General features: G+C 60.7%; 57 protein-coding genes, 2 tRNA genes and 1 riboswitch (2 of these 60 running past the window's edge). Of the genes, 23 read left to right on the top strand and 36 right to left on the bottom strand.

Annotation, left to right across the window (positions count from 1 at the left end; all coding sequences use genetic code 11):
* On the top strand, positions 1–642 hold the 3' portion of the coding sequence (locus AC3WRD_RS22240) for a DUF2817 domain-containing protein (RefSeq protein WP_102621212.1). The gene continues 462 nt to the left of window position 1, outside the view; 642 of the gene's 1,104 nt are visible here — the last part of the coding sequence; its start codon lies beyond the left edge, outside the window; it ends in the stop codon at positions 640–642.
* A gap of 80 nt (positions 643–722) precedes the next feature.
* On the opposite strand, the gene AC3WRD_RS22235 is transcribed toward AC3WRD_RS22240, so the two are convergent.
* The 5 genes from AC3WRD_RS22235 to AC3WRD_RS22215 all read right to left on the bottom strand — a co-directional run bounded on the left by AC3WRD_RS22235 (position 723) and on the right by AC3WRD_RS22215 (position 4,981).
* Complete coding sequence (locus tag AC3WRD_RS22235) at positions 723–983, bottom strand: bacteriocin immunity protein (protein WP_256580623.1); 261 nt, start codon at positions 981–983, stop codon at positions 723–725.
* Complete coding sequence (locus tag AC3WRD_RS22230) at positions 980–1,249, bottom strand: bacteriocin immunity protein (RefSeq protein ID WP_102621213.1); 270 nt, start codon at positions 1,247–1,249, stop codon at positions 980–982. The genes AC3WRD_RS22235 and AC3WRD_RS22230 overlap by 4 nt, the downstream gene beginning before the upstream one ends.
* Before the next feature lie 9 nt (positions 1,250–1,258).
* Positions 1,259–2,506 carry an S-type pyocin domain-containing protein gene (locus AC3WRD_RS22225; protein ID WP_102621214.1) on the bottom strand — a complete coding sequence of 416 codons (1,248 nt, stop codon included), beginning with the start codon at positions 2,504–2,506 and terminating at the stop codon, positions 1,259–1,261.
* Between the two features lie 225 nt (positions 2,507–2,731).
* Positions 2,732–2,808: transfer RNA gene (locus AC3WRD_RS22220), tRNA-Met, on the bottom strand.
* 115 nt (positions 2,809–2,923) lie between these two features.
* A complete protein-coding gene (locus tag AC3WRD_RS22215) occupies positions 2,924–4,981 on the bottom strand; it encodes a methyl-accepting chemotaxis protein (protein WP_102621215.1) in 2,058 nt (685 codons plus the stop codon).
* 333 nt (positions 4,982–5,314) lie between these two features.
* Here AC3WRD_RS22215 and AC3WRD_RS22210 point away from each other — a divergent pair, with 333 nt between their 5' ends.
* Positions 5,315–6,532, top strand: a complete 1,218-nt coding sequence (locus AC3WRD_RS22210; protein ID WP_096822726.1) for an MFS transporter — start codon at positions 5,315–5,317, stop codon at positions 6,530–6,532.
* Between the two features lie 63 nt (positions 6,533–6,595).
* On the opposite strand, the gene ychF is transcribed toward AC3WRD_RS22210, so the two are convergent.
* From ychF to AC3WRD_RS22170, 8 genes are all read right to left on the bottom strand, one after another.
* Positions 6,596–7,696 carry a redox-regulated ATPase YchF gene (gene ychF / locus AC3WRD_RS22205; protein WP_096822727.1) on the bottom strand — a complete coding sequence of 367 codons (1,101 nt, stop codon included), beginning with the start codon at positions 7,694–7,696 and terminating at the stop codon, positions 6,596–6,598.
* Positions 7,697–7,718: 22 nt separating this feature from the next.
* A complete protein-coding gene (gene pth / locus AC3WRD_RS22200; RefSeq protein ID WP_007951726.1) occupies positions 7,719–8,303 on the bottom strand; it encodes an aminoacyl-tRNA hydrolase in 585 nt (194 codons plus the stop codon).
* Positions 8,304–8,474: 171 nt separating this feature from the next.
* Entirely contained in the window at positions 8,475–9,074 is a 600-nt protein-coding gene (locus tag AC3WRD_RS22195) for a 50S ribosomal protein L25/general stress protein Ctc (protein ID WP_102621216.1), read from the bottom strand.
* A gap of 142 nt (positions 9,075–9,216) precedes the next feature.
* On the bottom strand, positions 9,217–10,158 hold the full coding sequence (locus tag AC3WRD_RS22190) for a ribose-phosphate pyrophosphokinase (RefSeq protein ID WP_003171603.1): 942 nt from the start codon (positions 10,156–10,158) through the stop codon (positions 9,217–9,219).
* Between the two features lie 47 nt (positions 10,159–10,205).
* Positions 10,206–10,280, bottom strand: a tRNA-Gln gene (locus AC3WRD_RS22185).
* A gap of 37 nt (positions 10,281–10,317) precedes the next feature.
* The gene (ispE, locus tag AC3WRD_RS22180) at positions 10,318–11,169 is read right to left on the bottom strand and encodes a 4-(cytidine 5'-diphospho)-2-C-methyl-D-erythritol kinase (protein WP_096822731.1); all 852 of its coding nucleotides are present in this window, start codon (positions 11,167–11,169) and stop codon (positions 10,318–10,320) included.
* A 2-nt stretch (positions 11,170–11,171) separates the two neighbouring features.
* Positions 11,172–11,789, bottom strand: coding sequence for a lipoprotein insertase outer membrane protein LolB (lolB, locus tag AC3WRD_RS22175; RefSeq protein ID WP_096822732.1), 618 nt, complete (start codon positions 11,787–11,789; stop codon positions 11,172–11,174).
* A 3-nt stretch (positions 11,790–11,792) separates the two neighbouring features.
* Positions 11,793–13,517 carry a tetratricopeptide repeat protein gene (locus AC3WRD_RS22170; protein WP_102621217.1) on the bottom strand — a complete coding sequence of 575 codons (1,725 nt, stop codon included), beginning with the start codon at positions 13,515–13,517 and terminating at the stop codon, positions 11,793–11,795.
* A 182-nt stretch (positions 13,518–13,699) separates the two neighbouring features.
* Here AC3WRD_RS22170 and hemA point away from each other — a divergent pair, with 182 nt between their 5' ends.
* From hemA to AC3WRD_RS22140, 6 genes are all read left to right on the top strand, one after another.
* Positions 13,700–14,986, top strand: coding sequence for a glutamyl-tRNA reductase (gene hemA / locus AC3WRD_RS22165; RefSeq protein ID WP_007951716.1), 1,287 nt, complete (start codon positions 13,700–13,702; stop codon positions 14,984–14,986).
* A complete protein-coding gene (gene prfA, locus AC3WRD_RS22160; RefSeq protein WP_096822736.1) occupies positions 14,983–16,065 on the top strand; it encodes a peptide chain release factor 1 in 1,083 nt (360 codons plus the stop codon). The genes hemA and prfA overlap by 4 nt, the downstream gene beginning before the upstream one ends.
* Positions 16,066–16,896: a peptide chain release factor N(5)-glutamine methyltransferase gene (gene prmC, locus AC3WRD_RS22155; RefSeq protein ID WP_102621218.1), complete on the top strand. Its 831-nt coding sequence runs from the start codon at positions 16,066–16,068 to the stop codon at positions 16,894–16,896.
* Positions 16,890–17,645, top strand: coding sequence for a molybdopterin-synthase adenylyltransferase MoeB (locus AC3WRD_RS22150; RefSeq protein WP_096822740.1), 756 nt, complete (start codon positions 16,890–16,892; stop codon positions 17,643–17,645). Before prmC ends, AC3WRD_RS22150 begins: the two co-directional genes overlap by 7 nt.
* On the top strand, positions 17,638–18,429 hold the full coding sequence (gene murI, locus AC3WRD_RS22145) for a glutamate racemase (protein ID WP_102621219.1): 792 nt from the start codon (positions 17,638–17,640) through the stop codon (positions 18,427–18,429). Before AC3WRD_RS22150 ends, murI begins: the two co-directional genes overlap by 8 nt.
* A 109-nt stretch (positions 18,430–18,538) precedes the next feature.
* Positions 18,539–19,057 carry an acyloxyacyl hydrolase gene (locus AC3WRD_RS22140; protein ID WP_102621220.1) on the top strand — a complete coding sequence of 173 codons (519 nt, stop codon included), beginning with the start codon at positions 18,539–18,541 and terminating at the stop codon, positions 19,055–19,057.
* Between the two features lie 40 nt (positions 19,058–19,097).
* Here AC3WRD_RS22140 and AC3WRD_RS22135 read toward each other — a convergent pair whose 3' ends face one another.
* The 12 genes from AC3WRD_RS22135 to AC3WRD_RS22080 all read right to left on the bottom strand — a co-directional run bounded on the left by AC3WRD_RS22135 (position 19,098) and on the right by AC3WRD_RS22080 (position 29,122).
* Positions 19,098–19,403, bottom strand: a complete 306-nt coding sequence (locus AC3WRD_RS22135) for a YkgJ family cysteine cluster protein (RefSeq protein ID WP_096822743.1) — start codon at positions 19,401–19,403, stop codon at positions 19,098–19,100.
* 53 nt (positions 19,404–19,456) lie between these two features.
* Positions 19,457–19,948, bottom strand: a complete 492-nt coding sequence (locus tag AC3WRD_RS22130) for a DUF2878 domain-containing protein (RefSeq protein ID WP_102621221.1) — start codon at positions 19,946–19,948, stop codon at positions 19,457–19,459.
* A complete protein-coding gene (locus AC3WRD_RS22125; RefSeq protein WP_102621222.1) occupies positions 19,941–21,215 on the bottom strand; it encodes an SAM-dependent methyltransferase in 1,275 nt (424 codons plus the stop codon). Before AC3WRD_RS22125 ends, AC3WRD_RS22130 begins: the two co-directional genes overlap by 8 nt.
* The gene (locus AC3WRD_RS22120; protein WP_102621223.1) at positions 21,202–22,017 is read right to left on the bottom strand and encodes a DUF1365 domain-containing protein; all 816 of its coding nucleotides are present in this window, start codon (positions 22,015–22,017) and stop codon (positions 21,202–21,204) included. Before AC3WRD_RS22120 ends, AC3WRD_RS22125 begins: the two co-directional genes overlap by 14 nt.
* Positions 22,014–23,261, bottom strand: coding sequence for an NAD(P)/FAD-dependent oxidoreductase (locus AC3WRD_RS22115; protein ID WP_102621224.1), 1,248 nt, complete (start codon positions 23,259–23,261; stop codon positions 22,014–22,016). The genes AC3WRD_RS22120 and AC3WRD_RS22115 overlap by 4 nt, the downstream gene beginning before the upstream one ends.
* Positions 23,258–24,040, bottom strand: a complete 783-nt coding sequence (locus AC3WRD_RS22110; RefSeq protein WP_096822753.1) for an SDR family NAD(P)-dependent oxidoreductase — start codon at positions 24,038–24,040, stop codon at positions 23,258–23,260. Before AC3WRD_RS22110 ends, AC3WRD_RS22115 begins: the two co-directional genes overlap by 4 nt.
* Complete coding sequence (locus AC3WRD_RS22105; RefSeq protein ID WP_102621225.1) at positions 24,037–24,459, bottom strand: nuclear transport factor 2 family protein; 423 nt, start codon at positions 24,457–24,459, stop codon at positions 24,037–24,039. The genes AC3WRD_RS22110 and AC3WRD_RS22105 overlap by 4 nt, the downstream gene beginning before the upstream one ends.
* Positions 24,452–25,897, bottom strand: a complete 1,446-nt coding sequence (gene phrB / locus AC3WRD_RS22100) for a deoxyribodipyrimidine photo-lyase (protein WP_102621254.1) — start codon at positions 25,895–25,897, stop codon at positions 24,452–24,454. Before phrB ends, AC3WRD_RS22105 begins: the two co-directional genes overlap by 8 nt.
* A gap of 20 nt (positions 25,898–25,917) precedes the next feature.
* Entirely contained in the window at positions 25,918–26,859 is a 942-nt protein-coding gene (locus AC3WRD_RS22095) for a MerR family transcriptional regulator (RefSeq protein ID WP_102621226.1), read from the bottom strand.
* Entirely contained in the window at positions 26,859–27,812 is a 954-nt protein-coding gene (locus AC3WRD_RS22090; protein WP_102621227.1) for a YbgA family protein, read from the bottom strand. Before AC3WRD_RS22090 ends, AC3WRD_RS22095 begins: the two co-directional genes overlap by 1 nt.
* Before the next feature lie 111 nt (positions 27,813–27,923).
* Complete coding sequence (locus AC3WRD_RS22085) at positions 27,924–28,139, bottom strand: TIGR02450 family Trp-rich protein (protein ID WP_102621228.1); 216 nt, start codon at positions 28,137–28,139, stop codon at positions 27,924–27,926.
* A complete protein-coding gene (locus tag AC3WRD_RS22080) occupies positions 28,136–29,122 on the bottom strand; it encodes an NAD(P)/FAD-dependent oxidoreductase (RefSeq protein WP_096822763.1) in 987 nt (328 codons plus the stop codon). The genes AC3WRD_RS22085 and AC3WRD_RS22080 overlap by 4 nt, the downstream gene beginning before the upstream one ends.
* 197 nt (positions 29,123–29,319) lie before the next feature.
* On the opposite strand from AC3WRD_RS22080, the gene AC3WRD_RS22075 reads away from it, so the two are divergent.
* Both AC3WRD_RS22075 and hemH read left to right on the top strand, forming a co-directional pair.
* Entirely contained in the window at positions 29,320–30,222 is a 903-nt protein-coding gene (locus tag AC3WRD_RS22075; protein ID WP_102621229.1) for a TIGR01777 family oxidoreductase, read from the top strand.
* A gap of 13 nt (positions 30,223–30,235) precedes the next feature.
* Positions 30,236–31,258: a ferrochelatase gene (hemH, locus tag AC3WRD_RS22070; protein ID WP_102621230.1), complete on the top strand. Its 1,023-nt coding sequence runs from the start codon at positions 30,236–30,238 to the stop codon at positions 31,256–31,258.
* A 123-nt stretch (positions 31,259–31,381) separates the two neighbouring features.
* On the opposite strand, the gene AC3WRD_RS22065 is transcribed toward hemH, so the two are convergent.
* Both AC3WRD_RS22065 and upp read right to left on the bottom strand, forming a co-directional pair.
* Positions 31,382–32,656: a uracil-xanthine permease family protein gene (locus AC3WRD_RS22065; RefSeq protein ID WP_096822768.1), complete on the bottom strand. Its 1,275-nt coding sequence runs from the start codon at positions 32,654–32,656 to the stop codon at positions 31,382–31,384.
* Between the two features lie 2 nt (positions 32,657–32,658).
* Positions 32,659–33,297, bottom strand: coding sequence for a uracil phosphoribosyltransferase (upp, locus tag AC3WRD_RS22060; RefSeq protein ID WP_007951682.1), 639 nt, complete (start codon positions 33,295–33,297; stop codon positions 32,659–32,661).
* A 165-nt stretch (positions 33,298–33,462) separates the two neighbouring features.
* Between upp and AC3WRD_RS22055 the strand changes: the two genes are divergently transcribed.
* The 3 genes from AC3WRD_RS22055 (at position 33,463) to AC3WRD_RS22045 (ending at position 34,952) form a co-directional block, all read left to right on the top strand.
* Positions 33,463–34,020, top strand: a complete 558-nt coding sequence (locus tag AC3WRD_RS22055; protein WP_096822770.1) for a hypoxanthine-guanine phosphoribosyltransferase — start codon at positions 33,463–33,465, stop codon at positions 34,018–34,020.
* A gap of 101 nt (positions 34,021–34,121) precedes the next feature.
* Positions 34,122–34,601: a hypothetical protein gene (locus tag AC3WRD_RS22050; protein WP_102621231.1), complete on the top strand. Its 480-nt coding sequence runs from the start codon at positions 34,122–34,124 to the stop codon at positions 34,599–34,601.
* Positions 34,602–34,664: 63 nt separating this feature from the next.
* Entirely contained in the window at positions 34,665–34,952 is a 288-nt protein-coding gene (locus AC3WRD_RS22045; RefSeq protein ID WP_007951679.1) for a PA4642 family protein, read from the top strand.
* 75 nt (positions 34,953–35,027) lie between these two features.
* On the opposite strand, the gene mqo is transcribed toward AC3WRD_RS22045, so the two are convergent.
* Together mqo and AC3WRD_RS22035 are read right to left on the bottom strand one after the other, a co-directional pair.
* Positions 35,028–36,536 (bottom strand): malate dehydrogenase (quinone), encoded by a 1,509-nt coding sequence (gene mqo / locus AC3WRD_RS22040; protein WP_102621232.1) that lies wholly within the window; start codon positions 36,534–36,536, stop codon positions 35,028–35,030.
* A gap of 737 nt (positions 36,537–37,273) precedes the next feature.
* A complete protein-coding gene (locus tag AC3WRD_RS22035) occupies positions 37,274–37,507 on the bottom strand; it encodes a hypothetical protein (protein WP_085733640.1) in 234 nt (77 codons plus the stop codon).
* Positions 37,508–37,698: 191 nt separating this feature from the next.
* On the opposite strand from AC3WRD_RS22035, the gene AC3WRD_RS22030 reads away from it, so the two are divergent.
* The gene (locus tag AC3WRD_RS22030; protein ID WP_096822774.1) at positions 37,699–38,283 is read left to right on the top strand and encodes a YajG family lipoprotein; all 585 of its coding nucleotides are present in this window, start codon (positions 37,699–37,701) and stop codon (positions 38,281–38,283) included.
* A gap of 282 nt (positions 38,284–38,565) precedes the next feature.
* On the opposite strand, the gene AC3WRD_RS22025 is transcribed toward AC3WRD_RS22030, so the two are convergent.
* Positions 38,566–38,772: a hypothetical protein gene (locus AC3WRD_RS22025; RefSeq protein WP_039766399.1), complete on the bottom strand. Its 207-nt coding sequence runs from the start codon at positions 38,770–38,772 to the stop codon at positions 38,566–38,568.
* Between the two features lie 193 nt (positions 38,773–38,965).
* Here AC3WRD_RS22025 and AC3WRD_RS22020 point away from each other — a divergent pair, with 193 nt between their 5' ends.
* The gene (locus AC3WRD_RS22020; RefSeq protein ID WP_096822775.1) at positions 38,966–39,244 is read left to right on the top strand and encodes a hypothetical protein; all 279 of its coding nucleotides are present in this window, start codon (positions 38,966–38,968) and stop codon (positions 39,242–39,244) included.
* A gap of 49 nt (positions 39,245–39,293) precedes the next feature.
* Here AC3WRD_RS22020 and AC3WRD_RS22015 read toward each other — a convergent pair whose 3' ends face one another.
* A complete protein-coding gene (locus tag AC3WRD_RS22015; protein ID WP_173861361.1) occupies positions 39,294–40,457 on the bottom strand; it encodes a 1-acyl-sn-glycerol-3-phosphate acyltransferase in 1,164 nt (387 codons plus the stop codon).
* Positions 40,458–40,599: 142 nt separating this feature from the next.
* Between AC3WRD_RS22015 and AC3WRD_RS22010 the strand changes: the two genes are divergently transcribed.
* Genes AC3WRD_RS22010 through AC3WRD_RS22000 form a run of 3 tightly spaced genes read left to right on the top strand, consistent with a single transcriptional unit; the run spans position 40,600 to position 41,712 of the window.
* Positions 40,600–40,782, top strand: coding sequence for a CPXCG motif-containing cysteine-rich protein (locus tag AC3WRD_RS22010; RefSeq protein WP_096822777.1), 183 nt, complete (start codon positions 40,600–40,602; stop codon positions 40,780–40,782).
* A gap of 9 nt (positions 40,783–40,791) precedes the next feature.
* Positions 40,792–41,052, top strand: a complete 261-nt coding sequence (locus AC3WRD_RS22005) for a putative signal transducing protein (protein WP_085709319.1) — start codon at positions 40,792–40,794, stop codon at positions 41,050–41,052.
* 36 nt (positions 41,053–41,088) lie between these two features.
* Positions 41,089–41,712 carry an SOS response-associated peptidase gene (locus AC3WRD_RS22000; protein WP_096822778.1) on the top strand — a complete coding sequence of 208 codons (624 nt, stop codon included), beginning with the start codon at positions 41,089–41,091 and terminating at the stop codon, positions 41,710–41,712.
* Between the two features lie 4 nt (positions 41,713–41,716).
* Here the strand turns inward: AC3WRD_RS22000 and AC3WRD_RS21995 are convergent, their stop codons facing one another.
* Positions 41,717–43,858, bottom strand: coding sequence for a methyl-accepting chemotaxis protein (locus tag AC3WRD_RS21995; protein ID WP_102621234.1), 2,142 nt, complete (start codon positions 43,856–43,858; stop codon positions 41,717–41,719).
* A 263-nt stretch (positions 43,859–44,121) separates the two neighbouring features.
* On the opposite strand from AC3WRD_RS21995, the gene AC3WRD_RS21990 reads away from it, so the two are divergent.
* Complete coding sequence (locus AC3WRD_RS21990; RefSeq protein ID WP_096822780.1) at positions 44,122–44,940, top strand: M48 family metallopeptidase; 819 nt, start codon at positions 44,122–44,124, stop codon at positions 44,938–44,940.
* Positions 44,941–44,984: 44 nt separating this feature from the next.
* Here the strand turns inward: AC3WRD_RS21990 and AC3WRD_RS21985 are convergent, their stop codons facing one another.
* From AC3WRD_RS21985 to AC3WRD_RS21975, 3 genes are all read right to left on the bottom strand, one after another.
* The gene (locus AC3WRD_RS21985; RefSeq protein ID WP_096822781.1) at positions 44,985–45,569 is read right to left on the bottom strand and encodes a TMEM165/GDT1 family protein; all 585 of its coding nucleotides are present in this window, start codon (positions 45,567–45,569) and stop codon (positions 44,985–44,987) included.
* An 87-nt stretch (positions 45,570–45,656) separates the two neighbouring features.
* A riboswitch (yybP-ykoY riboswitch) is annotated at positions 45,657–45,781 on the bottom strand.
* Between the two features lie 39 nt (positions 45,782–45,820).
* A complete protein-coding gene (locus AC3WRD_RS21980) occupies positions 45,821–46,819 on the bottom strand; it encodes a methyltransferase (protein ID WP_096822782.1) in 999 nt (332 codons plus the stop codon).
* A gap of 33 nt (positions 46,820–46,852) precedes the next feature.
* Complete coding sequence (locus tag AC3WRD_RS21975) at positions 46,853–47,818, bottom strand: 2-hydroxyacid dehydrogenase (RefSeq protein ID WP_102621235.1); 966 nt, start codon at positions 47,816–47,818, stop codon at positions 46,853–46,855.
* A gap of 91 nt (positions 47,819–47,909) precedes the next feature.
* Here AC3WRD_RS21975 and AC3WRD_RS21970 point away from each other — a divergent pair, with 91 nt between their 5' ends.
* Positions 47,910–48,539 (top strand): LysE family translocator, encoded by a 630-nt coding sequence (locus tag AC3WRD_RS21970; protein WP_096822784.1) that lies wholly within the window; start codon positions 47,910–47,912, stop codon positions 48,537–48,539.
* On the opposite strand, the gene AC3WRD_RS21965 is transcribed toward AC3WRD_RS21970, so the two are convergent.
* The gene (locus tag AC3WRD_RS21965) at positions 48,523–49,296 is read right to left on the bottom strand and encodes an AraC family transcriptional regulator (protein WP_102621256.1); all 774 of its coding nucleotides are present in this window, start codon (positions 49,294–49,296) and stop codon (positions 48,523–48,525) included. The genes AC3WRD_RS21970 and AC3WRD_RS21965 overlap by 17 nt on opposite strands.
* An 84-nt stretch (positions 49,297–49,380) precedes the next feature.
* Here AC3WRD_RS21965 and AC3WRD_RS21960 point away from each other — a divergent pair, with 84 nt between their 5' ends.
* The 3 genes from AC3WRD_RS21960 to AC3WRD_RS21950 form a co-directional block, all read left to right on the top strand.
* Entirely contained in the window at positions 49,381–50,565 is a 1,185-nt protein-coding gene (locus tag AC3WRD_RS21960) for an MFS transporter (protein ID WP_102621255.1), read from the top strand.
* A gap of 147 nt (positions 50,566–50,712) precedes the next feature.
* Positions 50,713–52,395, top strand: coding sequence for a fatty acid--CoA ligase (locus tag AC3WRD_RS21955; protein WP_102621236.1), 1,683 nt, complete (start codon positions 50,713–50,715; stop codon positions 52,393–52,395).
* 336 nt (positions 52,396–52,731) lie between these two features.
* On the top strand, positions 52,732–54,474 hold the 5' portion of the coding sequence (locus tag AC3WRD_RS21950; RefSeq protein WP_096822786.1) for a DUF1302 domain-containing protein. Its footprint extends 147 nt past the window's final position; 1,743 of the gene's 1,890 nt are visible here — the first part of the coding sequence; the start codon lies at positions 52,732–52,734; its stop codon lies off the right edge, out of view.

Raw genomic sequence — 54,474 nt, 5'->3', positions numbered from 1 at the left:
CAGTGCGCCGATGCCTTGCTTGATGGGCAAATCGCCGAGCACGGCTGGCCGGCGGTGATGTCGATTGTCGAGGGCGGCCAGCACAGTCATCCCGATGGGCTGTTTTTCGGAGGCTTTGCCCCGAGCTGGTCGAATAGCACGCTGCATCAGATCATCGAGAACCACCTGGCCGGTGCTGAAACCGTGATGTGTTTCGACCTGCACACCGGCGCCGGCGAGTACGGTCATCCGATGCTGCTGACGATCACTCAGGCACCTTATCCGGCACTGGCCCGGGCGCAATCGATCTATGGCCCGTGGCTCTACACGCTGCATACGGGGGTCGAAACTGTGAGCGAAACCGGTGTAGCGGCAACCGCTACCGGTTACACCTCGCAGGCGTTGCTTAACGCGCTGCCGGACGTGCAACTGATGCCGTTCGTGATCGAGTGCGGGACTTATCCGGGACCGGACGTGCATCGCTACTTGCGCGACGATCACTGGCTGCATCTGCATGGCGATCCGCTGGATGCGACGGGGCGTGAGATCAAACTGAATCTGCTGGAGCAGTTCTATCCGGCCGATCCGGACTGGCGGGCGATGGTCGGTTTGCGCACGCGGCAAATATGGTCGAAGGGGCTGGCGGCGTTAGTGGGCGAGTGATAAGCAAACGGCTTACCTTTTGGTAAGCCGTTTTGACTGCCTGGAGATGTGCAGTGGTTGGACTGCGGGGGGCCTGATGTTTACTGCTTGAAGCCTGGCAGCCCGTTGGCAGCACGCCACTTTTTCACAGTTTCTGTGATGCCTTCGGGAGTGCATTGCGCTCCATCCTCTGGCCAGTAGATCAAGTCAGATCCTGCCGGGTGCTCACTGAGACGTTCAAACGCAAAAAGTAAAGGATCAAGTATTTCATCAGGACTTGTATTGGCCGCCAGCACGGAGTTCAGAAACTCAATGAACTCGGCTTCTGTGTAGTCAGAAATGTTTTTTTCATAGATCTTCACTTCTTGAAGCTAGGCAGTCCGTTTGCTTCATGCCATGTCGCGATTGTACGGGCTATGCCAGAGGACGACGTGTCAGCACCTGGCTCAGGGTAGTAGATAAGATCCATCTTGCTCGGATGCCCAACGATCTTGTTGAAGTGCAGCAATAGAATATCTGCACGGTCATCTGTAGGTGCCTTGTCTTCCTTTCTGATCTCGTCAATGAACTCAACGAAGTCTTGTTCGGTGTAATCAGAGAAATTGCTTTTGATGAAGGGGTCGCTCATGCAGTTGCCTCAATCCTGGTGTATTTCGACGTGATTTTTAGGAGTGTGGACCCTCAGGTTGTCAACGTTATAGACCTCGCCGCCTTGAGATATCAGTTCCACATGATGAATTTCGTGAGAGATTCTCTTACCAGCCGCATCAGCTAATCGGGCGCGAGGCGCCTTTCCGTTGCGCATACGCTCCAGGCTATCTTCGCTGAGTTGCCCGGCTAGCCTGGTATCTTTTGATGCTTCGGCCCAGAAGGCGCGCCTGAATGAATCAAAGCTGGAATATTCACGCCCTCTTAGCGAATCGGCAATGCTGGTTGGGATTGGCGCACCAGATCCCCCCCGGGCATGGTCAAGCCATACACCGGAAACATCCTCCCCAACCCCCGTCACCGTCCCCGGCATCAATCTGGCCGGTTTCGAAAACACCACATACAACGACTTCAACCCGGTCTCCGCCGGAAACACCAGAATACAATCCTCGGCGGTGATGTCTTCGCCGGGCAGGATTTCTATCTGGCTGTCGGTGTTCGCGGCGATCGGGTGGACGAGGATCGTGCTCAGTGGCTCGCCATGTTCCGGATAAACCAGCGGCGGCATCGATCCCTGCGGCCCGCGTTGCGGCGTCCACAAAATCGTGATGCCGTTGAGCTTGGCCTCCATGGCGGTCTTGTCGTTGTTCCACTCGACTTTTACGGTACGCACGGAGTCGTCGCCAAAGACGCCGGTGTGGATGCCGTAGATCTGCATCACCCCATCGATGTCACGCCGAAACTGGAAGCGCACGCGAGTGGTGGCGCGGGGTAGGGTGCGTAATTGTTCGTCGGTATAAAGGGTGCCGTCGCCCATTCTGGCCGGCAGCATCCCGAGGATGAACACACTGGCCGGCCCGCCTGCGCCCCGTATGGCCCAGTTGAGACGTTGCTGCAGAATTCCACCGCCCGCCATGCGCCCCAAGGCCAGATCGGCGCCGATTGCTTTCGCTACGACCTTACTGGCTGCGGGAAAGCGTATGGCGCCCGCCACCATGATCTTGCCGAAGCTGGAGGCGGGCTCAGGTGTTGTGCCGGCATCCGTTCGACACCAGTTGTCCGGTGTGCAGGACTTGGCAAATACCAGATCATCGCGGGGTTTTGGGGTTGGCCATTCATCTGTTGGAACGTAGACGGGTTCCGGCTCTCGGGGCGGAAACCAGGCGGCCCATGAGGCACCGCCGTTCGGGCGTTTTCGATGCCATTCATCGTCGAAAAGGTACTTGTCCAGGTCCATGACAACTCCCTGTCTGTCTTTGGAACGAGACGGGGGAGCTTGTCGGTCAATCGGGAGAGCGATCAAACCGACTTGCCGAGATACAGGGGCCTGATCGAACGAATAATCCTCTTCGTACGTCTTTCGCGCTCTGTTCCTACGGAATCAGGCCGGCCCACTGAGGTAGGCCACTTTTCTCCGGGCATAAAAAAACGGCCTACCTTTCGGTAAGCCGTTTTTAGTACTTGGTGGCTACACAGGGACTTGAACCCCGGACCCCAGCATTATGAATGCTATGCTCTAACCAACTGAGCTATGTAGCCAAGTGGCGCGCATTATTCCCCTGAAATGGAAAAGCGTCAAGCGTAAATTTAAAATATTTCTTCTTATTTTCAACCGCTTATCCTCCCGCACCGAAAAACGGGGCGGGGAGGGCTTTCATCGCAGCTGAAATCTCCCGGTATTCGCACTCAAGGCGTGGCTGCCCTGACTCAAGGTGTCCGCCGCGAGGTTCACGGCCCGGGCGCCTTCGAGCAGACGAACCGCCGCTTGATCGACCTGCTGGATATTGCCGCTGACTTCATCGGCGGTGCTCGCCTGTTCCTCGACCGCCGTGGCGATCTGCGCGAGGGTGTCGGTGACGCTCTGCACGGCGCTGGCGATTTCTCCCAGGCGTTCGCCCAATCCGGTGACGGCTTCGGCATCCGATTGCGCCTGGCCGCACGCGGCTTCCATCAGGCTTACCGCTTCATTCACCGTCGCACGCAAGCTGTCGACGGTGCCGGCGATCTGCGCGGTGGACGATTGCGTGCGTTGCGAGAGGCTGCGCACCTCGTCGGCCACCACAGCAAAACCGCGACCCTGTTCACCGGCACGAGCGGCCTCGATGGCGGCGTTGAGCGCCAGCAGGTTGGTCTGTTCGGCGACGCCACGAATGGTATCGACCACCAGTTGAATCTGCTGCCCCTGCTCGCTGACCCGGCCTAGCGCGGCAGCGGTCTCATTCAGGCGCTGGTTGAGCTGTTGAATGCTCGCTGTGGTGCGCTGGCTGTCGCGGCTGCTGTCGGCGGCGATGCGGCGGGTGTGCTGGGCGCTGCCGGAGGCCTGTTCACAACTCTGCGCGACGCCCTGGGAGGTCGCCGCCAATTGCGTGGCTGCTGCGGCGATCTGGCTGATCTGCAACTGCTGCGCTTCGACTTCGCTGAGAGCACCGCTGGAGTGATCGTTAAGGCTGCGCACCGCGTTGCTCAGCTGCGAGGTCTCGTGATCGACGCCCAGCAGGCTGTTGCGCAATTGCACCACGGCCACGTTGAGCGCGGTGCTGATCGACGCCAGTTCATCTCGGCCCACGACCGGCACTTGCAGGCTCAGATTGCCGTCGCGCAAGGCTTCGGCGAGCACCGTAATGCCGCTGGCACTGCGGCGGATCGAGGCTTGCAGGCAGACGAACAGATACAGCGCTGCCAGCAGCAGACAACCGAAGACCGTCGCCACAACGATGAACTGACGAATCGCCGAGCCGTGGTAGTCGTCCAGGCGCTGATCCAGCGACACCAGCGATTGCTGGCGCAGCGTGGCGAGGTTGCCGAGCAGGGCATCGAGGCTGCGCTCGAAGTCTTCAGGTTTGAGATTGATACTGCCGCCGAAGACGCCGTCATCCAGCACTTTCAACCCGGCATCCAGCTGCTTGAGGCTGTCGTGGTATTGCCCGGCCCAGCCTTGCAGGGCCGGCGGGAGACGCGCTTCGAGCAGGCCTGCAGTTTTTACAAGCTGCTCGCGGGCATCGCCGATGCGGCTGCGCAGATCACGCAGTTGCAGGCGGCTTTGTAGGGTGAACTGCCCGGACACCACAGACGCCTGGCCCACGGCTGCCAGTCGGCCGACCCGTTCGATCAGGTCCGGTGCATGTTGAGTGGAAATCTGCGTCAGCAGATAGGTTTCCAGCCATGGCGCGAGGATCAGGCGATTGTCCATCGCGATTTGTTCGCGCAACGCTTGCAGGGCGCTGAGGGCGTTGGTGAAGCGATCGTAACCGTCCGGCCACCAGCCGACGCCGGCCAGACTCTTGGAGTCCAGACCACCGAGTGCGGTTTGCAGGGCCTGATAGCGAGCCAATGTTTCACCTTCCGCGCCTTCGGCTTTCAACGCATTACCCAGATCCAGTGTGGCTTGGGCGACGGCAGGTTGCACGCCGTCGAATGCGGCCATGGCGGCGAGGGTCGCGGGCGTCGGCTGGCGGTTGGTTTCCGTGGCACGCCAGCGGGCGGCGCGGTCGCGCTGGGCGGCGAGCAGATTGTCGAGTGCATCGAGGGCGAGCAACTGACGCACACCGGCACGTTCGCCGGAAATCAGGTTGAGCTTGTCGCGATAGTCCTGGCCGATCATCAACAGGCTACCGGCCAACGGCAGAATGAACAGCAGAAACAACAACTGGAATTTACGCGCGAAGCCAAACCGCCCCAGCAATTTGATCCCCGGTGATAAGAAAGCCTGCATGCCCCATGACTCCTCTGGACACCACGCACCATTGGCGTGCATCGCGTTCGTTGCGAGCGCGATCAGTGCCCTGCTAAAAGGCTTCGAAAGTCCACTCTCGTCCGCTCTGTAGGCAGACTCTGTAGCAAAACTTCCCATTCTCGATCCCCTTTGTAAGGGGGCCGCGTTCAAGCGGAGAAGCAAGGCAAGAATCAGACCATGGCTTTGCGCTATCACTTGCGTTGCGATGAATGAATAGTTCGTTAGCTGGCTAAGGGGATGGCGCTGGCGCACCGAAAAATGGCACATTGACGCACCTGCCCGTGTGCACCCATCTGCTGTACGGAAACTCCCATGGCTATCAGCAACGTTCAGACCGCCGCTGCGTCGGCGTCCGCTCCTCCACAAAGCAGTCCTCTGGTGATGCGCATCATCGGCGCGGTGGCGCTGGCGCATTTGATCAACGACCTGATCCAGTCAGTGCTGCCATCGATCTATCCGATGCTCAAGGCCAACTACGGCTTGACCTTCACCCAGGTCGGCCTGATCACCCTGACGTTCCAATTGACCGCTTCGCTGTTGCAACCGTGGGTCGGTTACCACACTGACCGGCACCCGAAACCGTGGCTGTTGCCGGCCGGTTCCGTGTGTACGTTGATCGGTATTGTGATGATGTCGATGGTCGGCAGTTTCCCGCTGATTCTGCTGGCGGCAGCGCTGATCGGCATCGGCTCCTCGACCTTCCACCCCGAAGCGTCTCGTATCGCGCGGTTGGCGTCGGGCGGGCGCTTCGGTCTGGCGCAATCGACCTTCCAGGTCGGTGGTAACGCCGGTTCGGCTTTCGGGCCGTTGCTGGCGGCGGCAATCATCATTCCATTTGGGCAGGGCAATGTGGCGTGGTTCGGGCTGTTCGCCGTGTTTGCGCTGTTCGTGCTGTACCGCATCAGCCGTTGGTACGCTCATCACCTGAACCTGTTCAAGCTCAAGGCTGGCCAGGCGGCGACTCACGGGTTGTCGAAGGGCAGGGTGACCAGCGCGCTGGTGGTGCTTGGATTGCTGGTGTTCTCCAAGTATTTCTACATGGCCAGCCTGACCAGTTACTTCACCTTTTACCTGATCGAGAAGTTCGACCTGTCGGTGGCCAGTTCGCAGTTGCACCTGTTTCTGTTTCTTGGCGCGGTGGCGGCGGGGACATTCTTCGGCGGGCCGATTGGCGACAAGATCGGGCGCAAGGCGGTGATCTGGTTCTCGATCCTTGGCGTTGCGCCATTCACGCTGCTCATGCCGCATGTCGACCTGTTTTGGACCACTGTTCTGAGCGTGGTGATCGGCTTCATCCTCGCTTCGGCGTTCTCGGCGATTGTGGTGTACGCGCAGGAACTGGTGCCGGGCAACGTCGGAATGATTGCCGGCGTGTTCTTCGGGTTGATGTTCGGCTTTGGCGGGATTGGTGCGGCGTTGCTCGGGCATCTCGCGGACATTCACGGCATCGAGTACGTGTACTTCCTGTGCTCGTTCCTGCCGTTGTTCGGGGTGCTGGCGATCTTTCTGCCAAGAACCAAAAAAGTCTGACGGGCGGAATTTCAGGCACAAAAAAGCCGCGTATCAAACGCGGCTTTTTCTTGGGTGCAGCTTTTACACGTTGAAGCGGAAGTGCATCACGTCGCCGTCTTTGACGATGTAATCCTTGCCTTCCAGGCGCCATTTACCGGCTTCCTTGGTGCCCGCTTCGCCCTTGTACTGGATGAAGTCGTTGTAGGCGATCACTTCGGCGCGGATGAAGCCTTTCTCGAAGTCGGTGTGGATCACGCCAGCAGCTTGTGGTGCGGTGGCACCGACGCGGACGGTCCAGGCGCGGACTTCTTCGACACCGGCGGTGAAGTAGGTCTGCAGGTGCAGCATTTCGTAGCCGGCGCGGATCACACGGTTCAGGCCAGGCTCTTCCAGGCCCAGGGCCTCGAGGAACATGTCTTTCTCTTCACCGTCGTCCAGCTCGGCGATTTCCGCTTCGATCTTGTTGCAGACCGGAACGACCATGGCGCCTTCTTCTTCGGCGATGGCCTTGACCACGTCCAGGTGCGGGTTGTTCTCGAAACCGTCTTCAGCGACGTTGGCGATGTACATGACCGGCTTGGTGGTCAGCAGGTGGAAGCCTTTGATCACCGCTTTCTCATCGGCGCTCATGTTCTTCATCAGGCTGCGCGCAGGCTTGGCTTCTGTGAAGTGAGCGATCAGTTGCTCCAGCAGGGCTTTCTGAACGACTGCGTCCTTGTCACCGCCCTTGGCATTGCGCGCGACTTTCTGCAGTTGCTTCTCGCAGCTGTCGAGGTCGGCGAAGATCAGTTCCAGGTCGATGATTTCGATGTCACGTTTCGGGTCGACGCTGTTGGAAACGTGGATCACGTTTTCGTCTTCGAAGCAGCGCACGACGTGAGCGATCGCGTCGGTTTCGCGGATGTTGGCCAGGAACTTGTTGCCCAGGCCTTCACCTTTCGAGGCGCCGGCTACCAGGCCTGCGATGTCGACGAATTCCATGGTGGTCGGCAGGATGCGCTTCGGATTGACGATGGCCGCCAGGGCGTCCAGACGCGGATCCGGCATCGGCACGATGCCGCTGTTCGGCTCGATGGTGCAGAAGGGGAAGTTCTCGGCCGCGATCCCGGATTTGGTCAGGGCGTTGAACAGGGTGGACTTGCCGACGTTAGGCAGGCCGACGATGCCGCAATTGAATCCCATGGTGTTTCCCCTCGGATAAGAGTCAGGCCTTCTGGCTGTGCAGGTTTTTCATCGCACGGTTCCATTCACCGGCGAGGATATCCGGCAGCACGCCGAGGGCAAAGTCGATGCTGGCATCGAGTTTTTCCTGTTCGGCGCGTGGCGCACGACCCAGGACGAAATTTGAAACCATACTGGCGACGCCCGGGTGGCCGATGCCAAGCCGCAGGCGGTGGAACGTATTCTGATTGCCCAATTGCGCAATGATGTCGCGCAATCCGTTGTGACCGCCATGACCGCCGCCAACCTTGAGCTTGGCGACGCCCGGAGGCAGATCGAGTTCGTCGTGCGCCACCAGGATTTCTTCAGGCTTGATGCGGAAGAAACCGGCGAGTGCCGCCACGGCCTGGCCGCTGCGGTTCATGTAGGTGGTGGGAATCAGCAGACGAACGTCCTGACCCTGATGCGAAAACCGCCCGGTCAGGCCGAAATACTTGCGATCGGCCACGAGATTCACATTCTGTGCGTGGGCGATGCGCTCAACAAAAAGGGCCCCTGCGTTATGCCGGGTCTGTTCGTATTCAGCGCCTGGATTTCCCAGGCCAACGATCAGTTTGATGGCAGTCACGATAGGGGCCCTTCCTTGGAGTGGTGGATAACATCGCCGCGATCAGGGAAGGCGGCGAAAGTGGACGAAAAATGCTCATTTACCATGGATGTAAACTCCGCGTTCTCGCCCGCTTTCTCGCTACGTTCCAGTCCGCGATGTTACCTGCTCACTCCGGCTTCACAGAGTGAATTACTCTGCTGCGCCTTCGGTAGCTTCTGGAGCAACACGTGGAGCGTGGACGTTGGCAACAGCCAGGTCGTTACCGTGAGCCAGAGCAACGAACTCAACGCCTTTAGGGGCTTTGATGTTCGACAGGTGAATGATCGAACCGATTTCAGCGTCAGCCAGGTCGACTTCGATGAACTCAGGCAGATCTTTCGGCAGGCAGGAAACTTCGATCTCGGCAACAACGTGCGAGATTTCGCCGCCTTTCTTCACTGGAGCAGCTTCGTTGATGAAGTGCACAGGAACGATAGCGGTCAGTTTCTGGCCAGCTACAACGCGTACGAAGTCAGCGTGCATCACGTGGCCTTTGGCCGGGTGACGTTGCAGAGCTTTGATGATCACGTTTTGCTTGGTGCCGCCAACGTTCAGCTCGATGATGTGACTGTAAGCCGCTTCGTTTTCGAGCAGTTTGGCAACTTCTTTGGCCAGCATGCTGATGGATTCAGGGGCTTTGTCGCCACCGTAAACAACAGCTGGAACCAGGGCGGCGAGACGACGCAGGCGGCGGCTCGCACCTTTCCCCAGGTCGGAACGCGCTTCAGCATTCAGAGTAAAATCGTTCATTTTGTATCTCCAAAATAGCCATGACCGAGTGGCGTTTGCGACCAGCGCCGAACACGGTATGGGCAAAAAAGCCCCGCCCCCGCCGGGATGGCGGGGGCGGGGCGCTTTTCGTCAACGAGACATTTCGAGAAGGGCAGGGCCCTTAACGGAACATCGCGCTGATCGATTCTTCATTGCTGATGCGGCGAACCGCTTCGGCAACAACCGGTGCGATATCCAGTTGACGGATACGTGCACAGGCTTGTGCTGCAGCGGACAGCGGGATGGTGTTAGTGACCACCAGCTCGTCCAGCACGGAATTTTCGATATTCTCGATGGCCCGACCCGACAGCACAGGGTGTGTGCAGTAGGCAAAGACCTTGGCTGCGCCATGCTCTTTCAGGGCCTTGGCCGCGTGGCACAGAGTGCCGGCGGTATCGACCATGTCATCGACCAGAATGCAGGTGCGCCCTTCGACATCACCGATGATATGCATCACTTCAGAGTGATTGGCTTTCTCACGGCGTTTGTCGATGATCCCGAGATCCACGCCCAGGGACTTGGCAACGGCACGTGCACGCACGACGCCACCAATGTCCGGGGACACGATCATCAGGTTCTCGAAGCGCTGATCTTCGATGTCATCCACCAGAACCGGGGAGCCGTAGATGTTATCTACCGGAATATCGAAGAAACCCTGAATCTGGTCAGCATGCAGATCAACCGTGAGAACACGGTCGATGCCGACTACGGTAAGCATGTCAGCGACGACTTTCGCGCTGATAGCCACACGTGCGGAACGCGGACGGCGATCCTGACGGGCATAACCAAAATAAGGAATAACAGCAGTGATACGAGTAGCCGAGGAGCGGCGGAAGGCGTCAGCCATCACTACCAGTTCCATCAGGTTATCGTTGGTCGGAGCGCAAGTCGGCTGAATAATGAAAACGTCTTTACCGCGAACGTTTTCATTGATCTCGGCTGTAATTTCGCCGTCGGAGAATTTACCGACAGAGATGTCACCGAGAGGGATATGCAGCTGACGTACAACACGCCGAGCCAGATCGGGGTTAGCGTTCCCCGTAAAGACCATCATCTTGGACACGCGCAGTACCTGAAGGCTGAGGGTATACCTGGATGAGTATAGGAAAATGGCAGGGGCGGCTGGATTCGAACCAACGCATGGCAGGATCAAAACCTGCTGCCTTACCGCTTGGCGACGCCCCTGTATCTGTTGCTTGCAAGTGCCGGGCACTTGGTTCCTTTAGAGCAGACTTTGCAGCTTGCGATGCAACATCGAAACGTTGCTTCCTTTCGCTACAAACCCTGTAAGGGTCTCTGTCAGAAGGGCCGAGACTTTATCAGCTTCAGCTTTGCTTGGGAAGCCCCCAAACACACAACTTCCAGTTCCGGTGAGTTTTGCTTCGGTAAAATTACCTAACAAATTCAATGCGTTACGTACTTCTGGATAACGCCTTGCTACCACCGGCAAGCAGTCATTTCGACTGTTTCCCTCGGGAACGGGGCGCACTTTAATGGGCGGCGTGTTACGTGTCAACAACGGATCTGAAAAAATTTCTGCCGTACTAACAGAGACTTGCGGAACGAGCACGACATACCACGGTTCGACGGGCTCGACAGGGGTCAGTTTCTCGCCGACACCTTCGGCGAAAGCCGCGTGCCCGCGCACGAAAACCGGGACGTCGGCACCCAGGCTCAGGCCCAGTGTTGCCAGCCGATCTTCATCCCAGCCCAACTGCCACAGATGATTGAGGCCGAGCAGCGTGGTCGCCGCATTCGAGCTGCCGCCACCGATGCCACCGCCCATCGGCAGGATCTTGTCGATCCAGATATCGATACCGAGGGCGCAACCGGATTGTTCCTGAAGTTTTTTCGCCGCCCGTACGATCAGGTTGCTGTCGTGGGGCACGCCGTCGAATTCGGTGTGCAGGCGAATCACGCCATCGTCGCGCACGGCGAAGGTGATTTCGTCGCCGTAGTCGAGGAACTGAAAAATCGTCTGCAACTCGTGATAGCCGTCTTCACGGCGACCGAGAATGTGCAGCATCAGATTGAGTTTGGCCGGAGAAGGCAGCGTCAGGCGTGGAGCGGTCATGCTTATTGCCCCAATTTACGCGGTTGCCAGGTCTTGATGACCAGCGTCACGTCCAGATCGGTGCCGTGCAGTTTGATCCGCTCGGGCAACCAGTAACCATTCTGTTCGGCATAGCCCAAGTATTCGACCTGCCAGCCGTCCTGCTCCAGATTGGCCAGGCGACTGTCGCCATCGAGGGTCAGGCGGCTCTTGCTGGCCGGAGCCGGCAGGCCGCGAACCCACCAGGCCAGGTTCGATACCGGCAATTTCCAGCCGAGCTGTTCTTCCAGCAGGACTTCCGGGGACTGCGCGTCATAGCGGCCCTGGTTGGCGACTTCCAGCGAGACTTTGCCCGGGCGACCGGTCAACCGCGCAGCGCCGCGACCCAGCGGGCCGGACAGGCGGATGTCGTAGTAATCCTGGCGCTGCAGCCAGAACAGCGTGCCGCTGCCCGAGTCTTTCGGGGCGCGGATGCCGATCTTGCCGTCGATCTGCCAGCCATCGAGGCCGGTCAGTTGCTGTTTGTTCGCGGCCCATTGTGCAGGGCTGCCATGGCCCTCGACCGATTCGCGAGCGCCAAAACCCGCGCAACCGGCGAGCAGGGCGATGAAGCTGAAAACAATAACGTGGCGCAAAAACATGAGTTAAAGAGTCTCGGATCCGGTCAGGCGCTTGATGGTGCTGCGCAGAATGGTGCTGTCGGGCTGATCCTTGAGGAACTTGCCCCAGATTTGTTTCGCTTCGCGCTGATTACCCTTGGTCCACAGGACTTCGCCCAGGTGAGCAGCGACTTCGTGATCGGGGAAGCGCTCGAGGGCCTGGCGCAGGTACTTCTCGGCGTCATCCAGGTTGCCCATGCGGAAATTCACCCAGCCGAGGCTGTCGAGTACCGCCGGGTCTTCCGGATTGATCTGATGGGCCTGCTCGATCAGCGCCTTGGCTTCGGCGTAGCGGGTGGTGCGGTCGGACAGGGTGTAGCCGAGGGCGTTGAGGGCCATGGCATTGTCCGGATCGCGCTTGATGATCAGGCGCAGGTCTTTTTCCATCTGTGCCAGGTCGTTGCGTTTTTCCGCCTGCATTGCCCGGGTGTAGAGCAGATTCAGATCATCCGGGTATTGCAGCAACGCCTGTTGCAGGATTTTCCAGGCCTTGTCGCCCTGATTGTTGGCGGACAGGGTCTCGGCCTCGATCAGGTACAACTGGATCGCGTAATCCGGCTGCGCATCACGTTCGGCGGCCAGCTTGCTCTGGGCTTCGGCGGTCTTGCCGTTGTTCATCAGAATATCGGCCTGACGCAGTTGCGCCGGCAGATAGTCGTTGCCGGGGCCGACCTGGGCGTACTCGATCAGCGCGCCTTGCGGGTCGTTGCGTTCTTCGGCGATGCGGCCCAGGTTCAGGTGCGCGGAATCGACATGGCTTTCGCGGGCGATCAGGTCTTCCAGGTAACCCTTGGCCTCGTCCCAGGCCTTGGCTTCCAGGCAGACCAGTGCCAGCGAGTAACGCAGTTCGTCGTCTTCCGGGTATTGCTGGACCAGGGTCGAGAACTCGACCTTGGCGTCGTCCATCCGGTCCTGTTCCACCAGCATCCGCGCGTAAGTCAGGCGCAGGCGCTTGTCGTCCGGGTACTTCTTGATGTTTTTCTGCAGAAGCGGCAGGGCCTCGTCGCCACGGTTCAGCCCTTGCAACAGGCGGGCGCGCAGCAGGATCGGGGCGATTTCGCCGTCGTCCGGCGGATTGTCTTCAAGCAGGGTCAGCGCACCTTTGGTGTCGCCATCCTGCTGCATCAGCAAGGCCTTGCCGAAAATCAGCTGATTGTTGTGCGGGTGACGCTGCAACAGACGGTCGAAACTTTTCATCAGACCGTTGCGGGTTTCCTGATCGGTGTCGGCGGCCGACAGCGCGAGGAAGTCGAAATGGGTGTCGCCCTTGCCCTGCAGGACTTTCTCCATATAGACCATCGAGTCGTCATAACGCCCGGCGCGTGCCAGTTGCACGGCAGCGGCGCGTTGCGCTTCGAGGTCATCCGGGGCGTTTTTCGCCCAGATCAGCGCGGTATCCAGCGCCGGTTGATCCGCGCCCAGGTACTCGGCAATGCGGAACGCCCGCTCGGAAACACCCGGATCCTGGGTGTTGATGGCCTGGGTCACGTAGTTGTCCAGGGCAATGTCGAAGCGATTGCGCTGGCCGGCGAGTTCGGCACTCAGCAGGCTGAACACCGTTTCTTCGCTGAACGAGCTGTAAACCTTGGGCTTTTCAGGGGCTGGCGTGGTGTCTTCGACCGATGAGGTGCCATCGTGCGAAACGGGGGCCAAGGCCTGGCAGCCGCTGAGGAAGACAAAAGCAAGGAGCAACGCGGAAGATCTATTCATATAGGAAGAGGACGACTAACCTGCGGTCGGATCATCATGACACAAGCCTTCGGCCAAACATAACCGAGTCTCGATTGTGGCCATTATAGGGGCGGACAATTGGGACAATAGTCAGCGGTAGTTGTTCTGAATCTGACGAAGTAGGACAATTGCCGGCTTCACGTCACCATCAGCGACCTTGAATGGCCTTCCTTGCACTCGGTATCAACCACAAGACTGCTTCAGTAGACGTCCGCGAGCGCGTGGCCTTTACCCCTGAGCAGCTGGTGGAGGCCTTGCAGCAGCTCTGCCGGCTCACCGACAGCCGCGAAGCTGCGATCCTTTCCACCTGCAATCGCAGTGAACTGTATATAGAACAGGATCAGCTTTCGGCCGATATCGTGCTGCGCTGGCTGGCCGACTATCACCATTTAAGCCTCGATGAGCTGCGCGCGAGTGCTTATGTGCACGAAGATGATGCGGCAGTTCGTCACATGATGCGGGTCGCCTCCGGGCTCGATTCGCTGGTGCTGGGCGAACCGCAGATCCTCGGCCAGATGAAATCGGCCTACGCCGTGGCTCGCGAGGCCGGCACGATCGGGCCGTTGCTGGGCCGGTTGTTTCAGGCAACGTTCAACGCTGCCAAGCAAGTGCGCACCGACACCGCCATTGGTGAAAACCCGGTGTCCGTGGCGTTTGCCGCCGTCAGCCTGGCCAAACAGATTTTCAGCGACCTGCAACGCAGCCAGGCCCTGCTGATCGGCGCCGGCGAGACCATCACCCTGGTCGCCCGCCATCTGCATGAGCTGGGGGTCAAGCGTATCGTGGTGGCCAACCGCACACTGGAGCGCGCCAGCCTGCTGGCCGAACAGTTCGGCGCCCACGCGGTGCTGCTCTCGGACATCCCGGCCGAACTGGTGCGCAGCGACATCGTCATCAGCTCCACCGCCAGTCAGTTGCCGATCCTTGGCAAGGGCGCGGTGGAAAGCGCCCTGAAGCTGCGCAAGCACAAGCCGATCTTCATGGTCGACATCGCCGTTCCCCGTGACATCGAGCCAGAAGTCGGCGAACTCGACGACGTTTACCTCTATAGCGTCGACGATCTGCACGAAGTGGTCGCCGAAAACCTCAAGAGCCGCCAGGGCGCAGCGCAAGCGGCCGAAGAGATGGTTTCGGTCGGTGCCGACGATTTCATGGTGCGCCTGCGTGAACTGGCGGCGGTCGATGTGCTCAAGGCCTATCGTCAACAGAGCGAACGCCTGCGCGACGAAGAGCTGCAAAAGGCCCTGCGCCTGCTGGCCAACGGCGGCAACGCCGAAGACGTGCTGGGCCAGTTGGCCCGTGGCCTGACCAATAAACTCCTGCACGCCCCGAGCGTACAGTTGAAAAAGCTTTCTGCCGAAGGCCGCCTCGATGCGCTGGCCATGGCCCAGGAACTCTTTGCCCTCGAGGGCTCACCGGATAGCTTTTCGGATAAAAAACCGCAATGAAAGCGTCACTGCTCAATAAGCTGGATATCCTCCAGGACCGTTTCGAGGAACTGACGGCGCTGCTTGGCGACGCCGAAGTCATTTCCGACCAGACCAAATTCCGCGCCTATTCCAAGGAATACGCCGAAGTCGAGCCGGTCGTCGAAGCCTATAAACAGCTGCTCAAGGCCCAGGCCGACCTGGAAGGCGCCCAGGCGCTGCTCAAGGACGGCGACCCGGACATGCGTGAAATGGCCGTGGAAGAAGTCCGTGAAACCAAAGAGCAACTCATCGAGCTGGAAGCCACCTTGCAGCGCATGCTGCTGCCCAAGGATCCCAACGACGGGCGCAACGTGTTCCTCGAAATCCGCGCCGGCACCGGTGGTGACGAGGCGGCGATCTTCTCTGGCGACCTGTTCCGCATGTATTCGCGTTACGCCGAGCGGCGTGGCTGGCGGGTGGAAATCCTCTCGGAGAACGAGGGGGAGCACGGCGGCTATAAAGAAGTCATCGCTCGGGTTGAAGGCGACAACGTCTACGGCAAGTTGAAGTTCGAGTCTGGTGCCCACCGCGTGCAGCGTGTGCCGGCCACCGAATCCCAAGGCCGGATCCACACCTCGGCCTGTACCGTGGCCGTGTTGCCGGAGCCGGACGAGCAGGAAGCGATCGAGATCAACCCGGCGGACTTGCGCGTCGACACCTACCGTTCCTCCGGGGCCGGTGGTCAGCACGTAAACAAGACCGACTCGGCGATCCGTATCACCCACTTGCCGACCGGCATCGTGGTCGAGTGCCAGGAAGAGCGTTCCCAGCACAAGAACCGTGCACGGGCGATGGCCTGGCTGTCGGCCAAGCTCAACGACCAGCAGACCGCCGCGGCGGCCAACGCCATCGCCAGCGAACGTAAATTGCTGGTGGGTTCCGGTGACCGCTCCGAACGCATCCGCACCTACAACTTTGCCCAGGGCCGGGTCACTGACCATCGCGTCAACCTGACCCTGTATTCCCTCGACGAAATCCTCGCCGGTGGCGTCGAAGCGGTGATCGAGCCGTTGCTGGCTGAATACCAGGCCGACCAACTTGCAGCGATAGGTGAATAAATGACCATCATCGCCAGCCTGTTGCGCGCCGCCGAACTGCCGGACTCGCCCACCGCGCGCCTGGACGCCGAACTGCTCCTTGCCGCGGCGCTGGGCAAGTCGCGCAGTTTTCTTCACACCTGGCCCGAGCGCATCGTGCCGAGCGAAGCCGTGTTGGTCTTCGCCGAATATCTGCAGCGTCGTCGCAGCGGTGAACCGGTGGCCTACATTCTCGGCCAGCAGGGTTTCTGGAAGCTCGATCTGGAAGTCGCGCCGCACACGTTGATCCCGCGTCCGGACACCGAATTGCTGGTGGAGGCCGCACTGAAATTGCTCCCGGCGACCCCGGCCAAAGTGCTCGACCTCGGCACCGGCAGCGGCGCAATTGCGCTCGCTCTGGCCAGCGAGCGCCCGGCGTGGAACGTCACCGCCGTGGATCGTGTGCTGGAAGCCGTGGCCCTGGCCGAACGCAACCGTCAGCGCCTGCACCTGAACAACGCCACGGTGATGAGCAGCCACTGGTTCAGTGCCCTCGAAGGCAAGCGTTTCGAGCTGATCATCAGCAACCCGCCGTATATCCGCGCCGCCGATCCGCATCTGGTCGAAGGCGATGTGCGTTTCGAACCGGAAAGCGCGCTGGTGGCCGGCGTCGACGGGCTCGACGATATACGCCTGATCATTGCCCAGGCGCCGGCACATCTGGAGGCCGGTGGCTGGCTGATGCTCGAACACGGCTATGATCAAGCCGAAGCCGTGCGCGATCTGCTGCTGACGCAAGGTTTCGAAGAAGTCCACAGCCGCACCGATCTGGGCGGCCATCAACGGATCAGCCTGGGGCGCCTGCCGTGCTGAATGATCAGGAATTGTTGCGCTACAGTCGGCAGATCCTGCTGCAACACATCGACATCGATGGCCAGTTGAAGCTCAAGGACAGCCGTGTCCTGATCGTCGGCCTCGGCGGTCTCGGCGCACCGGTGGCCTTGTACCTGGCGGCGGCGGGTGTCGGCGAGTTGCATCTGGCGGATTTCGACACGGTCGACCTGACCAACCTGCAACGCCAGATCATCCACGACACCGACAGCGTCGGCATGACCAAGGTCGACTCGGCACTCAAGCGCCTGAGCGCGATCAACCCTGAAATTCAACTGGTGCCCCATCGCCAGGCGCTGGACGAGGACTCCCTCGCTGCTGCCGTGCTTGCGGTGGACCTGGTGCTCGACTGTTCGGACAATTTCTCCACTCGCGAAGCAGTCAACGCTGCGTGTGTGGCTGCGCGCAAACCGCTGGTCAGCGGCGCGGCGATCCGCCTCGAAGGGCAGCTCTCGGTGTTCGACCCGCGTCGTGCCGAAAGTCCGTGCTACCACTGCCTGTACGGTCACGGCAGCGAAGCCGAACTGACCTGCAGCGAGGCCGGCGTGGTCGGTCCTCTGGTTGGCCTGGTCGGCAGCCTGCAAGCGCTGGAAGCGTTGAAGTTGCTGGCAGGATTCGGCGAGCCACTGGTGGGTCGCCTGCTGTTGATCGATGCACTTGGCTCGCGCTTCCGTGAACTGCGGGTCAAGCGTGATCCTGGATGCAGCGTCTGTGGTTCGCACCATGCGTGAGGCGCCGATCGCCGTATTCGACTCCGGCGTCGGCGGTCTGTCGGTGCTGGCGGAAATCCAGCAGTTGCTGCCCAATGAATCGCTGCTGTACCTCGGCGATTGCGGCCACATTCCTTATGGCGAGAAAACCCCGGAGTTCATTCGCGAGCGTTGCAGCGTGATGGCCGGCTTTTTCCGCGAGCAGGGCGCCAAGGCACTGGTGATCGCTTGCAACACCGCGACCGTGGCCGGCGTCGCTGACCTGCGGCGTGATTTCCCCGACTGGCCGATTGTCGGCATGGAGCCGGCAGTCAAACCGGCTGCTGCCGCCACTCGCAGCGGAGTAGTCGGCGTACTCGCCACCACCGGCACCTTGCAGAGCGCGAAGTTCGCGGCACTGCTTGATCGTTTTGCCACCGATATTCGGGTCATTACCCAACCCTGCCCGGGACTGGTCGAGCGGATCGAAAACGGCGACCTGCACAGCGACGCGCTGCGCCAGTTACTTCACCGCTATGTTGAACCACTGCTGGGCGCAGGCTGCGACACGATCATTCTCGGCTGCACCCACTATCCGTTTCTCAAGCCGATGCTCAAGGCGATGCTCCCCGACGACATCAGCCTGATCGACACCGGCGCCGCCGTGGCCCGGCAACTTCAGCGTCTGTTGGCCGAGCGCGAACTGCTCGCCGAGGGCCCGAACCACCCCGCGAAATTCTGGACCAGTGCCGATCCGCAATCCCTGAAAAACATCCTGCCGTTGCTGGGACAATTGCCCGGCGATGTGCAAAGCTTCGGTTTGTAAAAAAGTTGCGTCATAACTGAAAAATCAGCTGAACTTCTGTTCAAACGCCGATTTCTATAGCGTCAAGCAAACTAAAAACCATACGACCGTTCGGAAAAGGATGTTTCAAGTGAAGCGACTATTCTGCTTGGCCGCGATTGCGGCCGCACTGATGGGGCAAAGTTTTACCGCGCAAGCCGCGGGTGTGGAATTCGGGGTTGGGGCCACCAGCGATTCAACGATGACGTATCGCCTGGGGATGAATTTCGACTGGGACAAGAGCTGGCTGCAAAGCGATGTCGGTCGTCTGACCGGTTACTGGAGTGGCGCCTACACCTACTGGGAAGGTGACAAGGGCTCCAGCAACAACAGCCTGTCGTTCTCGCCGGTGTTTGTTTACGAGTTTTCCGGCGAGTCGATCAAGCCGTACGTCGAGGCCGGCATCGGCGCTGCGGTGTTTTCCAACACCGAGTACGAAGGCAACAAGATCGGCCAGGCCTTCCAGTTCGAAGACCGCTTCGGTTTCGGCCTGCGTTTCCATGGCGGGCACGAGGTGGGGATTCGCGCGACTCACTATTCCAACGCCGGCATGTCGAGCAACAACGACGGGGTAGAAAGCTACTCGTTGCATTACACGATGCCGTTGTAACACCCATGAAAAAGGAGCGCCCGGCGCTCCTTTTTTGTATTCAGCGATACGCCGTGGCAATCCCCTGGCGTTCGTCGATGCATTCCGGGGCGCCCATTTCGAATTCGCGGCAGATCAGCGGGCGTTTTTCGTAGATCGTGCACATCATCGTGTCGCGATCCAGTGCCGCGCACCAGCCGTCGTCCAGGCGCAACATCACTTCACCACCCCAATCATCGGTATCGATATAGCGCTCGGGCACGCCGGTGTCGGTGATCAGCATGACTTCGAGCTGGCAGCAGCAGGCCGCGCAGGTCGAACAGGTGACTGCGGGCTCGTCGATTGGCTGGAGGGGAATGGTTTTCATGGGCGCCAGTGTACGGCAGTGGCCGATGGACGTGTGAAAGCCCTGACAGACGATCAGTCTTCCAGACGCCCGGACAGTTGGTGCAATAACGGAAACAGCAGCGCCCACAGCAGACCGATGCCGATCAAGGTCGGTAACTCGCCGTAAGGAAATTGCACCCCGGCCAGTCGTCCACCGGCGCAATACGACAACGCGCCACCGACGGCTCCGAGCAGAGCCGCCAGCCACCATGGCCGGGCGCTCCATTGCAGGCAATGGCGTAACGTCGTGGCGAGCAGTGCCCACAACAACATCAGCCACAGCGGAATCAGCGGCGACAGATCCTTGAACTCGAACACCCCTAGGCCGCGCAAACCACTGTCCACGGCCGTACCCAGAATCACCACGCTGAGAATCAGTCGACCCTCCGCCGCCCAACTGCTGATCCAGCGCAGATGAATCACCAGCACCGCCAGCGCCACCAGCAACCACAGGCTGTTGCCGCCGAGCACGCAGGCCAGCCAGCCGACCTGGAACAGAACGGCGTTGGCAATCCGCTCAAGCATCGAAGCGCCCGAGCAACGGTGCCGGCATGGCCGCCGGTTTGGCCAACAGCAATTGCGCGGTGCCGATGGTGCGTTCGAGGAAGCCGCCCTCGCAGTAGCACAGATAAAACTCCCACAGCCGCAGGAAATAATCGTCGTAGCCCAATTCGCTCAGACGGCCGTGGGCATGGCGAAAGTTCTCATGCCACAGGCGCAGGGTCCGGGCGTAGTGCAGGCCGAAATCTTCCATGTGCAGCAGGTTCATGTCGGTGTCGCGGCTGACGATTTCGAGCATCTTCTGCACGCAGGGCAAGGCGCCGCCGGGGAAGATGTAACGCTGGATGAAATCCACGCCGCGTTTCGCCTGCTCGTAACGCTGGTCCCGAATGGTGATTGCTTGCAGCAGCATCAGGCCGTTGCTCTTGAGCAGGTGCGCGCATTGCTTGAAGTAGGTCGGCAGGAAGCGATGGCCGACTGCCTCGATCATCTCGATCGATACCAGTTTGTCGTACTGGCCGGTGAGGTCGCGGTAGTCCTTGAGCAGCAGCGTCACTCGATCCTGCAAGCCGAGGCTTTCGATGCGCCGGGCCGTGAACGCGTATTGCTCTTTGGACAGCGTGGTCGTGGTGACTTTGCAGCCATAGTGCTGCGCGGCGTACAGCGCCATGCTGCCCCAGCCGGTGCCGATTTCCAGCAGGTGGTCGCCGGGTTCGAGCGCGAGCTTCTGGCAGATCCGCTCCAGTTTGTTCAGCTGCGCCTGTTCCAGGCTGTCGTCGGGGTTCAGGAACTGCGCCGCCGAGTACATCATGGTCGGATCGAGAAATTGCTCGAACAGATCGTTGCCGAGGTCGTAGTGCGCGGCGATGTTTTTCTGCGAGCCCTTGCGTGTGTTGCGGTTAAGCCAGTGCAGCCCGCGCACCAGCGGCCGGCCGATTTTCGCCAGTCCGCCCTCCATGCCATCGAGCACCTCAAGGTTGCTGACGAAGACCCGCACTACCGCCGTCAGGTCCGGCGAACTCCAGTAACCATGAATGAAGGCTTCACCCGCACCGATCGAACCGTTGCCCGCGACCATGCCCCACGCCGCCGCATCAAGGACATGAATCTCGCCCAGCAACGCACTGCCCGGCGTGCCGAAGACCTGGCGTTCGCCGTCCTCGATCACCACCAGTTGCCCATGTTTGAGCTGTGCGAGCTGACGCAGAACACCGCGGCGCAGCAGCGAACCGGTGATGCCGTGCGTACTGAACGGGATGGCGGCTCTGGCCGAAACACTAGAGGATTTCATGGCGGTGCTCCTCGGGAGACGCAGTAGCGGTTCGAAAGCTGTCGTCGGCCGTCCGATGGGGAAACAGCGGGGTGCGCTTGAGCAGCAATCGCAGGGCCTGCCAATAGATCGCGAGGGCGGTCTTGGCGGTCATCCAGGGAAAGCGCCACAGATGCCGGTGCAGGTTGCGTCGATCAAGAGGTTCGCGTTTCAGGTTGAGCGTGGCGTCGAACAGTTTTTGCTCGCCTTGCCAGTCGGCCATGTGCACGCCCAGGGTTTGCGCGGCGGGGCTGAAGCTCATGCGGTATTCCAGATCCGGCGGCAGGAAAGGCGAAACGTGAAACGCCTTGGCCACGGCGAAATGCTGGTGGAAGTCGCGTACGTTGGTCGGCGCTTGAGCCGGGAGCACATAGTGATAGCGCTCGCGCCACGGTGTGTTGCTGACTTCGCAGAGAATCGCCGCCAGTTGCCCGTCGGCCTCGTGGCAATAAAAGAAACTCACCGGGTTGAATGCCAAGCCCCAACTGCGAGGCTGGGTCAGCAGGCAGATCGAGCCCTGCGGCTCGTGACCAAGGGCCTCACCGACCAGCAGGCGCACGGCATCGATCAGCCGCACACCACGACCGGTGAAGGTCTTGAGGTAGTCGGTCTCGCGAAATGAGAACGGGGCAAACCGGTTCGCGCCCGCCAAGAACGACAGGTTCAGCACGGCGTCCTGTTCAGTCAGGTCGAGATAGATCAGGCCGATCCGGTAGCGGAACTCATGCCGGCGCGGGGCGAATCGCCGATGGGCGATCCAGCCACTGTAAAGCGCGCTGTTCACAGGCTTTCTCCGAACGCGGCGGCGACGCGCAAGGCGCTGACCACACCGTCCTCATGAAAACCGTTGGCCCAATAGGCGCCGCAATAATGTGTGTGCTGTGCTCCGTCGAGTTCGGCCCAGCGCTGTTGTGCCGCCACCGCTGCGAGGCTGAATTGCGGATGGGCATAGGTGAAACGGGCAAGCACTGTGGACGGGCTGATGCCGGCGCTCTGGTTGAGGCTGACGCAGAACGTGGTGTCGCTCTGGATGCCTTGCAGGATATTCATGTCGTAAGTGACGGCCGCCTGGGTATGGCCGGCCCCGCCGAGGCGATAGTTCCAGCTGGCCCAGGCCCGTTTGCGCGTCGGCAACAGGCGGGTGTCGGTGTGCAGCACCACTTCGTTGTCGGCGTAGGGCAGGGCACCGAGAATCTCCCGCTCGGCACTGCCGGGATTGGCCAGCAGACGCAATGCCTGATCGCTGTGGCAGGCCAGCACGACTTTGTCGAAGTGTTCGATGTCGGCGGGGCTGTGGATAACCACGCCGTGTTCGTTGCGATCGATCCGGTTTACCGGACAGTTCACGCGGATCCGTTCTTTGAAAGACTCGGTCAGCGGCGCGATGTAAGCACTCGAGCCGCCCTCGATCACTCGCCATTGCGGACGATTGCTGACCGACAACAAACCGTGGTTCTCGAAGAACCGCACGAAGAACTGCAACGGAAAATTCAGCATCTGGGCCATGGGCATCGACCAGATCGCCGCGCCCATCGGCACGATGTAATGCAGGATGAAGCGCTCGCCGTAACCGCCGGCCTTGAGGTAATCATCCAGCGTGGTGTCAGTGGTTATCCGCTGTTCGGCGAGGTCGCGCCGGGCTTCCTTATTGAAGCGCAGGATGTCGCGCAGCATGCCCCAGAACCCCGGCGACAACAGATTGCTGCGTTGGGCGAACAGGCTGTCGAGGTTGTTGCCGTTGTATTCCAGGCCGGTGTCGGGGTCGGTCACCGAAAAGCTCATCTCGGTGGCCTTGGCGGTTACGCCCAACTGGCCGAGCAAGCGAATGAAGTTCGGGTACGTCCAGTCGTTGAACACGATGAACCCGGTGTCCACTGCGTAATCACGCCCATCCACCGTCACTTTTACTGTGTGCGTATGGCCGCCGACCCGGTCGCCGGCCTCGAACACCGTCACGTCATGCCGGCGATTGAGCAGGTAGGCGCAGGTCAGGCCTGCGATCCCGCTGCCGACAATGGCGATGTTCACGTCAGATCCCTGAGCGGCGGGCTGCGCCGCACCATGCGTTTGCCAATCGCCAGTTGTACCCGCGCCGGCATTTTCGACAATGGCCAGAGCGCAGCCATGAACAGCGCCGGAAAGGCTATCTCCAGAGGCCGCTCCTTGAGTCTGCCGAAGATGTGACTCGCCGCTTTTTCCGCAGGCCAGCTCAATGGCATCGGGAAATCGTTTTTGGCGGTCAATGGTGTTTCGACAAAGCCCGGGCTGATGACCGTGACTTCAATGCCTTCGTCCGCCAGATCGATGCGCAACGACTCGAACAGATACCGCAACCCGGCCTTCGATGCGCCGTAAGCTTCGGCCCGAGGCAATGGCACGTAAGTGACGGAACTCGCCATGCCCACCAGATGCGGTGCGGTCCCTTTGCGCAGCAAGGGCAGGGCGGCTTCGATGCAGTAGCTGCTGGCCAGCAGGTTGGTGCGCACCACGTGTTCGATGATCGAGGCGTCGAACTGCTGGGCATCGACGTACTCGCAGGTGCCGGCGTTGAGAATCACGCTGTCCAACGCCCCCCAGTCCATCGCGATCTGTTCACCGATTTCCCGCACGGTCTGGCTGTTGGTCAAATCCCCCGGCAGCACCAGCACTTGGCCCGGATAGCGTTGCGACAGCGCTTTGAGTGGTGTGACCTGACGGGAACTGACCGCCAGGTGTGCACCGGTTTTCAGAATTTCTTCCGCCAGTGCTGCGCCGATGCCACTGCTGGCGCCGGTCAGCCAATAACGGCGTGGCGTTGAACGACTCATCCCAGTCTCCTTTTCAGCCAGGCAATCACCCGGCCCAATACAGGTAGATGTTCATAAAGCAGCGCCCCTGCATCGAAGTAATCCCGGTGGCGATAAACCTTGTCGCGCCAGAGCAGGTGCGAGCAGCCCGTGACACGAATCAATCGCCCGCCCGCCAGACGCGGGTGGCGGTAACTCATGACCCAGCGCAGGTAACCTTCGCAGTCGCCGATCTGGTCGAAACCGTGGAAGTCGAACCGCAGCTCGCTGACATTGGCGTAGAGCTCGCTGAAGTAGCTGCGCAATTGCGTCAGCCCCTGCACCTCGTGCAAGGGATCGGTGAAATGAATGTCCTCGCTGTAGAGCGCGTCCAGGCTGTACAGGTTGTCTTTGTTCAACTGCGCAAACTGGCGGGCGAAGCGGCGCAGGAATTCACTCATACCCGCCTCCGGCCGCCTGACGTGACGGCAGGTTCTTGAACGCGCTCAGCGCCCGCTCCCGCGAGGTGCTCAGGTTGACGATCGGCGGTGGATAGTCCGCCACGCCGAACAGCCCGCCAGCGCTCGCCGGGTTGTGCACTTCCTTCTTGTTCAGTCCGGCCAGTTCAGGCAGCCAGTGTTTGATGAACAGGCCTTCGCTGTCGAATTTTTCCGACTGGCTGACCGGGTTGAAAATCCGGAAGTACGGCGCCGCATCGGTGCCGGTCGACGCGCTCCACTGCCAGCCGCCGTTGTTCGCGGCCAGATCGCCGTCGATCAGGTGGCGCATGAAAAAGCGCTCGCCTTCGCGCCAGTCGATCAGCAGGTTTTTGGTCAGGAACATCGCCACCACCATCCGCAGGCGATTGTGCATCCAGCCGGTTTCGAGCAATTGGCGCATGGCCGCGTCGATGATCGGCAGGCCGGTGCGTGCCTCCTGCCAGGCCGCCAGTTCCTGCGGCGCATCGCGCCAGGCCAGGGCTTCGGTTTCCGGGCGGAACGCGCGATGGCGGGACACCCGTGGGTAACCCACCAGAATGTGTTTGTAGAACTCGCGCCACAGCAGCTCGTTGATCCAGGTGACGGCGCCGACCTTGCCGCTTTCGAATTCGCCCTGATTGGTTTGCAGCGCGGCATGCAGGCACTGGCGCGGCGAGATCACACCCGCCGCGAGATAGGCCGAGAGCTGGCTGGTGCCAGGCTTGGCCGGGAAGTCGCGTTCGCTCTTGTAATAGTCGATCTGCACGTCGGCGAAGGTGGCGAGGCGTCGTTGGGCCTCGGTTTCGCCGGCGGGCCACAGGTTGCGCAGGGCCTGGCCGGGTGTCGGGAAACCCTCGATGGATTCGGGCACCGGGTCGCTGTCGATATTCAGCGGGACCTGTGCCGACGGCGCCTTTATCAGCGCCGGCATCGAGCGATGCAAACGTTCGTAGCAGACTTTGCGGAACTGGCTGAACACCTGAAAGTAGGTGCCGGTCTTGGTCAGCACGCTGCCCGGCTTGAACAGTAATTGATCGAGGTAGCTGTGAAACGCGATGCCTTCGGCTTGCAACGCCTGCTCAACCGCTGCATCGCGGCGGCTTTCGTGAATGCCATATTCCTCGTTGACGTGAACGGCCTCGACCTTCCATTGCCGGCACAGCTCAAGCAGCACCGCTGGCGCCTGATCCCAGCGCGGGGCGCTGCGGATCAACAACGGGATGTTCAGTGCTGCGAGGCTTTTGCTCAGCTCCCGCAGGTTGCGCAGCCAGAAATCGATCTTGCACGGGGCGTCGTCATGTTCCTGCCATTGCTCGGGGCTCAACAGGTACACGGCCACGGTCGGGCCACGTTCGGCGGCGGCCGTCAGGGCGGTGTTGTCATGTTGGCGCAGGTCGCTGCGCAGCCAGATCAATTGCATGGTGTTCTCGACAGTCTTCATCAAATCAACTCACGCTCTATCAGCACCTGATGCGCCGCCAGAGGGTCCTCGGCCAGGTACAGATCAGCGATCTCGGAGGTTCTTACGGACAACTCGGCGTGGTGGATGCACACCGTTGGTCCGGCAATCATTTTCAGGCAGCTGACGCCATTCAACAGTTTCGGCAACTGCGCAAGGTTCATGGCTTTGCTGGAATACAGCAGTACGCCACGGGCCTGCAGATGATCGACTGCCAACGCCAGTTCCCCGGCCGGCAGCGGCCAGTCAAACACCTGCACCGGGCAATCGGCACTGCTGATCAACCAGGCGCAGAGCCACAGGTGCGGCTCCAGCAGTAAGTCCGACTGATTGACCAGCAGCAGTGGCGCACCGCGCAACTGACGGTTGTTATGGTAGATGCGTGCGCCGAATTTGCTACGCAGCCAGGCGTGAAAGAACACCCGCTCCATCTGCGCACCGAACTGGCCCTGCCAGCGCTGTTCGAGTTCCGCCAGCAACGGCATCAGCAATTGCTCGCACAGGGTTCGCGGTGGGTACAGCGCCATGGCCTGGTTGACGCTGTCGTCGAGGCTGCGTTCGTTCAATTGAGTGACCGCCAGCAGTGCGGCTTGATGCAACGGCTGCCATTCGTTTTCCAGTGGCTCGTTGAAGGCTTGCGGTGTGTCGAGCAGCGGTTTGACCTGACTGACCGCGACGCCCCGGTTGAGCCAGGTGAGGATGGTCTGGATGCGCTGCACGTGTTCGGCCGAATACAAACGATGACCTTTAGGCGTGCGCTGGGGCACGATCAATCCGTAACGGCGTTCCCAGGCGCGCAGGGTAATCGCGTTGACGCCGGTCTGGCGCGCGACCTCGCGGATCGGCAGCCAGCCGTCGTCGAGGGCTTTCTTGAAGTCGGCGCCGAGGTCTTCGCGGGCGCTGCTGTCGGGTGAGTCGTTCATCAAATGGCGTTTCGCAGGCTGAGGTTTTCCGGGTGCGGTTGCAGGTAAACCTGTTGCGCGATGTACGGATCGGGGTGTTGGCGAAAGTGATGCTTGAGCAGCGTCAGCGGCACCACCAGCGGCACGATGCCGTGGCGGTACTGGCCGATGACGTGCTGCATTTCCTGTTTGTCTTCGGCGCTGATGGCCCGTTTCAGGTAGCCACTGATGTGCTGCAACACGTTGCTGTGGGTGCGGCGCGTGGCGCAGGTGCTCAGTGCCGCCATCAATTGGCTGAAGTAGCGCGGGCCGAGGGCCACGGGATCGATTCCGCTTATGTTGCCCAGCAGATTGCCCAGTGCCTTGTATTGCACCGGGTTGTGGGCCATCAGCAAGTATTTGTAACGTGAGTGGAAGTCGGTCAGGGCGCGGCGGCTCAGGCCGTGTTCGAGCACCTGTTGCCAGTCGCTGTAGGCGAACACTCGGGTGATGAAGTTTTCCCGCAGGACCGGATCGTTCAATCGTCCGGCTTCCTCCACCGGTAGATCTGGGTGCCGGGCACAGAAAGCCTGGGCGTAGATCCCGCGCCCGCTGCCGATCGGCGCGCCGTTGTGGTGATAGACCTTGACCCGCTCCAGCCCGCAGGACGGCGATTGCTGCATGAAGATGTAGCCGCAGATGTCATCGAGTTCGGTGGCCATTTTCTGGCCATAAGCGGACAGCGCATCGGTGACGTCGGTCTCGCGATGAACAGTGCCGAGGGCCTGGGGGCGGTCCGGGTCGCCCACCAGACGAATCGGTTCGCGGGGAGTGCCCAGGCCAATCGCGACTTCCGGGCAGACCGGGACGAACTGGAAATACTCAGTGAGGGTGCGGGTGCACAGCCGCGATTCCTTGTGGCCGCCGTTGTAGCGCACTTCGGCCCCCATCAGGCAGGCGCTGATGGCGATCTTGGGTGGGGACAATTCGGACATGGAGGCACCTCGAATCTGAATTTGTACAAAATAATTATTCTGTACAACATTCCTTCAGCATAGATTCAAGGGTGTACAAGTCAATTTATTTGTACAGGATTTTGGCGAAAACTAGAGCCAGCCCATTTTCCAGTGCGCATCGTCCTGCAATGTGTGCCAGTCCAACTGCGTGCTGTGTCGGGTCAACACAGCCTGTAATTCAATCTCCAGCACCGTGCCATCCTCGTCGCAGAATAGTCTGGTTATCAGAAAATGCTTTTCACGGTTTTGCGGGAGGGCTGCTGTCCATTTCGACAGCAGCAGTTTGCGCGGATTGAAGCGGTTCACTGCAGGTGTTCGTGAAGGCGACGTGCAGCTTCCTGACCGCTGAGCCACGCGCCTTCGACCCGGCCCGACAGGCACCAGTCGCCGCATGCATACAGCCCCAGATCGGCATCGGCCAGCGTGCCCCATTCATGGCTGGTGGATGGACGGGCGTAGAGCCAGCGGTGGGCGAGGCTGAAGGTGGGCGCGGGCATGGCGCTGTGCAGCAACTCGGCGAAGGCACCGTGCAATTGCTCGATCACGGCTTCCTTGGGCAGATCGATATGCTGCCGGCTCCAGGCACTGGTGGCGTGCAGGACCCAAGTGTCGAGCGTGTTGTCGCGCCCCGGTTTGCTGCGGTTGCGGGCCAGCCAGTCCAGGGCGCTGTCTTGTACGAAGCAGCCTTCGATGGGTGTATCCAACGGTGTGTCGAAGGCGAGGGCAACGGCCCAGGTCGGGTCCATCTTCACGCCTGCAGCGGCCCCGGCGAGTTTCGGCGCAGCGGCCAGCAACGCGGTGGCCTGTGGGGCCGGGGTGGCGATCACCACATGGCTGAACGGCCCGTGGGTGAAACCTTCGGCATCTTGCAGGTGCCAGTGTTCTTCGCCGCGATAGACTTCGGTGATCCGGCAGGCGAAGTGCACTTCCAGGCCGTCGAGCAAGCCACGGGTGATGGCGCTCATGCGCGGTGTGCCGACCCAGCGGGTCTGCTCGTCCGGCGACAGGTTCAGTTGCCCGCCATGATAGGTGTAGAGCTGCGGCGTCCACTCGGCGACCCAGCCCTGGCTTTGCCAGCGCTGGACCTCGGTGACGAAGCGTCGGTCGCGGGCGGTGAAATACTGCGCGCCCATGTCCAGCGAGCCGGCGTCACTGCGCTTGCTCGACATGCGCCCGCCGCTGCCACGGCTTTTATCGAACAACTGAACGCTGTGCCCGGCCTCTGTCAGGGCCTGGGCGGCGGAGAGTCCGGCGATGCCGGTGCCAATGATTGCGATAGGTACAGTCATAGGGGCCTCGTTTACCTTTCTGTACAGACTACGCCGTGGATGAAACCTGTACAATTTTGTTTTTTGGTATAACTTCCAGCGTTTTCGTTCTGACAGCTTGGCCTATTGTTAAACAATAGAGCCTGCCCGATAGAAAAGATCCCTGCTTATAAAAATAGACTAGGGATCGGGGTAAAACGCCACGCGAGGAAGATGTCATGCACATATTGCTGACCGGCGGTACTGGATTGATCGGACGTCAGCTCTGCCGGCACTGGTTGGGGCAGGGACATCGCTTGACCGTGCTGAGTCGTCGCGCGGAAAAAGTCGCAAAAATCTGTGGAGCGCGAGTGCGTGGCATTGCGCGTCTGGAGGACTTTGGCGACGAGCCGGTCGACGTGATCGTCAACCTCGCCGGCGCGCCGATTGCCGACCGGCCGTGGACCCATCGGCGTAAAGCCGTGTTGTGGAGCAGTCGCATCACGCTCACCGAAACGTTGCTGACGTGGCTGGAAAATCGCGGGCAGAAACCGTCACTGCTGATCTCGGGCTCGGCGGTGGGTTGGTACGGTGACGGCGGCGAGCGCGAGTTGACCGAAGATTCGCCACCGGTGATCGACGATTTCGCCAGTCAGTTGTGCATTGCCTGGGAAGAAACCGCGCAGCGTGCCGAAGCGATGGACATTCGTGTGGTGCTGGTGCGGACCGGGCTGGTGCTGTCGGCCGAGGGCGGTTTTTTGTCGCGCCTGTTGCTGCCGTTCAAACTCGGACTGGGCGGGCCTTTGGGCAATGGTCGGCAGTGGATGTCGTGGATTCATATCGACGATCAAATCGCCCTGATTGATTTTCTTCTGCACCGCAATCAGGCCAGCGGTCCTTATAATGCGTGCGCACCGAAACCTGTGCGCAATCGCGAATTCGCCAGGACGCTGGGCAGCGTGCTGCATCGCCCGGCGTTCATGCCGATGCCGGCCCTCGCCTTGAAGGTCGGGCTCGGCGAGATGTCATTGCTGTTGCTGGGTGGCCAACGGGCCACGCCGGCACGCTTGCTGGAAGCCGGATTCAGTTTCCGGTTCACGGATTTACGCGCGGCCCTGGACGATCTCTCCAGCCGCCTCTGAAATAGGACGTTGCATGACCGATCACGCCTTGCTTCTGGTCAACCTGGGTTCGCCGGCCTCCACTTCGGTGGCCGACGTGCGCAGCTACCTCAATCAATTTCTGATGGACCCGTACGTGATCGACCTGCCGTGGCCGGTGCGGCGTCTGTTGGTGTCGCTGATCCTGATCAAGCGCCCCGAGCAGTCGGCCCATGCCTACGCCTCGATCTGGTGGGATGAAGGCTCGCCGCTGGTGGTGCTCAGCCGTCGCCTGCAACAGCAGATGAAGGCGCAGTGGACCCACGGTCCGGTGGAACTGGCCATGCGTTACGGCGAACCGTCCATTGAGACAAGCCTGTTGAAGCTGGTCGCGGCGGGGCACAAGCGCATCACCCTCGCGCCGCTTTATCCACAGTTCGCCGACAGCACCACGACCACCGTGATCGAAGAAGCCAAGCGGGTTGTGCACGAGAAGAAACTCGATGTGCAACTGTCGGTATTGCAGCCGTTCTACGATCAGCCGGAATACCTCGACGCGCTGGTGGCGAGCGCCAAACCGCACTTGCAGCAGGATTACGATCACCTGCTGCTGAGCTTCCATGGTTTGCCGGAGCGGCACCTGAAAAAGCTCAATCCGGGGCACAGTTTCGAGGGCGGCGGCGATTGCTGCGCCGGTGCACCGCCGGAGGTGGTTGCCACCTGTTATCGCGGTCAGTGCCTGCGCACGGCGGCCGAGTTTGCCAAACGCATGGGCATCCCGGACGGTAAATGGTCGGTGTCGTTTCAGTCGCGGCTGGGCCGGGCGAAATGGATCGAACCCTACACCGAAGCGCGGCTGGATGAGTTGGCCAAGAGCGGCGTGAAGAAGATTCTGGTGATGTGCCCGGCGTTTGTTGCCGATTGCATCGAAACCCTGGAAGAGATCGGCGATCGCGGCAAGGAACAGTTCCGCGAGGCGGGAGGGAAGGAGTTGGTGCTGGTGCCGTGTCTGAACGATGACCCGCAATGGGCAAAGGCATTGGCGACGCTTTGTGAGCGGGCGCCACTGGCTCTTTGATGATCGTTCCCACGCTCTGCGTGGGAATGCCTCTAGGGACGCTCCGCGTCCAGTGACGCAGAGCGTCACAGGCTGCATTCCCACGCGGAGCGTGGGAACGATCAACGATCTTGAAGCTAAGGCTTAGAGCAGTGGCTCATCCGCCTTCTTGTGTTTCCAGCTGTCGTTGCCCGGCAGGATCAGGTTCAGCGCAATCGCCACCACCGCGCACAGCGCGATGCCTTTGAGGCCGAAGTCATCCGGACCGGTGCCGGTGCCGACCAGCACACCGCCAATCCCGAACACCAGCGTGACGGAAACGATCACCAGATTGCGCGCCTCGCCCAGATCGATCTTGTGACGGATCAGGGTGTTCATCCCCACCGCCGCGATCGAACCGAACAACAGGCACAGAATCCCGCCCATCACCGGCACCGGAATGCTTTGCAGCAGGGCACCGAACTTGCCGATGAACGCCAGGCTGATGGCGAAGATCGCCGCCCAGGTCATGATTTTCGGGTTGTAGTTCTTGGTCAGCATCACCGCGCCAGTCACTTCGGCGTAGGTGGTGTTGGGCGGACCGCCGAACAGGCCGGCTGCCGTGGTGGCGATACCGTCACCCAGCAGGGTGCGATGCAGGCCCGGCTTCTTCAGGTAGTCGCGACCGGTCACGCTGCCGACTGCAATCACGCCGCCGATGTGCTCGATGGCCGGGGCCAGCGCCACCGGGACGATGAACAGGATCGCCTGCCAGTTGAACTCGGGCGCGGTGAAGTGAGGGATCGCAAACCAAGGGGCTGCCGCAATCTTCGCGGTGTCGACGACACCGAAATAGAAGGACATGGCGAAACCCACCAGCACGCCGGAGATGATCGGCACCAGACGGAAAATGCCTTTGCCGAACACCGCCACGATCAACGTGGTCAGCAATGCCGGCATCGAGATCATCATCGCGGTCTGGTAATGGATCAGCTCCGAACCATCACCGGCCTTGCCCATCGCCATGTTCGCGGCAATCGGCGCCATGGCCAGTCCAATGGAGATGATCACCGGACCGATCACCACCGGCGGCAGCAGACGGTCGATGAACCCGGTGCCTTTGATCTTCACGGCCAGGCCAAGGAAGGTGTAGACGAAACCGGCCGCCATCACGCCGCCCATGGTCGCGGCGAGGCCGAACTGGCCCTTGGCGAGAATGATCGGGGTGATGAAGGCAAAGCTCGACGCCAGGAACACCGGCACCTGACGCCCGGTGACGATCTGGAACAGAATTGTCCCTAAACCCGCGGTAAACAGTGCCACGTTCGGGTCAAGGCCCGTGATCAGCGGCATCAGCACCAGGGCGCCGAAAGCCACGAACAGCATCTGTGCGCCGGACAGCACCGTGCGCCAGAGCGGATCGTTGAACTCTTGCTGCATGGTTACGCGTCCTTCTGCTTGGTGCCGAAGATCTTGTCACCGGCATCGCCAAGCCCAGGAATGATGTAACCGTGCTCGTTGAGTTTCTGATCGATGGACGCGGTGTAGATGATCACGTCCGGGTGAGCTTTTTCGACAGCGGCAATGCCTTCCGGCGCGGCAACCAGCACCATCGCGCGGATGTCCTTGCAACCGGCCTTTTTCAGCAGGTCGATGGTCGCAACCATGGAGCTGCCGGTGGCGAGCATCGGGTCGATGATCATGGCCAGGCGTTCGTCGATTTCCGGAACCAGTTTTTCCAGATAGGTGTGGGCCTGCAGGGTTTCTTCGTTACGGGCAACGCCGACGGCGCTGACCTTGGCGCCCGGGATCAGGCTCAGCACGCCTTCGAGCATGCCGATGCCGGCACGCAGGATCGGCACGACGGTAATCTTCTTGCCGGCGATTTTCTCGACCGACACAGTGCCGCACCAACCTTCGATATCGTAGGTTTCCAGCGGCAGGTCTTTGGTAGCTTCATAGGTCAACAGGGCACCGACTTCCTGAGCGAGCTCGCGGAAATTCTTGGTGCTGATGTCTGCACGGCGCATAAGGCCAAGTTTGTGACGGATCAGCGGATGGCGGATCTCTTGGATGGACATGGGGAAAGGCTCCGGCGGCGGGCAAAAAAACCGGCCTAGATTAATCTATCCGAGGGTGATGTCCTATAGGACATACAGTACGTTAGTCCACAAATGCTTGATTCGGCCGTGCGGGATGCGTACCTTTGCCCGCTTTTCCGAAACAGACCCCCCTTGGAGAGCGCCATGTCCGCTGATCTCGAGCATATCCGTCAAATCATGCGAGAGGCTGACTGCCTGTACACCGAAGCTGAAGTCGAGGCTGCCATTGCCCGCGTCGGTGCACAAATCAACGAACAACTGGCCGAGAGCAACCCGGTGGTGTTCTGTGTGATGAACGGCGGGCTGATTTTCTCCGGCAAGCTGCTGACCCATCTGCAGTTCCCGCTGGAAGCGTCCTACCTGCACGCCACCCGCTATCGCAACGAAACCAGCGGCGGCGACCTGTTCTGGAAAGCCAAGCCGGAAGTCTCGTTCATCGACCGCGACGTGCTGATCATCGACGACATCCTCGACGAAGGTCACACCCTGGGCGCGATCATCGACTTCTGCAAACATGCTGGCGCGCGCAAAGTGCACACCGCCGTGCTGATCGACAAGGACCACGACCGCAAGGCCCGTCCTGACCTGAAAGCCGATTTCGTCGGCCTGCCGTGCGTCGACCGTTACATCTTCGGTTACGGCATGGACTACAAAGGCTACTGGCGCAACGCCAACGGGATCTTCGCCGTCAAAGGCATGTAAGAACCCCCTGAAAGATCGCAGCCCAAGGCTGCGATCTTTTGTTTTTCTGAACCCCATGCACCCCATGCTAGAGTGCTCGGCCCCGCCCTCCGGAGCCTGTCATGAGCCTCTTGATCCGCAGCTGCGCCGCCCTGTTGCTGACCCTCAGCCTGCCCCTGGCCGCCGCCCCGATGCACAGCCAATTCCTGCCGCCCGACGACCTGACCCTGCGCGATGCCGAACCCGAGCAGCAGCAACTGTTGCAGGTCACCGACTATTCCGTGGTGGTCGGCGCCCAGCGCCAGTCCAATCAGCAGCCGATTCCGGTCACGTCGCCGTTGATGATCCGCCTCAAGGGCAAGTCGCTGAACAAGGGCGCGACGATCAACCAGGTACTGGTCAGTTTTGACGGCGAAAGCAAAAGCCTGAAAAAACCGGTGTATGACGACAAGAGCAAGACCCTGACGCTCTTCTATCCGTTGGCCCAGTACCGGGTGGTGATCGATCTGTTGCGCAACGAAACGGTGTACTGCCAGTTCCTGACCTACGCCAACGGCCACATCTGGGCCGATCTGCACACCGGCAGCACGCGTGCGCGTTGAGCCCTGTGCCCGGGCGGGGGTAAACTGCCCGCCCCGTGAAATGTCTGCGAGCTGGAGTCGGCAATGCGTAAAGATAAGAAGCAAGTGATTGGTGACGAGATCGGCGATGAGCAGATCAAGCTGTTCCTCGATTTTGAGCCGGTCGACGCCACCTCGCCGTCGCTGCACAAACTGGTCAAGGCCTACCGTGGCCTGCGCATCGACGATTTCGAGCGCTTCCTGACGTTCTTCGTTGCAGCCGGTTATGACGTGGACGGTAAAGACGAGCACGGCAAGACCTTCGTCGACCAGATCCGCGATCAACGCAACGCACCGGAATACATCGAGCTGATCGAGAAGGCCCGCGGCTGATCGCTCGCGGTTTTTCCGAGGCATAAAAAAACGCCCCGCACTCACTGAGTGCGGGGCGTTTTTCATGGAGCCGAATCAGGCGTAGCTTTCGGTCTCGTTACTGGCTGCAACCAGTTCCAGCGCGACGTTGTTGTGCGCGTTGATCTTGCGATACAGCGCAGCGTCGGTTTCCAGGACCTTTTCACGGGCCGGGAAGATTTCCGCCAGTTTGGCAGCCCACTCACCCTTGGCCTTGGCCGGGAAGCATTTCTCGATCAGTTCCAGCATGATCGAAACGGTCACCGAAGCACCTGGCGAAGCGCCGAGCAGGGCGGCGAGGGAGCCGTCCTTCGCGGCCACCAGTTCGGTACCGAACTGCAGGATGCCGCCTTTTTTCGGGTCTTTCTTGATGATCTGCACCCGTTGGCCGGCCACTTCCAGGCGCCAGTCTTCGGCTTTCGCCTCGGGGTAGAAACGACGCAGGGATTCCAGACGCTGTTCCATCGACTGCATCACTTCGCTGACCAGGTACTTGGTCAGGTCCATGTTGTTCTTGGCCACGGCCAGCATCGGGCCGATGTTGCCGGCGCGAACCGACAGCGGCAGGTCCATGAAGGAGCCGTGCTTGAGGAACTTGGTGGTGAAACCGGCGTATGGCCCGAACAGCAGGGACTTCTTGCCATCGACCACGCGGGTGTCCAGGTGCGGCACCGACATCGGTGGCGAACCTACCGCAGCCTGGCTGTAGACCTTGGCCTGGTGAAGCTTGACCACTTCCGGGTTGTCGCAACGCAGCCACTGGCCGCTGATCGGGAAGCCACCGAAGCCTTTGCTTTCTTCGATGCCCGAGGCTTGCAGCAGCGGCAGGGCCGCGCCACCGGCGCCAAGGAACACGAATTTGGCGTCGACTTCGCGGCTGCTGCCGCTGTTGACGTCCTTGATGCTGACGGTCCAGCCATTGGCGTTACGCTTCAGACCGGTCACGCGTTTGCAGTATTTGACCTGGGCATCCGGAGCGCTGGTCAGGTGCTTGAGCAACTGATTGGTCAGCGCGCCGAAGTTGACGTCGGTGCCGTTGATCACGCGGGTGGCGGCGAGCACCTGGTCTTGCGGACGCCCCGGCATCATCAATGGCATCCACTCGGCCATCTTCGCCTTGTCTTCGGTGTATTCCATGTCGGCGAAGGCGTGGTGCTTGTGCAGCACGTTGAAGCGTTCCTTGAGGAATGAAACGCCTTTTTCGCCTTCGACGTAGCTCAGGTGCGGCACCGGGCTGATGAAGGATTTGCACGAGCCGAACGTGCCTTTCCTGGTCAGGTACGACCAGAACTGCTTCGACACCTCGAACTGGGTGTTGATGTGCACGGCTTTCTTGATGTCGACGGTGCCGTCGGCAGCCTGCGGCGTGTAGTTCAGCTCGCACAGGCCGGCGTGGCCGGTACCGGCGTTGTTCCACGGGTTGGAACTTTCCGCGGCACCGGAATCCATCAGCTCGACGACTTCCAGCTTGATCGCCGGGTCGAGCTCTTTGAGCAGGACTGCAAGGGTGGCACTCATGATGCCGGCCCCAACCAGAACTACGTCGACTGCTTCGTTATGCGCCATTTAACGCGTCTCCAAAATCTGCAGCACCAAATTGTCGGCATGGCTGCCAGGTGTCCGGGGCAGGTCAGTTGCGCCCCAGGAACCCATGGCCAGGTTTGCCATGTCCGAATCTTCGCAATTTTTCGCAACTTCGACGGATGCGTGCGGCCTGGCTTCAAGAGTCACATGAACTCATTTCAGCACGGGGCTGGCAATTCGACTTATGGTCGAGACATCCGTTTGTGCAACCAAATCCGTAGCGGACAGGCTTCAGGCTCCGGTATTCGAGGCGTACCCGTTCCTGTGTCGTTGGGCTGTTTCAGACGCTAATGGTGCATGTTCAGACGCAAAACTATTCATTTGCTCGCCACACTCTTGTGAAGTTGTGAAAACCCGTTTTTTTCACGCTCTTTTGAAGACGTGAACCTCAAAAAAGGGCTGTCCGGGCCTGGCACCGTGCCCGGAAGGATTGCCGCCACGCGATACATGGGCAGGCAAAACGGGCAAACAACTCAGTGACCGAGCGTCATGACAGCTCTGCAGATTCGCGAAAAGCGGGGATTTGCCAGGGAAACAGCAAGCACGCCAGCTTCACTCGATCTGTGTGGGCGGCTCTCTGTGGGCGATTTTGATGCCAATGCAAGCGCATTGACGCTGTTGCGGGGCCCGATCAGGAGACGTCCTTATAATCGGGGGGAGATTGTATCGAAGAAATGCGGGGAGTTGGTCGAGTTTAATGACTTTTATTAGGCATCCGGTCAGATGCTCAACATCGCCTGGGCGCGTGCGCGAGGGCGGTGCTGTTCGACCCGGGCGCTGGCAGGCAGAGGCTGGTGCAACCAGTTGAGGCGGATTTCCTCGATTTCGACCCAACCGTCACCCATTGGCTGCAGGCTGCACTGTTTGAAAGCCTGGCAATGGCCGTTGTGGTCGAGCAGGGCGAAGCTGCGGTGCAGCGGACGTGGAGCGAACAACGAGATCAGATAGCGCATGGTGTGTGTTCCTTCTGGAGATCTGTGACGAAGATTGTCAAAAGACCGTGAAGCGAACATGTAAGGGCGGTGAACAATCTGTGACAGGAACCACGTGCACCGGGGTTTGTCAGAGATTTCAGTGCTGGTGACCCGCTGTGGCCCACCGCTATACTGCGGGCCTGTCTGTGCCTGATTCTGGAGAGAAGAGCATGTTGCAACGCCTGTTGTTCGGTTTGATCACTGTGACCAGTTTGACCCTGGTTGGCTGCGCCCACAGCCCGCAACAACTGAGCCCGGAACCGAAGCTGACCACTCAGCTGGCACCGGTCGGCCACGGCCAGCCTGTCGTGGTCCGCGTGGTTGACGGTCGTCCGTCGCCAACCCTGGGCACCCGCGGTGGCCTGTACCCGGAAACCAGCGCCATCACTGTGCAGCGCGAACAGATCCTGCCGAAGTTGCAGGCTCAGGCCGAAGCGGCCGTGCGTCTGCTGGGCTTCACCCCGTCAAACGGTGCGATGAATGCTCCACAACTGACCGTGACCCTGACTGAACTGAAGTACCAGTCGCCGAAAGAAGGCATGTACGTGACCGAGGCCACCATCGGCGCGACCTTCCGTTCCGACGTGCAGAGCGGCAACCGTCGCTACAGCGGCCGTTACGGCGCGTCGCTGGACCAGCGTTTCGGCATGGCGCCGAATCAGGAAACCAACACCAAACTGGTCAGCGATGTGCTGAGCGATGCGCTGACCCGTCTGTTCAAGGATCCGACCGTGGGTCAGATCCTCGCTGAATAAGGCGTTCGCCAGATGTGAAAAAGCCCGGGGCCAGTGATGGATTCGGGCTTTTTTGTGGGTGTCAGGATTGGAATTTGTGTCGTTTGAACTATCGCCTCCCCCTCACCCCAGCCCTCTCCCCCAAGGGGGGCGAGGGGGAAAGGGAGCAGATTGGGGCTACTCAAATTTTGAGTTCGACTCGATAGTTCAGGTCGGTGTAGCTCAAATATTCACCTCGGTCGGTCCCCTCTCCCTCCGGGAGAGGGCTAGGGTGAGGGTGCTTTTGATTTAAAGCTTTTTCGTTCAAGCGGCTTGCGAATAGAAGTCGAGAACGCTGACCCCAGTCAGCAAATCAGTCTCGGGCAAGTCCGCATGCTGGTGCCCGCCGAGGGCGCAATACACCAGCCAGTGACGGTCCTGAACATTGAAGGCCAGGCTGCCGACGAGGGTCTGTTGTTCGTCGGACGGGGAGATGAGGTACAGGCGATCCTGGTTTTCAGCGTGAAGCATGTCGCATTCCGTTTACGTTTCGAGGCGCGCAGGGTGGCCGAAACAAATGACGATGCCGTGACACAGGACAGCCATCGGTCGATTGCTGCGTTATTTGTCGTAAAGGGTAGGGCTGCGGGGGAGGGTTTCGGTAGAATCCGCGCCGCGGTCGTCGGTCTGGCGTTCGCCATTCCGGTTTAGATTGAGGTCTGTGATGTCGCTGCACTTGATGACGCTGTTTACCGCCCATCCCGCCAAACTGATCAACCTGCTGGCCCTGCTGTTGGCTTTCCCGGGCAGTTGGCTGCTGCACGCGACCCGTCGCCGTGAACAACGAGCGATGGCCAGTATCGCGGCCCAGCGTCAAAGCCGGCCCGATCAGGAGCCAGTGCTGGATTGGGCGACCCTGCGCATGAATCGCTTCTTCTACCGCTTCGGCTTTGCCTGTCTGGGCCTGGCGTTGCTGGTGTCCTGGATCAGTACCCGCTACTGAACGAAAAACGGCGCCCGAAGGCGCCGTTTTTGTATCCGGCCGAAACCGCTTACAGCGGCAAACCAGCCTTGACCCGGTACTGATTGCGCACCGGCGTCGCGTATTGCAGCACCAGATATGGACGGTGCTCCTCAGGGCAGGTGTCCAACCGGTTCTGCCATTCTTCCTGAGCCTTGGCCAGCTCCTCGGCACCGAACACCTCGGCAGCCTTCGGCACATTCAGTTGCGGATCAGCATCCGCCCACTGCGCGTACGCCAGGTAATGCACCGGGAACAACCGGTAACCGCCGAGAATCTGCTTGTCCATCTCGACTGCCAATTGCTTGGTGTCTTCGAACAGCTCGGTGATCGGCGCGGCAAAGTTCACGTGCACCCGGCCCTTGTAGCCGGTGATGCCCTTGGCGATGCTCACGTCATCCTCGCCCGGCGCCTTGCTGTAGGTGCCGGTGGTGGCGCGGATGTACAGCTCGCGGGCCTTGGCCTGGTCGCACGGATCGTATTCGTAGCTGATCGACACTGGGGTCAGGTTCAGCGACTGGATAACCTCGCTGAACGGCTCGTCCTTGCGGCTCATGTGGAACATCTTGAGGATCGCCGACTCGGTACGGTCGTCGCCGTCCTTCGCGCGGCCTTCGGCCTGGGCGATCCAGATCGAGGCGCAATCGTTGCGGATCGAGTGGTTGATGTAGGCCGACAGCAGTTGGTACGCCGCCATTTTCTCGCGGCGCCCGGTGATCGAACGGTGAACGATGAAGCTCTTGTTCAAGCGCATCAGGTCGCTGACGAACGGTTTTTGCAGCAGGTTGTCGCCAATCGCGATGCGCGGGGTCGGCAGGCCTGCGTGGTACACCGCATAGTTGACGAAAGCCGGGTCCATCACGATGTCGCGGTGGTTGGCGATGAACAGATAAGCGCTGCCGGACTTGAATTGCTCGACACCGGTGTAGGTCACGCCATCGGTGGCACGCTCGATGGTGTGGTCGACATAGAACTCGACCTTGTCCTGCAAAGTAGCCACCGACGTCACGTCGGCGAACTCACGACGCAGCCGATGGGCTATAAGTGGTTTGAGCATCCAGCCGAAGGCACCGGCGAAACGCGGGAAGCGGAAGTGGGTGAGGATATCTAGAAACGCCTTGTCGCCGAGCAGTCTTGCCAGTACCGCAGGTACTTCGCTGTCGTCGTAAGGTCGGATGGCATCGAATTCGCCCATCATGCTCTCTTGTTGGAAACGGCTAGGGTAAGTAAAGGTTTTGATCGAAAACCAACGGGGCACGGTCTGAAAAAGTAGCCAGACAAAAATAGCCCTGCAAATAGACCGGCGATTATACGCACAAGTCACCCGGGAGACCGCGATGCTGGAAAGCGCAGTATATGAATGTCCGTATTGTGGTGAAGAGGTCGAGACGTCCGTGGATCTGTCGGGGGGCGATCAGACCTATATCGAAGACTGTCAGGTGTGTTGCCGGCCGATCACCTTTGTCCTGCAGGTCGATGGTCAGGACTGGTTTCTGGAAGTCTTCAGCGAAAACGAGTGAGGTGCGCCCATGCAGCGAATCTACGAGCCGGAAAACCTGATGGAGGGCGAGATGCTCAAGGGCATGCTCGCCAGCGAAGGCATCGAGGCGCATCTGGTCGGGCGCGATTTGCTCGGTGGCACGGGCGAGCTGCCGATCTTTGGCCTGCTCGGGCTGTCGGTCGAGAACGATCAGGCCGAATACGCCCGCGAACTGATCAGCGCGTACAATGCCGCGCTGCCGCTGCCCGGCGATGAACCGGAGAGCTTCCCCGGTACGCTGGTCTGTTAGGCTGGCGTTCGTTTTATTCTTGAGTCGTGCTGCCCCATGTGTGGACGTTATGCCCTGTTTCGCTGGAACCGCGACTTCGCGGCACTGCCAGGTTTTCCCGCCGATCAGTTGGCGCAGTGGAACATTTCCCCCAACGATTCGGTATTGATGCTGCGTGCCGAAGCCGATGGCCAGCGCACGCTGGCCCGCGCCCGTTGGGGGCTGACGCCTCCGTGGCTGACCGATCTGTCGCGTACGCCGGCCCATGCCCGGGCCGAAACCGTCGCCGAACAACCGATGTTCCGCGAAGCCCTGCGCCTGCGCCGTTGCCTGCTGCCGGCCAACGGTTTCTACGAATGGCGCGGCACCACGCGCAAACGCCCGTACTGGCTGACGCCGGGGGAGGGGTCTTCGTTGTTTTTTGCGGCGATCTGGGAGGCGTATCCAGTGCAGGAACAGGTGTGGCTGAGTACGGCGGTGATTACACAGCCAGCAGCCAGTCAGCGCCGGCCGTTGATTCTCGATGAGGCGGGGCAGGCGGCATGGCTCGATCCCGAGACGCCGCTGCATGTCCTGCAAGGCCTGCTCGCCAGTGAACCCGCCGCCTTGCGCGAGCGGGTGCTGGCGAACATGGTCAATGATCCGAAGCTCAACGGGCCGGAGTGTTTGACTCCGGCCTGATTGATCAGACCTTGAACTGATTGATCAACCGCCGCTGCTGCTCCGCCAGTTTGGTCAGGTCCGCACTCGCCGAACTCGACTCGTCCGCGCCCCCCGCCACTTCATTCGCCACCTGACCGATGTTGATCACGTTGCGGTTGATGTCGTCGGCCACCGCGCTCTGTTCCTCGGCGGCGCTGGCGATCTGGGTGTTCATGTCGTTGATCACCGACACCGCCTGGGTGATGGTCTCCAGCGCTTCGGCTGCCTTGGCCGCGTGCTGCACGCTTTCGTCGGTGCGGTTCTGGCTGTCTTCCATGACCCGCACCACGTCGCGGGTGCCTTGTTGCAGTTGCTGGATCATGCTCTGGATTTCTTCGGTGGCCTTCTGGGTCTTCTGCGCCAGGTTGCGCACCTCGTCGGCCACCACGGCAAACCCGCGCCCCTGCTCACCGGCACGGGCGGCCTCGATGGCCGCGTTGAGGGCCAGCAGGTTGGTCTGCTCGGCGATCCCGCGAATGGCGATGAGGATCGCATTGATGTTTTCGCTGTCCTTGGCCAGCGTCTGCACCACGTCCACCGCCTTGCTGATTTCCACAGCCAGCACGCCAATCGAATTCGACGTGTCGCGCACGATCTGCATGCCTTGGCTGGCGGCCTGATCGGCATGGCTGGCGGCTTGCGCCGCCTGGGTCGCGTTGCGCGCCACGTCCTGGGCGGTGGCGGTCATTTCCTGCACGGCGGTGGCGACCTGATCAATCTCGGCCATCTGCTTCTGTATGCCGATATTGGTGCGGATCGCAATGTCCGCCGTGTGCTCCGAGGAATCGCTGACACTCTGCACCGACGACACCACCTGCGTGATCATCGCCTGCAGCTTCGCGAGGAAGGTGTTGAAGCCTTTGGCGATTGAGCCGAGTTCGTCTTTGCGATCACTGCTCAAGCGACGGGTCAGGTCGCCTTCGCCCTGGGCGATGTCATCGAGCATGGTCACCATTTGCTTCAGCGGTCGGGCGATGCCGTGGCCCACCAGCCAGATCACCAGCAAACCGAGGCCGGCAATGATCAGGCCGACCATGGCCATGCCGAAGGTGTCGGATTTGCGCTGGGCGTCGAGGTCACCCTGGAGTTTCTGCAGGTCGGCCATCACTGCGTTGAGCGGCAGTTGCAGCATCAGCGTCCAGCGTGCGTCGGTCTGGCCGATGCCGAACGGCAGGTACAACTCGATCCGGCCCGACTCCTTATTGACGGTGTAGGTCACTTCGCCGCGCTTGAGATTGGCCATGTTGGCAATCTGTTGGGCGTCGAGGATGTCGCTGACCTTCTCGCCGAATTTGCTCGGGTCCTTGGTGTAGGCGACGATCCGGCCGTTGCCGCCGATCAGGGCCATTTGCCCGGCGCCGCTGTACAGTTTCTGGTTCGCGCCCAGGAGCATTTCCTGAATGAAGTTCACCGACAGGTCGGCGCCGACGATGCCCTGGAACGCGCCGTTGAGCATGATCGGTTCAATGAAGGACGCGAGCATGACGATCTTGTCGCCGACCTTGTAGGGCGCCGGATCGATCACGCAGGATTTCCTGGTTTCTTTCGAGCACAGGTAGTACTCGCTGGCGCGCACGCCGGTGGACAGGACTTTCTGGTCGTCGACGTCCACCAGTTTGTCCAGGCCGAGGGTGCCGTCTTCGTTGCGGAACCACCACGGCAGGAAGCGCCCGTTGGCGGCGTCGATGCCGACCACGCTGGTGCCGACGTAAGCCGCGTCATTGTGGTCCAGTGCGTTCTTTTCCCAGCCGATGTAGGTGCCGAGAATCTTCGGGTTCTTCTCGACGTTTTCCTTGATCAGGCTGATCAGTTGCTCGCGGCTGACGGTCAGTCGTGGCTGACCATCGGCGCCGGGCGTGCCGAGCAGGGCGTTGACCCGCACCAGTCCACCGGCAATCAGCAGCGGCGCTTCCAGCTCGCGCTGGATCTGGCTGACCTGGGTCTGTGCCAGCGAGGTCAGGCGTTGTTCGATGACTTGCTCGAACTGGGCCTGGGTCCGTTGTTGAACCATCTCCTGGGTGCGGGCGCCGGAAAACAGCGCATACAGCACCAACGCAGCCACCACGCTGAGAACGATGGCGCCGGCCAGGGCCGCCACGGAAAACTGGATCGACTTGAATTTCATGGAAGCTCCGCACGCAAGAGGACATCTGCGCTGCTGTATCGGCAGCCACTATTGCGCCATGAGGCGAAGTGCGCGCAATTGACGGTGGATGTCGCAAATGGATCAGTGCGCGACGCAGTTGCAGAGGGCTTGTCGGTGGATGTGAATTTTTTCCTACAGGGCTGAGGAGTGTCTTCTGAAAACAGGTGCATCACGTCTGTTGTATCTGGCGTCGATACAATTACCCGCCTAGGATACGCGGCATGTTTTCAGGGAGCTTTTGAATGAACAAGACTTTGGTTGTAAGTGCACTGAGCGCGGCGCTGTTGCTGGCCGGTTGTCAGTCGGTCAACACCACCAGCGGCGGTGCCGTGGGCGTGGAGCGCAAGCAGTACATGTTCAGCATGCTGTCCTCGCAAGAGGTCGACCAGATGTATGCCCAGTCCTATCAGAAGACCGTTGGCGAAGCGTCCAGCAAAGGTGTGCTGGACAAGACCAGCAACGAAGCCAAACGGGTTCAGGCGATTGCCAACCGCTTGATCGCTCAGGCGCCGAACTTCCGTCCGGATGCCGCGCAGTGGCAGTGGGAAGTGAACCTGATCAAGAGTGACGAGCTCAACGCCAACTGCGGCCCTGGCGGCAAGATCATTTTCTACACCGGGCTGATCGACAGCCTGAAACTGACCGACGATGAAATCGCCGCGGTCATGGGTCATGAAATCGCCCACGCCCTGCGCGAGCACGGTCGTGAAGCAATGTCCAAGGCCTATGGCATCGAGATGGCCAAGCAGGGCGCCGGTGCGTTGCTCGGTCTGGGTCAGGACAGCCTGGCGCTGGCCGACACCGTGGCCAACTACGGGATGACGCTGCCCAACAGCCGTGCCAACGAAAACGAAGCCGACCTGATCGGCCTGGAACTGGCCGCTCGCGCCGGTTACAACCCGAACGCCGCGATCACCTTGTGGAACAAGATGAGCAAGGCGTCCGAAGGCGCGCCGCCAGAGTTCATGAGCACTCACCCGGCATCCTCCAGCCGGATCGCCTCGTTGCAGGCGGCCATTCCGAAGGTCATGCCGCTTTACGAAAAAGCGCCAAAGTCCTGAAGCAATGATCGCTCCCGCACTGAGTGTGGGAGCGATCTGCCGGATCAGACCCAGCCGCTGCTCTGCATCGCCTTGTACACCGCGACGATTGCCAGAATCATGAACGCCGAAGCCGCGAGGCGACGGATCAGGGTCAATGGCAATTTGTCTGCGGCAAAGTTACCCGCCAGAACCACCGGTACGTTGGCAATCAACATGCCGAGCGTGGTGCCGATGATCACCAGCCACAGTTCCGGGTATTGCGCGGCCAGCATCACGGTGGCGATCTGGGTTTTGTCGCCGATTTCCGCGAGGAAGAACGCGATCAGGGTGGTCAGGAATGGCCCGAACTTGCGTGCGGTGCTGGCTTCATCGTCGTCCATCTTGTCCGGCACCAGCGTCCACAGGGCGGTGGCGGTGAAGCTCGCGGCGAGAATCCAGTGCAGGACCGCATCGGAGAAGAAGCTGCCGAACCAGGCGCCTACCGCACCGGCTGCCGCGTGGTTGGCCAGGGTCGCAGCGACGATACCGGCAATGATCGGCCAGGGTTTGCGAAAGCGAGCGGCGAGAATCAGCGCGAGCAGTTGCGTCTTGTCGCCGATTTCGGCCAAGGCAACGATTGCGGTGGGAACGAGTAACGAGTCCAGCATCAGGATTTCCTAAGGGGCGGGTCGACACGGCTATGACACGTACAGCCTTCCCGCCCCGGGTAAGGTGTGCGTGTCATAGGTCTTGTCAAACCCTGCGATCCGTCTGCTGCGGACGCTTGGGTCGCATACGCCATGATCTGAGGATCAAGTATGTTGACGTATGCCGGACGAGCATGGCGCTCGTGGGAGACTACTCCCCTAGGACGGAGCGGATTCTGCCTAGGCAGAATCCATTCGGCAAGTGCTAATTTTCAGCCGCGCTTGGCCCGGTAAATCCGGAAACCATTGCCTTCGGCCTTGATCGCACACACGCCCAGATGCTCTTCGATCAGCGGCTGGTACTTCAGGAAGCTGTTCGCTACCAGGCGCAGTTCGCCGCCGTTTTTCAGATGTTTGGCTGCTTTTCGCAGCAAGTTTTCCGTGGCGAAATAGTCGGTATGTACGCCGACATGGAACGGCGGGTTGCTCAGAATTGCGTTCAATCCCATCGGTGCGGCGTCGATTCCGTCGCCGGTCAACACGTCGGCTTCCAGACCGTTGGCTGCCAGTGTCAGGCGACTGCTGGCGGCAGCGAAGGCGTCAACGTCCAGCAGAGTGACCTGATTGTGCGGGTAGCGACGTTTGACCGCCGCGCCAAGCACACCGGCACCGCAACCGAAGTCCAGCAGATGACCGCTCGGCAGTTTGTCCAGATGCTCCAGCAGCAGGGCGCTGCCGCGATCCAGTCGGCCATGGCTGAAGACGCCCGGCAGGCTGATGACTTTCAGCGGGCCTTCGGCCAGTGGCAGCTCATAAGTCTGCGCCAGGCTTTCCAGGGATTTGGCTTCTGGAGCGTTGGCCACAGTCACTTGCCACAACTGGCAATGACGCGCGCTGTCGAGCTTGCGCGGCTTGCCGAACGGGTTGAGCTGCTTGGACGCGCCTTCGATGCCGCTGCGCTTTTCCCCGACCAGAAACACTTCGCGCCCGGCCAGGCGTGAAGCCACGGCATTGAGGATGTAATCGGTCAAATCCTTGGACTTGGGCAGGAATACCACCGCGCTGTCGAACTCGCGCTCCGGCACGTTGACGCCGAAATGGCTGCGGCCTTCAAAGCGCGCATCGAGCGCCGCCTGATCGCCGGCATGCCAGCACCAGCCAAAGGCGTTGGGCAGGCGCCCGAGCAGATCGTCGGCGGGCAGACCGGCCAACAACAGCGAACCCTGGAATAACTCGACCTGACGAAGCAGTACTTCACTGCGCGGATCCATAACTGCTCCTGTGAAAAAAAGTGCCGCAGTTTATCAACTGACGACCCGCAGCGCCTTACCGCTGAAGAACGCCTGGGTGTTTTCGACCAATTGTCCCACGATCCGCTGCCGGGCTTCGCGGCTGCCCCAAGCGTTGTGCGGGGTGACGATCAGGCGCGGGATGTCGGCAGCCAGCAGTGGATTGCCATTAGTCGGTGGTTCGACGCTGAGCACATCGGTGGCCGCGCCGCCCAGATGACCGCTGCGCAAGGCATCGGCCAGGGCTTGTTCGTCGATCAGACCACCACGGGCGGTGTTGACCACGAAGGCACCGGGTTTCATGGACGCCAGTTCGCGGGCACCGATGAAGTGCCGGGTGTGTTCATTGAGCGGGCAGTGCAGGGTGAGGGCGTCGATCTGTGGCAGCAGTTCTTCCAGCGGCAGGCGATCCGGCCGGGCCGGGCGCCCCGGAATCTGTCCGAGCAGGACGCGCATGCCGAAGGCTTCGGCCAGACGCGCGACCGCGCCGCCGAGTTCGCCATGCCCGAGCAGGCCCAGGGTTTTTCCCTCCAGTTCGACGATCGGATAGTCCAGCAGGCAGAACTGTTTCGCCTGTTGCCAGCGTCCTTCACCGACGGCTTTTTGATAATCGGCCAGGCGCGTGGCGAGGTTGAGCAACAGCATGATCGTGTGTTGCGCCACCGACGGTGTGCCGTAACCCTGGCAGTTGCACACGGTGATGCCTTGGGCGCGAGCAGCGGCCAGATCGACGTTGTTGGTGCCGGTGGCCGTGATCAGGATCAGTTTCAGTTGAGGGTTGGCAGCCATGGCGGCGGCATCGATCAGGATCTTGTTGCTGATGGCCACGGTTGCGCCTTGCAGGCGTTCGGCAACCTGCGCAGGCAGTGTCTGGGCGAACAGTTGCAGGTCGCTGAAGCAGGCGCGCAACGGCTCGAGGTCAAGGTCGCCCAGATCCAGGGAAGGGTGATCGAGGAATACGGCGCGGTGGGCGTTCGTCATCAACTGTACCTGTTGTGCTTTGAAGGGAAGGCGTAATCTGCCGAGCCTACCAGATGAAACAAAACGTTACGCTTGGCCGAAAGGAGCCCCCATGTACTGGACCGAGTTCTTGACCGTTGCACTGATCCACCTGCTGGCCGTCGCCAGCCCCGGCCCGGACTTTGCCGTGGTGGTGCGCGAGAGCGTGACCCACGGTCGTCGCGCCGGTACCTGGACGGCACTGGGCGTGGGCACGGCGATTTTCCTGCACGTTGGTTATTCGCTGCTGGGCATCGGGCTGATCGTTTCCCAATCGATCGTGTTGTTCAACGCCCTGAAATGGGCCGCCGCCGCTTACCTGCTGTACATCGGCTTCAAGGCCTTGCGCGCGCAACCGGCACCGGCCGTGACCGACGATTTGCACAAGGAGGCTGGTGAACGCACCGCCCGTGGCGCCTTCACCTCAGGTTTCGTGACCAATGGACTGAACCCGAAAGCCACGCTGTTCTTCCTGTCGCTGTTCACCGTGGTGATCAACCCGCACACGCCGCTGGCGGTACAGGCCGGTTACGGGCTTTACCTGGCTGCCGCGACCGCCACCTGGTTCTGCCTGGTGGCGATGTTGTTCAGCCAACAGCGCGTGCGCGCCGGTTTCGCCCGCATGGGCCACTGGTTCGACCGCACCATGGGTGCCGTGCTGATCGCCATCGGCGTGAAACTCGCGTTCACCGAGATGCATTGATCGAGCTGAGCTGATTCAGGGCGTTGAGGTACTCCCGGGGATTGTCCCCGAGCAAACGGCGAAACATCGCGCTGAACGCCCGCGCGCTGCCGTAACCCAGGTCCCGGGCCACGCTCTGCACGCTGTCCCCGGCGAGCAGGCGGGGCAGGGCTTCCATCAGGCGCAGTTGCTGGCGCCAGGCGTTGAAATTCATCTTCAGTTGTTGCTGGAACAGCCGCGCCAACGTGCGCGAGCTGGCGCCGACCTGCTGCGCCCAGTCCTCCAGGGTATTAGGATGATCTGGTGCGCGCAGTAGCGCCAGGCAAATGCTTTGCAGGCGTCGGTCGCCGGGCATCGGGATGTGCAGCGGCAGGTTTTCGAGGCCGGCCAGTTCTTCCAGCATCAATTGCTGGATCAGCGGGTTGTCGGCGTGGGGCGGGCCCTGCACCGCGCGCAGGATCAGTTCGCGCAGCAACGGCGTCACTGCCAGCACGCAACAGTGTTGCAGGCTGGCCGGCGACAGCTCGGGTGCGATGAACAATGAACGCATCTGCACATCGCCGGACATGAAAATCTCGTGGGCGACTTCCGGCGGAATCCACACCGCACGACTCGGTGGAAGCACCCAGGCACCTTGCGCCGTGACCACGCGCATCACCCCGTTCACGGCATAGAGCAATTGCGCCTCGCGGTGCAGGTGCAGCGGCTGGTGCGAGCCGTCCAGATAGTCCCGGGGATAGGCACTGACCGGTCCGTGTTCGAAATGGCTGATCAACATGTCGGATTCGATGACTTGGTTGGCAGGAATGCGCTTTCCGGCCAACTTAGCATGAGCGCTCACTACAACGTAAAGCGTGCCGTCATGAACCAGTCCAGAAACGTCATTCGCTACATCAACGCAGCCCATGTGATCGATCACATGTTCATGCTGATTTTCCCTGCCGCCGTGCTTGGTATGACCCAGGCCTTCGCCCTCGACTACGCCGCGTTGATCGGCTTGTCGCTGGGTGGCTTCATCGCGTTCGGCGCATGTTCGCTACCGGCTGGCTGGCTGGGCGATCACTGGAGCCGGCGGCGGATGATGCTGGTGTTTTTCTTTGGCATCGGTGCCTCGGCAATCTTCACTGGCCTCAGTAACAGCCCGACGATGCTGGTGCTCGGCCTGACCCTGATCGGCATTTTTGCCGCGATCTATCACCCGGTCGGCACGGCGATGCTGGTGGCCTACGCGCAGAATCGCGGGCGCGAGATCGGTATCAACGGCATGTGGGGCAACCTCGGCGTGGCGTTCTCGGCGCTGGTCACCGGGCTGTTGGTGGCGCAGTTCGGCTGGCGCTCGGCATTTCTGTTACCGGGTGCCGTGGCGATCGTGCTGGGGATCGGTTTTGCCTTGCAGGTGCGCGAGGAGCCGGTTCCCAAGCGCCCGCACACCGCGCTCAAGGGCGCCGGCGGCCAGCGTATTTCGATGGTCATGGTGTTTGGTGTGCTGGCGCTGGCCACGGCCACCGGCGGGGTGGTGTTCAACGCCACCACCATGACCTATCCGAAACTGTTCCAGGAGCGGTTGCATGACCTGTTCGCCTCACCGCAAACCCTTGGTGTGGTGGTCAGCCTGGCTTACGCCTTCGGTGCGATTGCGCAGTTGAGCATCGGTCGGGTGTTGCACCGCGTCAGCCTGAAGTGGCCGTTTATCGCGCTGACGTTGTGTCAGGCGCCGTTACTGTTCGCGCTGGCTTATGTCGAGGGCTGGGCGGTGATCGCCGTCGGGGCGGCGTTCATGTTCGTGGTGTTCGGCCAGGTGACGGTGAACGATTCGATGGTCGCCAACTTCGTCGCGCCGCAATGGCAGTCGCGGGTATTTGCCTTGCGTTACTGTTTATCGTTCGGTGCCAGTGCGACGGCGATTCCGCTGATTGCCTATGTCGAACCGCGCCATGGTTTTGTGGGGCTTTACCTGATTCTGGCCGGTTTTGGCGCTTTGACCTTCCTTGCGGCGGTGGTTTTCCCACGCACACCTTCCGAAGCGGCGGTAGGGCAAACGGCCTGATCGGTGACGAATACCGGCAAATGCTGGCGCAAAGCTAGCATTTGTACGGCTCTGCAAATCATTCCTTTGGCTGATTTGGCTGGCGTATAAGGGTTCTAGAGTACAAAACTCCAACGCCAACACCGTGCAGTCAGAAAAGGGATTCTTATGTTGCAGACTCGCGTTATTCCGCCCGCCGAAGGGGCCTACCAGTATCCACTGCTGATTAAACGGCTGCTGATGTCGGGCGCCCGTTACGAGAAAACCCGCGAGATCATCTACCGTGACCAGTTGCGCTACAGCTACCCGACGCTGATCGAACGCGTCGCGCGACTGGCCAACGTACTGACGGCGGCCGGCGTGAAGGCCGGCGATACCGTGGCGGTGATGGACTGGGACAGCCATCGCTACCTGGAGTGCATGTTTGCCATTCCGATGATCGGCGCGGTGATCCACACCATCAACGTGCGCCTGTCGCCGGAACAGATTCTCTACACCATGAATCACGCCGAGGACCGCTTTGTGCTGGTCAACAGCGAGTTCGTCGGGCTGTACCAGGCCATCGCGCCGCACCTGACGACGGTGGAGAAAACCCTGCTGCTGACCGATCTGCCGGAAAAAACCGCGGATCTGCCGAATCTGGTCGGCGAGTACGAACAGTTGCTGGCGGCCGCGAGCCCGCAGTACGACTTCCAGGACTTCGACGAAAACTCGGTCGCCACCACGTTCTACACCACGGGCACCACCGGCAATCCGAAAGGCGTGTACTTCACCCATCGGCAACTGGTGCTGCACACCATGGGCGTGTCGACCATCATGGGCGCCATCGACAGCGTGCGGCTGTTGGGCACCAACGACGTGTACATGCCGATCACCCCGATGTTCCATGTGCATGCCTGGGGCCTGCCTTACGTGGCGACCATGCTCGGGCTCAAGCAGGTTTACCCGGGGCGTTACGACCCGGAATTCCTCGTCGAGTTGTGGCGCAAGGAGAAGGTCACCTTCTCCCATTGCGTGCCGACCATCCTGCAAATGCTGCTCAACGCCAAAGGCGCGCAAGGCACTGATTTCGGCGGCTGGAAAATCGTCATCGGCGGCAGCGCGCTCAATCGCACGCTGTACGAAACGGCCAAGAGCAAGGGCATTCAACTGACGGCCGCCTACGGCATGTCGGAAACCGGGCCATTGGTCTCGTGCGCGCATCTGAACGACGAGCTGATGGCGGGCACCGAAGACGAACGCACCACCTACCGGATCAAGGCCGGCGTGCCGGGGCCGTTGGTCGAAGCGGCCATCGTCGACGGCGACGGCAACGTCCTGCCGGCCGATGGCGAAACCCAGGGCGAACTGGTGCTGCGCGCACCGTGGCTGACCGAAGGCTATTTCAACGAACCGCAGAAGGGCGCCGAGCTGTGGGCCGGCGGCTGGCTGCACACCGGGGACGTCGCCACGCTCGACAGCATGGGTGTGATCGACATCCGCGACCGGATCAAGGACGTGATCAAGACCGGTGGAGAATGGATTTCCTCGCTGGACCTCGAAGACCTGATCAGTCGCCACGTCGCGGTACGTGAAGTAGCAGTGGTGGGCATCGCCGATCCGCAGTGGGGCGAGCGCCCGTTTGCCTTGCTGGTGATCCGCGAAGGGCACGCCATCGGGGCCCGTGAGCTCAAGGAACACCTCAAGCCGTTCGTGGAACTGGGGCACCTGAGCAAGTGGGCGATTCCGAGTCAGATCGCCCTTGTTACTGAAATTCCCAAGACCAGTGTCGGCAAGCTCGACAAGAAGCGCATCCGCCTCGACATCACCGAATGGCAGGCCAATAACAGCACCTTCCTCTCGACGCTCTGAGTGTCCCCTGGCGCGCCGAAAACGGCGCGCCAGACCCACCAAGCAAGCGCTTGGCTTGTTAAATCCGAATTTTCAGCCATCCTTGCCGTGCCGACATGTGTCGGACTGGCGAAAGGACTGTTCCAGAGTGGCCGGCAGCTGCAAATCACACTTTAGAGGGATCAAGCAGTACCACCTGCTGGCTATAGTCCGCTCAAGGATTTTTAAGAACGGGGCACACGCACACACGGGGCGATGCAACATTGAAGTGATTTCGGGAGGCCTCTGGCGCCCGGTCCTTCAGGCGTTTTTAAAAGTACTCACTGCCATAACAATAATGCACATGGAGTAGCGTCGATGACCTCAGTAAACCAGTTCTGGCGCCGGGCGAAACTGCCTCTGGCGGTCAGTCTTGCCTCCACGCTCGCCGGGCCCGCATTCGGCGTCAGCTTCAACGTCGGTGAAATCGAAGGCCAGTTCGACTCCTCGCTCTCCCTGGGCATGAGTATTTCGACCCAGCAGCCGAACAAGGATCTTATTGGTGTCAACAACGGCGGCCGGGGCCTGTCCCAGACCTCCGACGACGGTCACTTGAACTTCAAGAGCGGTCAAGCCTTCTCGAAGATCTTCAAGGGCATCCACGACCTCGAATTGAAATATGGCGACACCGGTGTCTTCGTCCGGGGCAAATACTGGTACGACTTCGCGCTGCAGAACCAGGATCTGGAATACAAGGACGTCAGCAACCATAACCGCGACGTGGCAGCCCGTTCTTCGGGTGGCCAGATCCTCGATGCCTTCGTTTACCACAACTACTCCATTGCCGATGAGCCGGGTTCGGTGCGTCTGGGCAAGCAGGTGGTGAACTGGGGTGAAAGTACCTTCATCGGTGGCGGCATCAACTCGATCAACCCGATCGACGTTTCCGCCTTCCGCCGTCCGGGCGCCGAGATCAAGGAAGGCCTGATCCCGGTCAACATGTTCTACCTGTCCCAGAGCATCACCGAAAACCTGTCGGCCGAAGGTTTCTACCAGATCGACTGGCAGAAGACCGTGACCGACAACTGCGGCACGTTCTTCTCCCAGCCTGACATCGTCACCACAGGTTGCGACGACAACCTGCGCGTGCTGAACAAGCGCTCGACCATTCCGGGTGTTGCCCTCGGCCCGCTGGCAGCCGCCAATGTCGACGTCAACGAAGAAGGCGTGCTGGTGCGTCGCTCCCCGAACCGCAATGCGCGGGACAGCGGGCAGTGGGGCGTGTCCGCCAAGTACATGTTCGATCCGCTGGCCACCGAGTTCGGTGCCTACTTCATGAACTATCACAGCCGTGCGCCGATCTTCAGCGCAACCGGTGCGCCACAGTCGATCTATAACGGCGTCAAGGCGCTTCCTGGCCCGTTCCAGGCATTGGGCCCTCTGGTGGTGGCGGGTAACTCCGAGTATTTCATCGAGTATCCAGAGGACATTCGTCTCTACGGTCTGAGTTTCTCCACCACCCTGCCTACCGGCACGGCGTGGAGTGGTGAGATCAGCTACCGGCCGAACGCGCCGGTGCAACTGAACTCCACCGACATCCTGTTCGCCGGTGTGCGTCCGCTGGGCGGCGCGCTGACCAACGCCTCGATCCTCAATGGCGTTCCAGGCCAGGACCTGCACGGTTACAACCGCAAGGAAATCACTCAGCTCCAGACCACCCTGACGCACTTCTTCGATCAGGTGATGGGCGCCAACCGTCTGACCCTGGTGGGTGAAGTCGGTGTGACTCACGTCGGCGGGCTCGAGAGCAAGTCCGAGGCCCGTTATGGCCGCGATCCGGTCTTCGGTCCGGGTGAGCTGCCGGCGACCGGCGGCCTGGATACCTGCTCGCAGATCCTCAATACCTCGACCATCAACGGTGCCGGCCCTGGCGCTTCGACCAGCAACCGCTCCAGCAATTGCGACAACAACGGCTTCACCACCGCCACTTCCTGGGGCTATCGCGCTCGTGCCATCTGGGATTACAGCGACGTGTTCGCCGGCGTGAACCTGAAGCCGAACGTGGCCTGGTCCCACGACGTCAAGGGTTACTCCCCAGGCCCTGGCGGCAACTTCGAGGAA

The organism is Pseudomonas sp. FW215-R2, assembly GCF_058789255.1.
This window is presented reverse-complemented; position numbering and strand designations above follow the sequence as displayed.

What these genes read in the sequence shown, in the direction of transcription:
- upp (WP_007951682.1), bottom strand. Translation starts at nt 33,297, where the DNA reads ATGTCCATCCAAGAGATCCGCCATCCGCTGATCCGTCACAAACTTGGC.
- AC3WRD_RS21995 (WP_102621234.1), bottom strand. Translation starts at nt 43,858, where the DNA reads ATGAAATTCAAGTCGATCCAGTTTTCCGTGGCGGCCCTGGCCGGCGCC.
- AC3WRD_RS21960 (WP_102621255.1), top strand. Translation starts at nt 49,381, where the DNA reads ATGAACCAGTCCAGAAACGTCATTCGCTACATCAACGCAGCCCATGTG.
- AC3WRD_RS22225 (WP_102621214.1), bottom strand. Translation starts at nt 2,506, where the DNA reads ATGGACCTGGACAAGTACCTTTTCGACGATGAATGGCATCGAAAACGC.
- AC3WRD_RS22095 (WP_102621226.1), bottom strand. Translation starts at nt 26,859, where the DNA reads ATGAACGACTCACCCGACAGCAGCGCCCGCGAAGACCTCGGCGCCGAC.
- mqo (WP_102621232.1), bottom strand. Translation starts at nt 36,536, where the DNA reads ATGGCGCATAACGAAGCAGTCGACGTAGTTCTGGTTGGGGCCGGCATC.
- AC3WRD_RS22000 (WP_096822778.1), top strand. Translation starts at nt 41,089, where the DNA reads ATGTGTGGACGTTATGCCCTGTTTCGCTGGAACCGCGACTTCGCGGCA.
- AC3WRD_RS22010 (WP_096822777.1), top strand. Translation starts at nt 40,600, where the DNA reads ATGCTGGAAAGCGCAGTATATGAATGTCCGTATTGTGGTGAAGAGGTC.
- lolB (WP_096822732.1), bottom strand. Translation starts at nt 11,789, where the DNA reads ATGTTTTTGCGCCACGTTATTGTTTTCAGCTTCATCGCCCTGCTCGCC.
- AC3WRD_RS22125 (WP_102621222.1), bottom strand. Translation starts at nt 21,215, where the DNA reads ATGAAATCCTCTAGTGTTTCGGCCAGAGCCGCCATCCCGTTCAGTACG.
- AC3WRD_RS22215 (WP_102621215.1), bottom strand. Translation starts at nt 4,981, where the DNA reads ATGCAGGCTTTCTTATCACCGGGGATCAAATTGCTGGGGCGGTTTGGC.
- AC3WRD_RS22035 (WP_085733640.1), bottom strand. Translation starts at nt 37,507, where the DNA reads ATGCGCTATCTGATCTCGTTGTTCGCTCCACGTCCGCTGCACCGCAGC.
- murI (WP_102621219.1), top strand. Translation starts at nt 17,638, where the DNA reads ATGCGTGAGGCGCCGATCGCCGTATTCGACTCCGGCGTCGGCGGTCTG.
- AC3WRD_RS22005 (WP_085709319.1), top strand. Translation starts at nt 40,792, where the DNA reads ATGCAGCGAATCTACGAGCCGGAAAACCTGATGGAGGGCGAGATGCTC.
- AC3WRD_RS22210 (WP_096822726.1), top strand. Translation starts at nt 5,315, where the DNA reads ATGGCTATCAGCAACGTTCAGACCGCCGCTGCGTCGGCGTCCGCTCCT.
- AC3WRD_RS22080 (WP_096822763.1), bottom strand. Translation starts at nt 29,122, where the DNA reads ATGACTGTACCTATCGCAATCATTGGCACCGGCATCGCCGGACTCTCC.
- AC3WRD_RS22025 (WP_039766399.1), bottom strand. Translation starts at nt 38,772, where the DNA reads ATGCTTCACGCTGAAAACCAGGATCGCCTGTACCTCATCTCCCCGTCC.
- AC3WRD_RS22075 (WP_102621229.1), top strand. Translation starts at nt 29,320, where the DNA reads ATGCACATATTGCTGACCGGCGGTACTGGATTGATCGGACGTCAGCTC.
- AC3WRD_RS22195 (WP_102621216.1), bottom strand. Translation starts at nt 9,074, where the DNA reads ATGAACGATTTTACTCTGAATGCTGAAGCGCGTTCCGACCTGGGGAAA.
- ispE (WP_096822731.1), bottom strand. Translation starts at nt 11,169, where the DNA reads ATGACCGCTCCACGCCTGACGCTGCCTTCTCCGGCCAAACTCAATCTG.
- prmC (WP_102621218.1), top strand. Translation starts at nt 16,066, where the DNA reads ATGACCATCATCGCCAGCCTGTTGCGCGCCGCCGAACTGCCGGACTCG.
- hemH (WP_102621230.1), top strand. Translation starts at nt 30,236, where the DNA reads ATGACCGATCACGCCTTGCTTCTGGTCAACCTGGGTTCGCCGGCCTCC.
- AC3WRD_RS22045 (WP_007951679.1), top strand. Translation starts at nt 34,665, where the DNA reads ATGCGTAAAGATAAGAAGCAAGTGATTGGTGACGAGATCGGCGATGAG.
- AC3WRD_RS21970 (WP_096822784.1), top strand. Translation starts at nt 47,910, where the DNA reads ATGTACTGGACCGAGTTCTTGACCGTTGCACTGATCCACCTGCTGGCC.
- AC3WRD_RS22055 (WP_096822770.1), top strand. Translation starts at nt 33,463, where the DNA reads ATGTCCGCTGATCTCGAGCATATCCGTCAAATCATGCGAGAGGCTGAC.
- phrB (WP_102621254.1), bottom strand. Translation starts at nt 25,897, where the DNA reads ATGCAATTGATCTGGCTGCGCAGCGACCTGCGCCAACATGACAACACC.
- AC3WRD_RS22020 (WP_096822775.1), top strand. Translation starts at nt 38,966, where the DNA reads ATGTCGCTGCACTTGATGACGCTGTTTACCGCCCATCCCGCCAAACTG.
- AC3WRD_RS22050 (WP_102621231.1), top strand. Translation starts at nt 34,122, where the DNA reads ATGAGCCTCTTGATCCGCAGCTGCGCCGCCCTGTTGCTGACCCTCAGC.
- AC3WRD_RS22015 (WP_173861361.1), bottom strand. Translation starts at nt 40,457, where the DNA reads ATGGGCGAATTCGATGCCATCCGACCTTACGACGACAGCGAAGTACCT.
- prfA (WP_096822736.1), top strand. Translation starts at nt 14,983, where the DNA reads ATGAAAGCGTCACTGCTCAATAAGCTGGATATCCTCCAGGACCGTTTC.
- AC3WRD_RS22105 (WP_102621225.1), bottom strand. Translation starts at nt 24,459, where the DNA reads ATGAGTGAATTCCTGCGCCGCTTCGCCCGCCAGTTTGCGCAGTTGAAC.
- AC3WRD_RS21965 (WP_102621256.1), bottom strand. Translation starts at nt 49,296, where the DNA reads ATGTTGATCAGCCATTTCGAACACGGACCGGTCAGTGCCTATCCCCGG.
- AC3WRD_RS22110 (WP_096822753.1), bottom strand. Translation starts at nt 24,040, where the DNA reads ATGAGTCGTTCAACGCCACGCCGTTATTGGCTGACCGGCGCCAGCAGT.
- AC3WRD_RS22130 (WP_102621221.1), bottom strand. Translation starts at nt 19,948, where the DNA reads ATGCTTGAGCGGATTGCCAACGCCGTTCTGTTCCAGGTCGGCTGGCTG.
- AC3WRD_RS21985 (WP_096822781.1), bottom strand. Translation starts at nt 45,569, where the DNA reads ATGCTGGACTCGTTACTCGTTCCCACCGCAATCGTTGCCTTGGCCGAA.
- AC3WRD_RS21955 (WP_102621236.1), top strand. Translation starts at nt 50,713, where the DNA reads ATGTTGCAGACTCGCGTTATTCCGCCCGCCGAAGGGGCCTACCAGTAT.
- AC3WRD_RS21990 (WP_096822780.1), top strand. Translation starts at nt 44,122, where the DNA reads ATGAACAAGACTTTGGTTGTAAGTGCACTGAGCGCGGCGCTGTTGCTG.
- hemA (WP_007951716.1), top strand. Translation starts at nt 13,700, where the DNA reads ATGGCCTTCCTTGCACTCGGTATCAACCACAAGACTGCTTCAGTAGAC.
- AC3WRD_RS22090 (WP_102621227.1), bottom strand. Translation starts at nt 27,812, where the DNA reads ATGTCCGAATTGTCCCCACCCAAGATCGCCATCAGCGCCTGCCTGATG.
- AC3WRD_RS22065 (WP_096822768.1), bottom strand. Translation starts at nt 32,656, where the DNA reads ATGCAGCAAGAGTTCAACGATCCGCTCTGGCGCACGGTGCTGTCCGGC.
- AC3WRD_RS21980 (WP_096822782.1), bottom strand. Translation starts at nt 46,819, where the DNA reads ATGGATCCGCGCAGTGAAGTACTGCTTCGTCAGGTCGAGTTATTCCAG.
- AC3WRD_RS21975 (WP_102621235.1), bottom strand. Translation starts at nt 47,818, where the DNA reads ATGACGAACGCCCACCGCGCCGTATTCCTCGATCACCCTTCCCTGGAT.
- AC3WRD_RS22170 (WP_102621217.1), bottom strand. Translation starts at nt 13,517, where the DNA reads ATGAATAGATCTTCCGCGTTGCTCCTTGCTTTTGTCTTCCTCAGCGGC.
- AC3WRD_RS22030 (WP_096822774.1), top strand. Translation starts at nt 37,699, where the DNA reads ATGTTGCAACGCCTGTTGTTCGGTTTGATCACTGTGACCAGTTTGACC.
- AC3WRD_RS22135 (WP_096822743.1), bottom strand. Translation starts at nt 19,403, where the DNA reads ATGAAAACCATTCCCCTCCAGCCAATCGACGAGCCCGCAGTCACCTGT.
- ychF (WP_096822727.1), bottom strand. Translation starts at nt 7,696, where the DNA reads ATGGGATTCAATTGCGGCATCGTCGGCCTGCCTAACGTCGGCAAGTCC.
- AC3WRD_RS22230 (WP_102621213.1), bottom strand. Translation starts at nt 1,249, where the DNA reads ATGAGCGACCCCTTCATCAAAAGCAATTTCTCTGATTACACCGAACAA.